This window comes from Paraburkholderia sp. BCC1876 (assembly GCF_902833695.1).
Lineage (GTDB): Bacteria > Pseudomonadota > Gammaproteobacteria > Burkholderiales > Burkholderiaceae > Paraburkholderia.
On record NZ_CADFGI010000017.1, the window covers coordinates 55977 to 104466 of the forward strand.

44 protein-coding genes (1 of these 44 running past the window's edge) are annotated in these 48490 nt (G+C 62.5%); 19 read left to right on the top strand and 25 right to left on the bottom strand.

The window, feature by feature from the left end; genetic code table 11:
* On the top strand, positions 1 to 866 hold the 3' portion of the coding sequence (gene egtD, locus HWY05_RS36040) for an L-histidine N(alpha)-methyltransferase (protein WP_035560517.1). Its footprint begins 115 nt before the window's first position; 866 of the gene's 981 nt are visible here — the last part of the coding sequence; the start codon falls outside the window, past its left edge; it ends in the stop codon at positions 864 to 866.
* 129 nt (positions 867 to 995) lie between these two features.
* Here the strand turns inward: egtD and HWY05_RS36045 are convergent, their stop codons facing one another.
* Complete coding sequence (locus HWY05_RS36045; protein ID WP_012428825.1) at positions 996 to 1289, bottom strand: acylphosphatase; 294 nt, start codon at positions 1287 to 1289, stop codon at positions 996 to 998.
* 169 nt (positions 1290 to 1458) lie between these two features.
* Here HWY05_RS36045 and hpnA point away from each other — a divergent pair, with 169 nt between their 5' ends.
* Together hpnA and HWY05_RS36055 are read left to right on the top strand one after the other, a co-directional pair.
* On the top strand, positions 1459 to 2481 hold the full coding sequence (hpnA, locus tag HWY05_RS36050) for a hopanoid-associated sugar epimerase (RefSeq protein WP_035560518.1): 1023 nt from the start codon (positions 1459 to 1461) through the stop codon (positions 2479 to 2481).
* A gap of 137 nt (positions 2482 to 2618) precedes the next feature.
* Positions 2619 to 3176 (top strand): hypothetical protein, encoded by a 558-nt coding sequence (locus HWY05_RS36055; RefSeq protein WP_176061307.1) that lies wholly within the window; start codon positions 2619 to 2621, stop codon positions 3174 to 3176.
* Between the two features lie 56 nt (positions 3177 to 3232).
* Here the strand turns inward: HWY05_RS36055 and HWY05_RS36060 are convergent, their stop codons facing one another.
* Together HWY05_RS36060 and hpnC are read right to left on the bottom strand one after the other, a co-directional pair.
* Positions 3233 to 4405, bottom strand: coding sequence for a glycosyltransferase (locus HWY05_RS36060; protein WP_176061308.1), 1173 nt, complete (start codon positions 4403 to 4405; stop codon positions 3233 to 3235).
* Positions 4405 to 5271: a squalene synthase HpnC gene (gene hpnC / locus HWY05_RS36065; RefSeq protein ID WP_035560542.1), complete on the bottom strand. Its 867-nt coding sequence runs from the start codon at positions 5269 to 5271 to the stop codon at positions 4405 to 4407. Before hpnC ends, HWY05_RS36060 begins: the two co-directional genes overlap by 1 nt.
* A gap of 329 nt (positions 5272 to 5600) precedes the next feature.
* Here hpnC and ispH point away from each other — a divergent pair, with 329 nt between their 5' ends.
* Positions 5601 to 6545: a 4-hydroxy-3-methylbut-2-enyl diphosphate reductase gene (gene ispH / locus HWY05_RS36070; protein ID WP_035560544.1), complete on the top strand. Its 945-nt coding sequence runs from the start codon at positions 5601 to 5603 to the stop codon at positions 6543 to 6545.
* A gap of 240 nt (positions 6546 to 6785) precedes the next feature.
* Here the strand turns inward: ispH and HWY05_RS36075 are convergent, their stop codons facing one another.
* Positions 6786 to 7391 carry an ABC transporter substrate-binding protein gene (locus tag HWY05_RS36075; protein WP_035560547.1) on the bottom strand — a complete coding sequence of 202 codons (606 nt, stop codon included), beginning with the start codon at positions 7389 to 7391 and terminating at the stop codon, positions 6786 to 6788.
* 213 nt (positions 7392 to 7604) lie between these two features.
* Here HWY05_RS36075 and HWY05_RS36080 point away from each other — a divergent pair, with 213 nt between their 5' ends.
* The gene (locus HWY05_RS36080; protein ID WP_176061309.1) at positions 7605 to 10220 is read left to right on the top strand and encodes an MMPL family transporter; all 2616 of its coding nucleotides are present in this window, start codon (positions 7605 to 7607) and stop codon (positions 10218 to 10220) included.
* Positions 10221 to 10222: 2 nt separating this feature from the next.
* Positions 10223 to 11215, top strand: a complete 993-nt coding sequence (locus HWY05_RS36085; protein WP_176061310.1) for a VacJ family lipoprotein — start codon at positions 10223 to 10225, stop codon at positions 11213 to 11215.
* Between the two features lie 518 nt (positions 11216 to 11733).
* Here HWY05_RS36085 and HWY05_RS36090 read toward each other — a convergent pair.
* The 8 genes from HWY05_RS36090 to HWY05_RS36125 all read right to left on the bottom strand — a co-directional run bounded on the left by HWY05_RS36090 (position 11734) and on the right by HWY05_RS36125 (position 19454).
* Positions 11734 to 12198, bottom strand: coding sequence for a hotdog domain-containing protein (locus HWY05_RS36090; RefSeq protein WP_035560557.1), 465 nt, complete (start codon positions 12196 to 12198; stop codon positions 11734 to 11736).
* Positions 12199 to 12359: 161 nt separating this feature from the next.
* A complete protein-coding gene (locus HWY05_RS36095; protein WP_035560560.1) occupies positions 12360 to 13094 on the bottom strand; it encodes a phosphorylase in 735 nt (244 codons plus the stop codon).
* Positions 13095 to 13097: 3 nt separating this feature from the next.
* The gene (gene shc / locus HWY05_RS36100) at positions 13098 to 15143 is read right to left on the bottom strand and encodes a squalene--hopene cyclase (RefSeq protein ID WP_176061311.1); all 2046 of its coding nucleotides are present in this window, start codon (positions 15141 to 15143) and stop codon (positions 13098 to 13100) included.
* Entirely contained in the window at positions 15140 to 16408 is a 1269-nt protein-coding gene (gene hpnE / locus HWY05_RS36105) for a hydroxysqualene dehydroxylase HpnE (protein WP_176061312.1), read from the bottom strand. The genes shc and hpnE overlap by 4 nt, the downstream gene beginning before the upstream one ends.
* Positions 16409 to 16412: 4 nt before the next feature.
* Positions 16413 to 17261, bottom strand: coding sequence for a presqualene diphosphate synthase HpnD (gene hpnD / locus HWY05_RS36110; protein ID WP_035560566.1), 849 nt, complete (start codon positions 17259 to 17261; stop codon positions 16413 to 16415).
* 273 nt (positions 17262 to 17534) lie between these two features.
* Positions 17535 to 18473, bottom strand: coding sequence for a diguanylate cyclase (locus HWY05_RS36115; protein WP_035560569.1), 939 nt, complete (start codon positions 18471 to 18473; stop codon positions 17535 to 17537).
* Positions 18470 to 19093 (bottom strand): chemotaxis protein CheC, encoded by a 624-nt coding sequence (locus HWY05_RS36120; protein WP_035560572.1) that lies wholly within the window; start codon positions 19091 to 19093, stop codon positions 18470 to 18472. The genes HWY05_RS36115 and HWY05_RS36120 overlap by 4 nt, the downstream gene beginning before the upstream one ends.
* Positions 19086 to 19454 (bottom strand): response regulator, encoded by a 369-nt coding sequence (locus tag HWY05_RS36125; RefSeq protein WP_028195969.1) that lies wholly within the window; start codon positions 19452 to 19454, stop codon positions 19086 to 19088. The genes HWY05_RS36120 and HWY05_RS36125 overlap by 8 nt, the downstream gene beginning before the upstream one ends.
* 689 nt (positions 19455 to 20143) lie before the next feature.
* On the opposite strand from HWY05_RS36125, the gene HWY05_RS36130 reads away from it, so the two are divergent.
* Both HWY05_RS36130 and HWY05_RS36135 read left to right on the top strand, forming a co-directional pair.
* Positions 20144 to 22435 carry a hybrid sensor histidine kinase/response regulator gene (locus tag HWY05_RS36130; RefSeq protein WP_176061313.1) on the top strand — a complete coding sequence of 764 codons (2292 nt, stop codon included), beginning with the start codon at positions 20144 to 20146 and terminating at the stop codon, positions 22433 to 22435.
* Positions 22436 to 22705: 270 nt separating this feature from the next.
* Positions 22706 to 23746: a hypothetical protein gene (locus tag HWY05_RS36135; RefSeq protein ID WP_176061314.1), complete on the top strand. Its 1041-nt coding sequence runs from the start codon at positions 22706 to 22708 to the stop codon at positions 23744 to 23746.
* A 144-nt stretch (positions 23747 to 23890) separates the two neighbouring features.
* On the opposite strand, the gene HWY05_RS36140 is transcribed toward HWY05_RS36135, so the two are convergent.
* From HWY05_RS36140 to HWY05_RS38665, 4 genes are all read right to left on the bottom strand, one after another.
* Positions 23891 to 24442 carry an NAD(P)H-dependent oxidoreductase gene (locus HWY05_RS36140; RefSeq protein ID WP_035560583.1) on the bottom strand — a complete coding sequence of 184 codons (552 nt, stop codon included), beginning with the start codon at positions 24440 to 24442 and terminating at the stop codon, positions 23891 to 23893.
* Between the two features lie 377 nt (positions 24443 to 24819).
* A complete protein-coding gene (locus tag HWY05_RS36145; RefSeq protein WP_035560586.1) occupies positions 24820 to 25089 on the bottom strand; it encodes a DUF6723 family protein in 270 nt (89 codons plus the stop codon).
* An 11-nt stretch (positions 25090 to 25100) separates the two neighbouring features.
* Positions 25101 to 25385: a hypothetical protein gene (locus tag HWY05_RS36150; protein ID WP_035560589.1), complete on the bottom strand. Its 285-nt coding sequence runs from the start codon at positions 25383 to 25385 to the stop codon at positions 25101 to 25103.
* 494 nt (positions 25386 to 25879) lie between these two features.
* Positions 25880 to 26011: a hypothetical protein gene (locus HWY05_RS38665; protein ID WP_257030615.1), complete on the bottom strand. Its 132-nt coding sequence runs from the start codon at positions 26009 to 26011 to the stop codon at positions 25880 to 25882.
* A gap of 449 nt (positions 26012 to 26460) precedes the next feature.
* On the opposite strand from HWY05_RS38665, the gene HWY05_RS36155 reads away from it, so the two are divergent.
* On the top strand, positions 26461 to 27069 hold the full coding sequence (locus HWY05_RS36155) for an RNA polymerase factor sigma-70 (RefSeq protein WP_035560592.1): 609 nt from the start codon (positions 26461 to 26463) through the stop codon (positions 27067 to 27069).
* Complete coding sequence (locus tag HWY05_RS36160; protein WP_035560596.1) at positions 27056 to 27259, top strand: zf-HC2 domain-containing protein; 204 nt, start codon at positions 27056 to 27058, stop codon at positions 27257 to 27259. The genes HWY05_RS36155 and HWY05_RS36160 overlap by 14 nt, the downstream gene beginning before the upstream one ends.
* 72 nt (positions 27260 to 27331) lie before the next feature.
* Here HWY05_RS36160 and HWY05_RS36165 read toward each other — a convergent pair whose 3' ends face one another.
* From HWY05_RS36165 to HWY05_RS36180, 4 genes are all read right to left on the bottom strand, one after another.
* Entirely contained in the window at positions 27332 to 27622 is a 291-nt protein-coding gene (locus HWY05_RS36165; protein ID WP_035560599.1) for a DUF1272 domain-containing protein, read from the bottom strand.
* 131 nt (positions 27623 to 27753) lie between these two features.
* Entirely contained in the window at positions 27754 to 29130 is a 1377-nt protein-coding gene (locus tag HWY05_RS36170) for a gluconate:H+ symporter (protein WP_176061322.1), read from the bottom strand.
* 488 nt (positions 29131 to 29618) lie between these two features.
* On the bottom strand, positions 29619 to 29978 hold the full coding sequence (gene arsC, locus HWY05_RS36175; RefSeq protein WP_176061323.1) for an arsenate reductase (glutaredoxin): 360 nt from the start codon (positions 29976 to 29978) through the stop codon (positions 29619 to 29621).
* Between the two features lie 794 nt (positions 29979 to 30772).
* A complete protein-coding gene (locus HWY05_RS36180) occupies positions 30773 to 30994 on the bottom strand; it encodes a hypothetical protein (protein ID WP_176061315.1) in 222 nt (73 codons plus the stop codon).
* 223 nt (positions 30995 to 31217) lie between these two features.
* On the opposite strand from HWY05_RS36180, the gene parA reads away from it, so the two are divergent.
* A complete protein-coding gene (gene parA, locus HWY05_RS36185) occupies positions 31218 to 31880 on the top strand; it encodes a ParA family partition ATPase (RefSeq protein WP_012428795.1) in 663 nt (220 codons plus the stop codon).
* Positions 31881 to 31905: 25 nt separating this feature from the next.
* Entirely contained in the window at positions 31906 to 32961 is a 1056-nt protein-coding gene (locus HWY05_RS36190; protein ID WP_176061316.1) for a ParB/RepB/Spo0J family partition protein, read from the top strand.
* A 103-nt stretch (positions 32962 to 33064) separates the two neighbouring features.
* Here HWY05_RS36190 and HWY05_RS36195 read toward each other — a convergent pair whose 3' ends face one another.
* Entirely contained in the window at positions 33065 to 34411 is a 1347-nt protein-coding gene (locus tag HWY05_RS36195; protein WP_035560614.1) for a replication initiation protein, read from the bottom strand.
* 2144 nt (positions 34412 to 36555) lie between these two features.
* Here HWY05_RS36195 and HWY05_RS36200 point away from each other — a divergent pair.
* Positions 36556 to 37761, top strand: coding sequence for a DNA-binding protein (locus HWY05_RS36200; RefSeq protein ID WP_176061317.1), 1206 nt, complete (start codon positions 36556 to 36558; stop codon positions 37759 to 37761).
* A gap of 72 nt (positions 37762 to 37833) precedes the next feature.
* Here HWY05_RS36200 and HWY05_RS36205 read toward each other — a convergent pair whose 3' ends face one another.
* The 3 genes from HWY05_RS36205 to HWY05_RS36215 all read right to left on the bottom strand — a co-directional run bounded on the left by HWY05_RS36205 (position 37834) and on the right by HWY05_RS36215 (position 40133).
* The gene (locus tag HWY05_RS36205; RefSeq protein ID WP_035560620.1) at positions 37834 to 38916 is read right to left on the bottom strand and encodes a tyrosine-type recombinase/integrase; all 1083 of its coding nucleotides are present in this window, start codon (positions 38914 to 38916) and stop codon (positions 37834 to 37836) included.
* Between the two features lie 62 nt (positions 38917 to 38978).
* Positions 38979 to 39377, bottom strand: a complete 399-nt coding sequence (locus HWY05_RS36210; RefSeq protein ID WP_035560623.1) for a DUF2471 family protein — start codon at positions 39375 to 39377, stop codon at positions 38979 to 38981.
* A gap of 108 nt (positions 39378 to 39485) precedes the next feature.
* Entirely contained in the window at positions 39486 to 40133 is a 648-nt protein-coding gene (locus tag HWY05_RS36215) for an XRE family transcriptional regulator (protein ID WP_035560628.1), read from the bottom strand.
* Between the two features lie 149 nt (positions 40134 to 40282).
* Here HWY05_RS36215 and HWY05_RS36220 point away from each other — a divergent pair, with 149 nt between their 5' ends.
* The gene (locus tag HWY05_RS36220; RefSeq protein ID WP_176061318.1) at positions 40283 to 41482 is read left to right on the top strand and encodes a glycine C-acetyltransferase; all 1200 of its coding nucleotides are present in this window, start codon (positions 40283 to 40285) and stop codon (positions 41480 to 41482) included.
* 13 nt (positions 41483 to 41495) lie between these two features.
* Entirely contained in the window at positions 41496 to 42527 is a 1032-nt protein-coding gene (tdh, locus tag HWY05_RS36225; RefSeq protein ID WP_035560633.1) for an L-threonine 3-dehydrogenase, read from the top strand.
* Between the two features lie 43 nt (positions 42528 to 42570).
* On the opposite strand, the gene HWY05_RS36230 is transcribed toward tdh, so the two are convergent.
* Positions 42571 to 43233 (bottom strand): YceI family protein, encoded by a 663-nt coding sequence (locus HWY05_RS36230; RefSeq protein WP_035560636.1) that lies wholly within the window; start codon positions 43231 to 43233, stop codon positions 42571 to 42573.
* Positions 43234 to 43341: 108 nt separating this feature from the next.
* Here HWY05_RS36230 and HWY05_RS36235 point away from each other — a divergent pair, with 108 nt between their 5' ends.
* From HWY05_RS36235 to HWY05_RS36250, 4 genes are all read left to right on the top strand, one after another.
* Positions 43342 to 44043 (top strand): TetR/AcrR family transcriptional regulator, encoded by a 702-nt coding sequence (locus HWY05_RS36235; protein WP_176061319.1) that lies wholly within the window; start codon positions 43342 to 43344, stop codon positions 44041 to 44043.
* Between the two features lie 18 nt (positions 44044 to 44061).
* Complete coding sequence (locus HWY05_RS36240) at positions 44062 to 44541, top strand: nuclear transport factor 2 family protein (protein WP_035560642.1); 480 nt, start codon at positions 44062 to 44064, stop codon at positions 44539 to 44541.
* A gap of 214 nt (positions 44542 to 44755) precedes the next feature.
* The gene (locus HWY05_RS36245) at positions 44756 to 45274 is read left to right on the top strand and encodes a hypothetical protein (RefSeq protein WP_035560646.1); all 519 of its coding nucleotides are present in this window, start codon (positions 44756 to 44758) and stop codon (positions 45272 to 45274) included.
* A gap of 589 nt (positions 45275 to 45863) precedes the next feature.
* Positions 45864 to 48490, top strand: a 2627-nt coding sequence (locus HWY05_RS36250; protein ID WP_176061320.1) for an amino acid adenylation domain-containing protein, incomplete at its 3' end; no start/stop codon positions are given.

Sequence of the window (48490 nt, forward strand, 5' to 3'; positions counted from 1 at the left end):
TGTACGACGAAGTCGGCTCCGCGTTGTTCGAAGTCATCACCGTGCTGCCCGAATACGGCGTGACGCGCGCCGAAGAGCGGCTGCTCGCGAAGCATGCGGCGGACATCGTCGCGCATTTGCCGCATGACGTGACCGTCGCCGAACTCGGCAGCGGCAGTGGACGTAAAACGCGGCGCATTCTTGAAGCGCTGTGTAAAAAACGCCCTACTTCTTACTGCCCGATTGAAATTTCGCGCAGCGCGTTGCAGTTGTGCCGGCGCGAACTCGGCGACATCGAGCGGATTTCGATTGTCGGTTACGAACGCGACTATCTCGCCGGTCTGGCCGAAGTCAGCAAGGACCGCGCGGCGGACGACCGGTTGCTCGTGCTGTTTCTCGGCAGCACGATCGGCAATTTCGGCCGGCTCGCGGCCACGCGTTTTCTGCGCGACATCCGCAACATGCTCGCCCCCGGCGACGCGTTGCTGCTCGGCACCGATCTGATCAAGCCGACGCCGGTGCTGATCGCCGCGTATGACGACGCGGTCGGTGTCACGGCGTCGTTCAATCTGAATCTGCTGGCGCGCATCAACCGTGAACTCGACGGCGATTTTCCGCTCGAGGCGTTCGAGCACGTCGCGCGTTTCAATCCGGACGCGCGCAGCATCGAAATGCATCTACGCGCGAAGCGCGATATCACCGCGCACGTCGGCGCCGCGCAGTTGACGGTGTCGCTGAAGGCGGGCGAAACGATCTGGACCGAGAGCAGCCACAAATATCGCGCGGAAGAAATGCCCGCGATCGCCGACGATGCCGGCTTCGTATGCAGTCATCAGTGGGTCGAAGACGAATGGGGTTTTGCGGAAAGTTTGCTGGTAGCGCGCTAAACGCGGACGTGGACGCAGACGCCGGCTGAACGCTCAAGCAAAGCCGATTCACCAGCGCAAATGAACAAGGCGGGCCGCCATCCGTGTGATGGCGGCCCGCCTTTTTCATTCAGCGCGGAGTCGACTCGCTCAGTGCTGCTCGAAACGCTCGTAACGCTTTTCGGTCGCGCGTTCTTCGCCGGCCACCTCGGTCACGCGCGCCGCCGGCGGTCCATGCCGCAACCACGACAGCATCCGGTCGACCTGATTGGCCGAGCCCTGCAACATGGCTTCGACCGATCCGTCGTCGAGATTCGCCACCCATCCTTTGATACCGAGCGCGTGAGCCTGCCGCACGGTCGCGTGGCGAAAGCCGACGCCCTGCACGGTGCCGCGTACGCGCACGTAATACGTTTCGATCCGCTGATCCAGATCCGGGGCCATGCCGTGTTCTCCCATGCAACTCAACTTTCAAGCCGGCATTCTAGCCGCGTCGCGACGAGCTTGCTCGGCAATGTCCACCCTCCGAGCGCCTGCCCGGCGCACCCGGCGCGACACACGGCGCGCGCGGCACGTACAATCCGTCGACTGTCATGCAGGGAATGGAAACAGAATGAGCGAACAGAATCGCGATCTCGTGCTCGTGACCGGCGCTTCCGGCTTCGTCGGCTCGTCGGTGGCACGCATTGCGCAACAGAAGGGTTTCAAGGTGCGCGTGCTGGTGCGCGCCACCAGTCCGCGTCAAAACGTCGAGGCATTGGATGCGGAAATCGTCGTCGGCGATATGCGCGACGAAGCGTCGATGCGCATCGCGTTGCGAGGCGTGCGCTATCTGCTGCACGTGGCGGCGGATTATCGACTGTGGGCGCCGGACCCGAGCGAAATCGAGCGCTCGAATCTCGAAGGCACCGAGGCGACCATGCGCGCGGCGCTGAAGGAAGGCGTCGAACGCATCGTCTACACGAGCAGCGTGGCGACGCTGAAGGTGACCAGTTCCGGCCAGTCCGCCGACGAAACCTCGCCGCTCAAAGCCGATCAGGCGATCGGCGTGTACAAGCGCAGCAAGGTGCTGGCCGAACGCGCGGTGGAACGCATGATCGCCGAAGACGGCCTGCCGGCAGTGATCGTCAATCCGTCGACGCCAATCGGTCCGCGCGACGTCAAACCGACGCCGACCGGCCGCATCATCGTCGAAGCGGCGCTCGGCAAGATTCCCGCGTTCGTCGACACGGGCCTGAATCTCGTGCATGTGGACGACGTGGCCGCCGGCCATTTTCTGGCACTGGAACGCGGCAAGATCGGCGAGCGCTACATTCTCGGCGGCGAAAATCTGCCGTTGCAGCAGATGCTCGCGGATATCGCGGCGCTAACCGGTCGCAAGGCGCCGACGCTGAGTCTGCCGCGCTGGCCGTTGTATCCGCTCGCGATGGGCGCCGAAGCGGTCGCGAAGATCACGAAGCGTGAACCGTTCGTCACCGTCGACGGTCTGAAGATGTCGAAGAACAAGATGTACTTCACCTCGGCGAAAGCGGAGCGCGAGCTCGGTTATCGCGCGCGGCCCTACCGCGAAGGCTTGAGCGACGCGCTCGACTGGTTCAGGCAAGCGGGCTATCTGACGCCCGGCTCGAAGCGCTGAAACCAGCTCGAGTAAGCGGTCCGCGCCCGGCAAACCGGCGCGGCCGCCAGCATTTTGTTACAACGTCACTGTGTTTGCGGCAGGTAAAAGCCTACGCGCAGCAGGTAAAATCGTAGGTCTTACCAGAGAAACCTCGCATGAATCTTCACGAACAGCTCGGCGCGCTGGAAATGGGCGTCGATCAGCTCATTCAGGCTGTCGTGGCCCCGCCGGCCGACAATACTCCCGAGACACCCGCAGAGACCGTTGCGCCGCAAGCGTCGGCGGATCACGTCGCGCCCGAATCGCACGCGAACGATGTCGTGGCTGAAACCGCCGTGGCTGAGCAAGCGCCGTCGGCGGTGGTCGAAGAACCGGCCGAGCCGGTTCCACCCACGCTCGAAATCAATCGCCCCGGCCAGAACGAGATCACGATGACGATCGGCGGTCAGACCGTCGCGCTGCGTCCGGACCAGATCGGCAAACTGATCGAGGAATTGTCGAACGCGCGCGCTTCGATGACGCCGGAGCCGCCGCCGGGTATTCCGCCGGGCTGGCGCTTCGTGTCGACCAAGAACCCGGTCATGGCGGTACAGAAGCAGTCGAACGGTGACCGTTTGCTGGTCATGCGCCATACGGGGCACGGCTGGGTGCCGTTCACCTTTTCACCCGACATGGTGATTCAGCTCTACATGATGCTTACGCAGAGCAAATAAAAAATGGCGCCTTCGAAGGCGCCATTTTTTTGCTCACTCAACCGGGACAAACCGCATCAGCGTTCCTGCACCGGCGCCTGAACGCGCGCCTTCCACTGCCCGCCCTTGCCGCGCCAGTAACGCACCGCCGACGCAAACGTCGCGCCGACATAAAACAGCGCGATCAACGGCAGAAACGGCGCCCACAGCGGCGAACGGCGGTAATAACTGAGCATCGGCGCATACGCGCAGCACATGGCGGCCCACGCGAGCCACGCGGGCCAGCCCATCGGGCCCAGCACCAGCGCTGCGACCGGCGGCATCAGATAGATGATCGTCATGCCCAGCAGCGTGCCGGCGAGCAGCAGCGGCGAGTAATGCAACTGTGTAAAGGCCGTACGCGCGATCATGTTCCAGATCTCGCGCCAGCTATCGTACGGACGCAGCGAGACGCTACGCGCCGCCACATCCAGCCGGATCGGATGACGCCCCGTGCCGCGATGCTTGATGCGCGCAGCGAGGCTGCAATCGTCGATCAGTTCGGCGCGGATCGACTCGATACCGCCCGCTTCCTCAAGCGCGCTGCGTCGCACCAGCATGCAGCCACCGGCCGCAGCCGCCGTGCGATTGCGCGGGTTGTTCACCCACGCGAACGGGTACAGCTTGGCGAAGAAGAAAACGAACGCCGGGATCAGCGCCTTCTCCCAGAACGAATCGCACCGCAGACGCACCATCAGCGAGACCAGATCGCGCTGTTCCGCGTCCGCCCGCGCGACGAGTTGCGCGACCGCATCCGCGGGATGGCCGATGTCCGCGTCGGTCAGCAGCAGAAAGTCCGCCGGCAGGCCAAGCGTGCGCACCGCCTCGATACCTTGCGACTGCGCCCACACCTTGCCGGACCAACCCGGCGGCAGCGGCTTCGCGCTCAGCACCGTCAAACGGTCGGGGCATTGCAACTGCAATGCAGCGGCGCGTGCGGCGTCGGCGGTACCGTCGGTGCTGTGGTCGTCGACCACGATCACGTGGAAGTCGCCGGGATAGTCCTGCTGAAGCAGACTCGTGACCGCCTCGGCGATCACCTCGACCTCATTGCGCGCCGGCACCACGGCGGCCACCGCCGGCCAGGTTTCGCGCGGCGTGAGCGCCAGCGGCGCCGCAGGCCGCGCGCGCCAGAAACCGCCGCGCGCGAACAGCAGCACGCACCAGATCAACAGGGAGAGACACGAAAGAAGAAACAGAACCACCGCCATTAAGCATTACCCTCGATTGAACGCGCCGCCACACCGACGCGTCGCGATAGCCACATCACCACGGTGCGCGCCGCGACGACGCACCAGTCAAACGCATTGAGTTCCAACCGCTCGCGAAACACGTCGTAACCCGCGCGCTCGATTCGCTCGAGAAAGCGCAGACCGCCGTGCACGGCGCCGCACAGCTCGAACCCGAGCCGCCCCGGAATCCGCAACGCGAGCGGCGCGCCGCGCACCAGCGTGCTCCGGACAAACGACACCTCGTGCGCCATCAGTGCGCGCCAGGCGTCGTCGGCGAGGCCGTTGGCGATCTGCGCCTCGGTCACGCCGAAGCGCTTCAGATCCGCGAGCGGCAGATACAGCCGATCCTTTTTCCAGTCGTCGGTGACTTCGAGCCAGAAGCTGATGAGTTGCGACGCGGTGCAGATCGCGTCGGCGTCAGCGAGATTCTCCGGCGTGGCCGCGCCCACCAGATGCAGCATCAGGTGCCCGACCGGATTCGCCGAGTGGCGGCAATAGTCGAGAAGCGCGGCCCGATCCGCATAACGGCGGGTATCGATGTCTTGCGCGCACGCCCGCAACAGATCGTAGAACGGCGCGAGCGGCAGTTTATATTGCGCCGCCACGCCGGCCAGCTTGCCGAACAGCAGCGGATGCACCGGCGCCGCGCGCCGCTCCGCGACCGCGTCGAGACCGGCGCGGAAGTCGGCGAGCCGGGCGTGCCGCTCGGCCGCGCTCCAGTCGCCTTCGTCGGCGATGTCGGCCGCCGTGCGGACAACTTGATAGATAATGCCGATGGGCGCGCGCAGCGCCTTAGGCAGCAACACGCTCGCGACCGGAAAATTTTCGGAGTGATCGACTTCCATCCAGCGAGCCTCGAAACCATTCTGTAATGCGGGCGCCCGAGCGCGCCGCAGGACCCCGTAGTTTAAGGGTTCCGCCAATCCGGCGCAGCGTGTAATCATTGCCGCATGCCCCCGCGGTGGCGCCGAACCCAGGCCGGTAATGCAGCGCCCGCCCAACACCCGGCGGGGCCGCCAAAGCAAAGCCGGCCTGATAGCGTTAGAATGCGCGTTTGGTTTTGCTGTACCGGCGGTCGCCGGGGCTCAAGACGTCAACTAATTAGATGGTCGCGGCGATAAAGTCAAACTTACCGACTTCTTCGAAACCCGCGTCAGTCGGAGTTCGCCAACTTATGCGAGTCATCCTTGCTCAACCCCGCGGCTTTTGTGCGGGTGTTGTTCGTGCAATCGAGATTGTCGATCGCGCGTTACAGCAACACGGGGCCCCCGTGTACGTCCGTCACGAGATTGTCCACAATCGTCATGTGGTCGACAATCTGCGCCAGAAGGGCGCGCGCTTCGTCGAGGAACTCGATGAAGTGCCGCAAGGCGCCGTTGCCATTTTCAGCGCGCACGGTGTCGCTCAAACCGTCGAACGTGACGCGGAAGCGCGCGGTCTCGACGTGCTCGACGCAACCTGTCCGCTGGTCACCAAAGTGCACGTGCAGGGTCGCCAGTATGTCGGCTCGGGCCGCACGCTGATCCTGATCGGCCACGCCGGGCATCCGGAAGTGGAAGGCACGATCGGTCAGATCCCCGGCAAAGTGATCCTGGTGCAGAGCGAAGCCGAGGTCGCGCATCTGGATCTGCCGCTCGACACGCCGCTCGCTTACGTCACGCAGACCACGCTGTCGGTCGATGACACGCGCGGCATCATCGACGCGTTGCTGCGCCGCTTCACCGACATCGTCGGACCGGACACGCGCGACATCTGCTATGCAACGCAAAACCGCCAGGCGGCGGTGCGCGAATTGAGCAAGCAGGTGGAAGTGCTGCTGGTGGTGGGCGCCACCAATAGCTCGAACTCGAACCGGCTGCGCGAGATCGGCAGCGAAAGCGGTGTGGCGAGCTACCTCGTCGCCGACGGTTCGGAAGTGAAGCCGGAGTGGTTTGCGAATGTGCAGACGGTCGGCATCACCGCCGGCGCTTCGGCACCGGAAGAAATGGTCAGAAACGTGATCGATGCGCTGAGCGCGTTGGGACCCGTCGACGTCACGACGATGTCAGGCCGTGAAGAGAAAGTCGAATTCAAGTTGCCGGCGAAACTGCTGCAACCGCTCGCCGCACGCGAAGTTTAAAGAGAGCGTGTTGTCTATTCCGCTGCAATCTTGGCCGCACAATGTCCGCGGCAAGAACGCGCGGGCAGCGACAGCGGCAGCACACTAGGCGGTACATGAGGCGGCTTCGCACCGCTTCTGACCGATTGTGATGCCGGAGACATAAAAAAGCGCGGTGGCTTTCGGGCCACCGCGCTTTTTCTTTGGCCCCGCCGCTAAGGGCGCTACGTTTAAACGTAGGTGGCCTTAACCCTCAAGTCCTTAGCCTGCACTACGCGCGTTGTGCGCGGTCAGGAACTTGATCAGGCCGTCGACGCCACCCTTCGAAATCTGATCCGCAAACTGCGTCTGATAAACCTGGATCAGCCAGGCGCCCATCATGTTGATGTCGTAGACCTTCCAGCCGGACGGTCCCTTGGTCAGGCGGTAGTCGATCGCGTCGTCGCCGCCGTTGCTGATCACGTGCGATTGCACCACGATGTCTTTAGCGCCCGCCGATGCATCGACCGGCAAGAACTTGAACTTCACGTCCTGATCGCGCAATTGCGACAGCGATGCCGCATACGTGCGAACCAGCAGCAGCGTGAACTGGTCATAGAGCTGTTTCTGCTGATCAGGCGTAGCGGTCGACCAGGCTTTGCCCACGGCGATCCGCGTGGTGCGCTGGAAATCCGTGGCCGGCAGGAAGCGCGTCTCCACGAGCTGCGTGATTTTGTTCATATCGCCGCCACGCGCTTGCGGGTCGGCCTTCATGGCAGCGACCGTGCCCTCGACGGCACCTTTTACCACGGCATCAGGCGCGCTTTGCGCAAAAGCTGCCGTGGAAACCAGGGCCGCAGCCAGAAAAGCAGACAGATAACGTTTCATACGCTCGTCAAAACCTGAAAGAAGTAAGTGCCGACAGCCTTGTCAGCCGCGGCGAAAGCAGGATAGACCAGTATACCGATATTGCGTTCCCACCCCGATGCGCCGCACCGGGCGCTGTACTTGCTACCGAATACGGCCCGGATCCCTCGGGCTCTGTATACTTGTGCACTTTCGTCAAAAACAACGTCCCGTGATAAGGCCAGTTTCGCCTACATGCTGAAGTCATCTATTGTCCGTCTCGTCGCCTACTCGGTGCGATATCCGCTACGGATCGTCGCCGTGTCGCTCGCGCTCGCCGTTCTGAGCGGCATCTACGTGGCCCATAACTTCAAGATCAACACGGACATCAGCCGTCTGATCGACACGGACAAGCAATGGACGTCGCTCGAACACGCGATGGATCAGGCTTTCCCGGATCGCGGCGATACCGTGCTGGTGGTCGTCGAGGCGCGCGCGCCGGAATTCGCCGACGCCGCCGCCGACGCGCTGACCGCCGCGCTGAAAGCCGATCCGAAGGAGTTCGTGCAGGTATCGCAGCCGGCCGGCGGTCCGTTCTTCGATCACAACGGCCTGCTGTTTCCGTCCACCGACGAAGTCCTGTCCACCACGTCGCAACTCGTGCAGTCGCGTCCGCTGGTCAATGCGCTCGCGCACGATCCGAGCCTGACCGGCCTCGCCGGCACGCTCACCACGAGCCTGTTGCTGCCGCTGCAGTTGGGTCAGGTGAAGCTCGCCGACATGAGCCATCTGCTGTCGACCAGCGCGACCACGCTCGATCGCGTGCTGGCCGGACAGCCGGCCGCGTTCTCGTGGCGCGCGCTGGTCGACAAGGGCGTCGCCACCAACCCGGCGCGCGCGTTCGTCGTCGTGCAGCCGGTCGTGAACTACGACGCGCTGGAACCGGGCGCGAGCGCGTCGAAATCGATCCGCGCGACCGCCGTGGCGCTGCACCTCGAAGCGCGCTACGGCGCCACCGTCCGCCTGACCGGCGAACAGCCGCTCGCGGATGAAGAGTTCGCGTCGGTCAAGGACGGCGCGGCGCTGAACGGCATCGGCACCTTTATCGTCGTGTTGATCATTCTGTGGCTCGCGCTGCGTTCGGGCCGCATGATCGCCGCCGTGTTCATCACGCTGTTCGTCGGGCTCGCCATCACCGCCGCGCTCGGTCTGATGCTGGTGGGCGCGCTGAACATGATTTCGGTCGCGTTCATGGTGTTGTTCGTCGGGCTCGGGGTCGATTTCGGCGTGCAGTTCGGCGTCAAATATCGCGAGGAGCGCAATCGCGACAACCGTCTTTCCGCCGCGCTCATGCACACGGCGCACAGCATCGGCGTGCCGCTGACGCTTGCGGCCGTAGCGGTCGCGTTGAGCTTCTTCTCGTTCCTGCCGACCGCTTATCGCGGCGTTTCGGAGTTGGGTGAGATCGCCGGCGTCGGCATGTTCGTCGCGTACTTCACCAACATGACGCTGCTGCCGGCTCTGTTGAAGCTCTTCAATCCGCCGGGCGAAGCCGCATCGCCGGGTTTCAAGCAGCTCGCACCCGTCGACGATTTTCTCGACCATCACCGCAAGCCGGTGCTGATCGGCACGCTGATCGTCGTGATCGGCGCGTCGCCGCTGCTCACGCATCTGCGCTTCGACTTCAACCCGCTGCATCTGAAGGATCCGCATACGGAATCGATGGCAACGCTGCTGTCGCTGAAGGATTCGCCGGAAGCCTCGGTCAACAACGTGCATGTGCTGGCGGCGTCGCTCGCCGACGCGGATAAAAAAGCCGCGCATCTGCGCACGTTGCCGGAAGTGGGGCGCGTCACGACGCTCGATACGTTCGTCCCCACCGAGCAGCAGCAAAAGATGATGCTGGTCGCCAGCGCCGCGCAGCAACTGCTGCCCGCGCTGCAGCAGCAACCCGCGCCGGCCGCCACAGACGCCGTGCGCGTGGCCACGCTCAAGCGCGCGTCGAATCAGCTCTCGCTCGCCGCCGAAGATCATCCGGGCCCCGGCGCGGCCGAAGCCCAGCATTTGTCCGCGACGCTGCAAAAACTCGCCGCCGCCGACGCCGCCACGCGCGACCGCGCCGAAACCGCGCTGTCCGAGCCGTTGCGCATCGCGCTGAAGCAGCTGGCGGATCTGTTGCAGCCAACTCAAATCACCCGAGAGAATCTGCCGAAGGAAATCTCCAGCGGCTGGGTGTCGAAAGACGGCCGCGCGCTCGTCGACATCGCGCCGAAGATCAAGCCCGGCGCCGATCCGAACGACGACACCGTGCTCGCCAGCTTCGTCCACGCGGTGAAGAAGGCGGAGCCGGACGCGATCGGCGGTCCGATTTCGATCCTGAATTCCGCCGACACGATCATCAAGGCGTTCCTGCAGGCCGCCGGCTGGGCGTTGCTGTCGATCGCGATCCTGCTGTGGATCGCGCTGCGGCGCGTCGGCGACATGCTGCGCACGCTGGTGCCGCTGCTGGTCTCGGCGCTCGTGACCCTGGAGTTGTGCGTGGTGTTCGGCATGCCGCTGAACTTCGCGAATATCATTGCGCTGCCGCTGATGCTTGGCGTCGGCGTAGCATTCAAGATTTACTTCGTGATGGCATGGCGCAACGGCCAGACCGGCCTGTTGCAGTCGAGCCTGACGCACGCCGTGCTGTTCAGCGCGGCGACTACGGCGACAGCGTTCGGCAGCCTCTGGCTGTCGCATCATCCGGGGACGTCCAGCATGGGACGCCTGCTGGCGCTGTCGTTGTTCTGTACGCTGATCGGCGCGGTGGTGTTCCAACCCGTGTTGATGGGCAAGCCGCGTCCACGTCGCTCGAAGCACAAAGGAATATAAGCATGAAGCTGCGTAACACCGTGCTGGCGCTGGCCGCCACCGGTCTGATCTCTGGCTGCGCGACCGGTCCCGACCGCAAGCCCGGCGACCCGTTCGAGCCGGTGAACCGGGTGGTGTTCAAATTCAACGACGGGTTGGACACGTACGTCGCGCGGCCCGTCGCGCAGGGTTATCAGAAAGTGACGCCGCAGCCGTTGCGCACGGCCGTGAGCAACTTCTTCTCGAATCTGGGCGACCTGAGCAACGCCGCGAACGCGCTGCTGCAATTGAAGATCACGGACGCAACCGAAGACCTAGTGCGCTTCGCGTTCAACTCGACCTTCGGTTTGGGCGGCCTGCTGGATTGGGCGACGCCGGCCGGGCTGCCGAAGCATCATCAGGATTTCGGGCTGACGCTGGGACACTGGGGCGTGCCGTCGGGTCCGTATCTGGTTCTGCCGCTGTTTGGTCCGAGCACGGTGCGGGACAGCATGGGGCTGGTGGTCGACGTGAAGTTCAACCCGTTGAACTACATGGAGCCGGCGCTGCGCAATCCGCTGTACGTCCTGCAGTTCGTGAGTGTGCGTTCCGACCTGCTGGGCGCGACGGATCTGTTGCAGCAGGCGGCGCTGGATAAGTACTCGTTCGTGCGGGACGCGTACACGCAGCAGCGCAAGGCGCGTCTGCGCGGTACTGGCGACAATGCGGCGCCGTTGCCGAACTATGACGATCAGGGCGATTCCGGTGCCGCAGCTCCCGCGAAGGGCACGGCGGGCGGCTTGCCGAATTATGCCGATCCGGGCGATGCCGCCGAGGCGCCGAATGCGGCGTCAGGGGCGGCTACGGGTGCGCCTGCGGGCGTGCCGAACTACGCGGACCCGGGCAATGCGCCGGCTAGCGGCGCGGCGAGTGTTATGCCGGCTGCGGCGGCGGCGGCTTCGGGCGCGGCAGCGCCGACGCCGCAACCCGCATCGGAAGTGGGTAAGCAGCCGGCGGCGGCGCCTGCCGTTCAATAGAAAGCCTGCTCGGCTTATCGCAGTGACGAAGGCGTCGCCCTAGCTCCTAGGGAATACGCCTTTTTATTGCATCGTGCTGACGATCAACAGTCGGCATGGACAGACCGTCAAATACCGACATGACACGTAACCGAACTGCTGTCGTTGTTTTGGGCGCGCTCCTGCTACTCCTGCTGGCGCTGGTAATCGCGTTCAACGTACTTAATCTGCAAGAAGCATATGGCGGTGGTCCTCCGCATTACTCCATGACGACCAATAGGGATAAGTGGTCAAATCCCCTACCCACACTCGGAATCATTGACGGAATCACCGTACTGATCGTCGCCGCCTATGTCTACGTCCTAAGAACGGCGCAAAGGAAGCACTAAACGCTGGCGTGCCGCGCTGAACGCCGTACAAGGCGGACAAAGAAAAGCCCCGCGTAAAGCGGGGCTAGGCTGAAATGGCAAAACGGGCGCGACGCCTTCTGAATGCAATGCCGTGCGGCCAGCCCAGCATCGCCGGTCGCGCCTCTAGCCTCAGTGCAGGCTATCCACCTCACCCCGCGCAGCCATCTCTTCTTCAACTACCGCGCCCGGCCGCGAATCCTCGCGATATCTCGCAAACGCCTCTTCCGCGTAACGAATCTGCGTGCGTCCATGAGGCGCCGGTTCGCCGTTCTCGTCCAGATTGACGAACACCATCTTTTCGACGGTCAGGATGCTCTTGCGTGTGATCTTGTTGCGCACTTCACAGCGCAGCGTCAGCGACGTGCGGCCAAAGTGCGTGGCGGTCATGCCGAGTTCAATGATGTCGCCCTGCCGCGCCGAACTGACGAAATTGATTTCGGACATGAACTTGGTCACCACCCGCTGGTTGTCCAGCTGGCAGATCGCGTAGATCGCGGCTTCTTCGTCGATCCAGCGCAGCAGGCTACCGCCGAACAGCGTGCCGTTGGGGTTGAGATCTTCGGGCTTGACCCACTTTCTGGTATGGAAATTCATTTGGTACTCCGTGTTCGAGGCACCTGGCGAGGCGCGCCGCCTCAACCTAGGGTTAACACTGAGATTGTACCAAATATAAGGGTTTTCCCTAGTTATTCAATATCTACTGAATTCTTAGGGAAAATCAATCGGCGGCAGGCCCAGCGGGCGAAACCGCCGACTCAGACCGCCGCGACCATCCGCAAAGCGCCCGCCTCGGTCATCGCGCGTCGCGCCTGAACCAGCGAACCTCGCGCCGCCCGCGCATCCACCGCCACCTGAATCAGCGCGCCGAGCTGCGAAGGCTGACGCAGCAATTCCCGCAGAATCGGTCCGAGCGCCGTGCTGCCGTCGTCGCGCAGACCGGCGGTCGCCGCGGACGGCAGCGTCCGCCAGGCCGGATCGACGATCGCGCGGCACACCGCGAACGGCACGCCATGCGCGGCAGCCGTCGCACCGGCAATGTGCGACTCCATATCCACCGCCAACGCACCGGTCGAGCGATGCAGCACGCTCTTGTCGTCGGCGCTCACCAGCGGGGCGCTCACCGCAGCCACGAGACCGCGCCGCAGACGCGCCTTGAGCGACCCAGCCGTCAGCGCGGCCGCCAGCCTGTCCGCCCACGCCCGATCGGTCTGGAGACGCCCTAACGGCCCTTCCACGGCATCCGCGACGATTATCGAACCCGGCTCCAGATCCGGCGCCAACCCGCCCGCCGTGCCGAAACTCACAATGCCCGCACAACCGCGCGCCACCGCCGCGCTCAACGCGCGCTCCAGCAGATCGGCGCACGCCGCGTACACCACTTCGACGCCCTCGCCGCGCGCGATGCGCGCCTCGAACGCCATGCCCGTCACCACGATCACCGGCAAGCCGGCACGGCCGGCCGCGCCGGACGGCGTTGTCGAAAGCGACATCCGTTACATTCCGACGGCAACGCGCGTGAGCCCGTTGCGCTTCAGATGGCGGAAGCGCGCCAGCGCCCACAGCGGGAAAAACTTGCGATAACCGTGGTAACGCAGATAAAACACGCGCGGGAAGCCGGTCGCGCTGAAACGCGTTTCGTCCCACAAGCCGTGCTCGCGCTGTTCGCGCTGCAAATACGCGACGCCGCGCGCCACGGCTTCGTGATTGACCTCGCCGACGGCCATCAGGCCCATCAGCGCCCACGCGGTTTGCGAAGCCGTGCTCGGCGCCCGTTCGTAACCGCGATAGTCGAGCTTGTAGCTCTCGCCGCCCTCGCCCCAGCCACCGTCCTCGTTCTGGATCGACAGGAGCCACTGCGCGGCGCGCTTCATGCGCGGGTCGTCGTGCGGAAAACCAGCTGCGTTCAGCGAACACAGCGCGGTCCACGTGCCGTAGATGTAGTTCAGGCCCCAACGGCCGTACCAGCTACCGTCCGATTCCTGTTCCTTCAGCATGTACGCGAACGCGCGCTGCGCCGGTTCGCTGTCCTTCGGCAGTTCGCCGAGCTGCGCGAGCATCGACAGACAGCGGCCCGACACGTCGGCGGTCGGCGGATCGAGCAAGGCGCCGTGATCGGAGAACGGAATGTTGTTCAGGTAGTACTGGGTGTTTTCCGGCTCGAACGCGCCCCAACCGCCGTCGCTGCTCTGCATGCCGACCACCCATTCGCGCGCGCGCGCAATGGCTTCGCGATCCACGTCGGATTGCGTGAGCGAGGCCGAGCGCTGCATCGCCATCACGACCACCGCCGTATCGTCGACGTCCGGATAGTGCGCGTTGTTGTACTGGAACGCCCAACCGCCAGGCCGCACGTTCGGCCGACGCGAGATCCAGTCGCCGCGCACGTCGAGAATCTGCAGCGGGCGCAGCCACGCAAGCCCGCGTTCGGCGGCCTGTTCGGCATGCGCCTCGCCGGTTTCGAGCAGCGCATGCGCAACCAGCGAGGTGTCCCACACCGGCGACAGACACGGTTGGCAATATGCTTCGTCATCCTTGATGACGAGCAGCTTCTCGATCGACTGACGCGCAATCGCGCGATTCGGATGATCGGCCGGATAGCCGAGCACGTCGTACATCATCACCGAATTGGCCATGGCCGGGAAAATCGCGCCGAGGCCGTCTTCGCCGTTCAACCGTTCGTCGACGAACGCCACAGCCGCGCGGACCGCACGGTCGCGCGTCGCTTTCGGAAACAGCCCGTCGACGGCGCGCAGCAGCACGTCCACGCCGCTGAAAAAGCGGAACCAGCCGAGGTGCTGATGCGGCGCCCGATCGCGCGGGCCGACGTTGACCGGCGCGCCGCGGAACAACTCGTCGATCCGCACGCGTCGCGGATTGCGCGCCACGGGTCGCTTCGCGTTGAGCACCAGCAGCGGCACGATCACGGTCCGCGCCCAGTACGACACCTTCGACAGATGGAACGGGAACCACTCCGGCAACAGCGTGATTTCGACCGGCATCATCGGCACCGCGCGCCACGACACGACGCCGAACAGCGCGAGCAGAATCCGCGTGAAGACGTTCACCGTTTCCGCGCCGCCATGGGCCAGAATCGCCTCGCGAGCGCGGACCATATGCTCGGCGTCGACCGGATCGCCGATCATCTTCAGCGCGAAGTAGGCCTTCACGCTGGCGCTGATGTCGAGCGCGCCGTCGGTGAACAACGGCCAGCCGCCCTCCGCCATCTGGATGCGGCGCAAATAGCGGCCGATTTTCTGCTCCAGTTCCAGATTCGGCGTTTCGCCGAGGTAGTGGACCAGCAGCACGTATTCGGCGGGAATCGTCGCGTCGGCTTCGAGTTCGTAGACCCAGTGGCCGTCCGGTTTCTGCGCGGCGAGGATCGCGTCGGTCGCGCGCGTGATCGCGGCGTCGAGCGATGCGTCGGGCGCTTGCGCGGCCGTCGTCGCCGTCACCGGCACGTCGGGCGTTGCAGGCACGGCGGCGGCGGCGAATTCGGGCAGGACGGCGTCCAGCGGCTGAGCTTGAGATAAGTCGTTCATCGGCGTTCCATCGGTTCATTCAGCAACGTATCCGCGGCCTTCTGGCCAGAGCGGATCGCGCCTTCAATCGTCGCGGGCAGGCCGGTGGCCGTCCAGTCGCCCGCGAGCATCAAGTTGTTCCAGCGAGTGCGCGTGCCGGGACGCAGGGTTTCCTGGTCCGGCAGCGCGGCAAAGGTCGCGCGTTTGTTCATCACGACCTGCCAGGCCGGCATCGGCGTGGCGGGCAGACTGGCCGCCTGGGCAACTTCGGCCCACACGGTCGCCGCGAGCGCTTCGTGCGGCGTGTCGAGCAGGGCTTCAGCGTTGCCGACGGTCACGGCGAGGCGTCCGTCGGACGCGAACAGCCACTCGGCTGTCCCGTTGAGTAGCCCGGTGAGCGGCGGCAAACCGAACGGCGGCTCGACCGCGAAATGCACGCTCGCAGCCGCCGCGAAGCGCGTCGGCGCGCGCATGCCGGGCACCAGCGTCTGCGCGATCTCCGGCGGTACGGCGAGAATCACCGCGTGATTGACGTCGACGGCAATCTGCTCGTGCGCGAAGTTCAGCGTCTGCACGCGGGGGTTGTCCGCGGCGAAACCGATTTCCTTCAGGCTCGACTCCAGCCGGATGGCCGCGCCGCCATGTTGCAGCAGTCGCAGCGCCGGGTCGACGAAAGCGCTGCCGAGGCCATTGCGCGCCATCAGCGGACGCCACGCGAGGCCACCGGCGAGCACGGTTTCCCGCACCATGGCCGCCGTCAATTCCGCCGATGCCTCACGCGGCTCGACCTGCAGCAGCGCGTGAAGTAGCGGCCGCAGCAAACGGTCCCACAGCGGGCCATTGGCGCGCATGGTCTGCGCGACACTGCGTCCGGGCTTGGCGAACAGCAACGGCACGAGCGACAGATAATCGCCCGGCCCGGTGTTCGGCACGCGCGCATTCGGGTCGAAGATCCACCAGGGCAAGCGGCCCGGCGACATGCGCACGGTCCAGCGCGCCCGCGTGGCCAGATCGACGAATGGATAGTCGGGCTGCGCCGGGCCGTCCAGTTCGTCGGCGGCGCCGATCGCCCGCGTGTAGTTCAGCGTCGCGGTATGACCCGACAACACGATGTGGTTGCCGCTGTCCAGCGTTGCGCCTAGTTTGGCGTCGTAATACGAACGGCAACGTCCACCTGCGTAGCCCGCCGCGTCGTGCAGCACGACTTGCGCGCCGCGCCGCTGCAGTTGCACCGCGGCGGCCAGGCCGGCAAGGCCCGCGCCGACCACGTGGACGAGCTTCGGCATCAACTCAGAAGAGCGCGTAACGCGCGACGATCCACAGCATGCGCAGCTTCGGCTTGCTGACCTTCGTGCGCGGAATGTCGAAGCCGCGGTCGAGCGTGCGGTCGAGTAGCAGGCGATAGACGCCCGACATGATGCGCGGCGCCTTCACGTGAACCCGCGATTCGCGGTCCATGATCGCGTCAGACGCGGCGAAGTGTTCCTTGGCGCGCTCGGCGAGCGTGGCGCAGACGCGCGGCAGCGACGGATCGTCGGCGATCTGGGTCGGGCTCGTCACCGCGATGCCTTCGCGCGCCAGCAATTCGTGCGGCAGGTAGCAGCGGTTGATGCCGGCGTCTTCGTCGATATCGCGCAGGATATTGGTCAGTTGCAGTGCGCGGCCCAGATGGTGCGCGAGCAAACGGCCGGGTTCGTCCTGCATCCCGAATATCCTCACCGATAGCCGGCCCGCCGCACTGGCGACGCGGTCGCAGTAGAGGTCGAGCGTGGCTTCGTCGGGCGCGCAGATGTCGGCGGCGGCGTCCATGGCCATGCCGTCGATCATCGCGTGAAAATCTTCGCGCTGCAGATGAAACGTATGAATGTGCCGCGTCAGTGCGCGCAACGAAGCGCGCGGCGCGCCGGCGTAGCACGCGTCGATGTCGGCCCGCCAGCGCTCGAGCGCGGCGGCGCGTTCAACGCGCGGCATGTCGCTGTCGGCGATATCGTCGACAGCGCGGCAAAAAGCGTAGACCTGATACATCGCATCGCGCTGCGCAGCCGGCAGGATGCGCATGGCGAGATAAAACGAGCTGCCGGACGTGGCGGCAGCGGCGTCGATTTCTGGTTCGTCCACGACAAGATTGGAAACAGCCAAGACGATCTCCGCTGGAGGCGCCCGCTGAAAGGCGTTCAAGAAGTTTGATACTCACCCGCGAGGCGAGCGGCCCGCGCGCGCGGACACGCGCGAAACATCCGGCAGGGAGGCCGGAAACGGCGAAAAGTATATCAACGTTTGTGAGATGCCGCAGTTTCGCGGGTGAATAAGGGGCCGGAAGGTCAGCGGTACGACGGCAGTTTATGCCGCGCAATGTGCTGCACGCGCGCTCACGCAATACGCCGAGCCGGTAAAAAAAACCCGCCGCGCCGCTCAGTTAAACGCGATCGAACGGTTGCGTCCCTGCCGTTTCGCGCTATACAGCGCGGCATCGGCTTCGTTGATGAGCACGTCATACGCCGGCACGCCGGTGCGCGCCGCGGCACCGCCGACGCTTGCCGTCACCGGCACGCCCACGCCCTGCACTTCGACCGGCGTGTCGGCGATCGTGCAGCGGATCTTTTCCGCGACGCGCATGGCGTCTTCGAGCGGCGTGCAAGGCAGCAGCAACGCGAACTCCTCGCCGCCGAAGCGCCCGAAGGTATCCTGCGCGCGCACCACGCCGGCCACGCGCTGCGCCATCACGCGCAGCACCGTATCGCCGACGCCGTGGCCGAACTGGTCGTTGATTTTCTTGAAGTGATCGAGATCGAACAGCAGCACGGACATGTCGCCGCCGTAGCGCTGCCAGCGCGTGAATTCGTCGCGCAGACGCGCTTCGAAAAAACGGCGGTTGGCGATTCCCGTCAGACCGTCGCGGTCCGCGTATTCCTGCAGCTTGGCGACCGCCTCTTCGCGTTCGCGCTGCACGATGCTGACGTGCGTGACGTCCGAGATGGTCACGCACACGGCCACCACTTCGCGATCGCGCATCAGCGGCATGAACGTGCAGTCCTGCTGCATGAAATCGACGCCGCCGGTGATCGGCCGGTCGTGATCGAACTTGAACAGATATGGGCGCTGCTCCCACGAACTGAACGCGAAACTGCCGAGCTGAAACACGCTTTCGATCTTGCGCGACAGCCACACGCGCGGCAGTTCGGGGAAATGCGTGTACAGCGACTGGCCGACTGCCTGCTCGGCCGCTATACCGCTGTGGTCCTGCATGAAGCGGTTCCACATGAGGACGTTCATATCGCGATCGAGCACGAAGATGCCGAAACCGACACGTTCGACAACCAGATCGCTCAACGACTCCACAGGCACATTCATAGACTGGACAACAGCTCGTCGAGCGCTCCGTTCATGTGACGGATCGACTCTTCCGCCATCAGCATCACCAGATGGGCGCGGAAGCTCTGATCTTCCAGCGCGAAATTGACTTCGACCAGCAAGGCGACGCCCCATTGCAGCACGCCCGGCTGGAACACTTCGTCGAGGGTCATCGCTTCGCCGAGCAGGCCGGGCGCCGAGAACACCGGCGTGCGGCCGAGCTGGTCGAGAATGCACGACACGCACGCGCCCGTGAGCACATTGGCGACGTCGAACACCAGCTCGCGCTGGCTGACCGCCTCGTAGGCCGAGCGCGAGTACGGATCGCTGACCAGCGAACACAGTTGATCGACGCTATCGCTGCGGCAAATCACCAGCGCCTCGCCCTTGATATCGGAGCGAAATCCCTGACGCACCGCGCTGACCTTGTCCTCGATGCCGGTCATCTCGCGCAGCGCCTGCGCCGCCTCGCTCACCGCCACCACCCTCACGCGCGGCACCGACAATTCGATGAACGCATCGAGCAGCCGCGCCAGACGCGTCGCGGCTTGGCCCATCGCCAGATTGGCGACCTCTTGCAGCGCGTCGCGCTGATCTTCGGTGAGGACTGGTTCAGACATACAACCCGTACTCCTTGAGGATAGGAAGTACCGCCTCGGGCGTCACGGGCTTGGCGATGAATGCGGCGGCGCCGAGCGCGCGCACGCGCGACTGGGCCATCGGCTGGACATCGGCGGAGACGACGATCACGAAGGTGTTGAGATCCTCATGCTGCAAAGCTTCGAGCACCTGGTAGCCGGTCATGTCCGGCATTGTCAGATCGAGGAACATCACCGACGCTTTGCCTTCGCGATACAGACCGAGCGCTTCGCGCCCGTTCGTGGCGTAGGACACGTCGACATCCCAGTCCGGCGGCAATGCCTTGGTGAGCACCTTGCGGGCAAGCAGCGAATCGTCGGCGATCACAATAGGCAAAGGCATGGGCGGGTCGGAAAGCGAAATTAGCTCTTGCGCGTTAACGGCGTTTACAGGCGAATTCTTTAGCAGACGGTCTGTCGACCAGCGGCTAAGTGCGCTGAAGCGTAGGGGAAAGCAGATGGCGAGCGAGCGGGGAGCACGCGCGGCGCGGTGCGTTTGGCGGAACCCGTGGGCGGGCATGAATGCGTGCTCGCACGGTGAACGACGGCTATGACCGGCATGTTCGAAGCCTACCCCGTAGATGAATCTGCGCGGCCTCGTGGATCGGGCTGGTCCCTTGCCGCGCGCGTGTTTCCGCGAACGCCTTCGGCGTGCGTGGTACGCACGGTCTGGCAGCCCTCGCGGCAGATGCCTCCGAACATGGCGGACGCATTTTTTATCGTGGCATCGATTTTCGAAGCAAATCAACGGAAAGGCAACTCGCCAATTCCACGTTCATTAAAGAGATTTTTCCCATAAGTACTATTTATAAAAATATTTTGATAGATATGGGAAGCTATCTTTGCTATTTATACTTTTGTGTACGTTTGCGGTTGCCGATTCGTCGCTGTTTCAAAAAGCAGACGAATAACGTGCCGCACCCCGCATAGCGACTCGCCGAGGTAACTTCTACCGTGGCTGTGTGTCTATGCTTCTCGTATGACGCCTTCAACGGACCCTTTTCGTTTCGCACGAAGCTGGCCTTAACGACCATGACACCCGACCGGTTCGACCCGCCATCCGCGAACCGCCTTGCTGCCAGCCGGCAGAACGAGGCGATGTTCCCCGCCGTGCCGGAACAGAATTTCCACGTACGGCGCATGACGCTGATTGCGCTGCTGGTCGCCGCGATCGTGCTGCCGTGCGTCTATGTCGCGATCATGGCGTTGAGCGACTGGCGCTCGCGCGTCGCCGACGCCACCGACCTGACGCTGCGCACCGTGCGGGTGGCCGACGAACACGCGCTGAAAGTATTCGACATGAACGAGACGCTCGACGCGCGCGTCGTCGATCTGACCGAAGGTCTCGACGACGACGGCATTCGCGCCCGCGAAGCTTCCATTCACGACAAGCTGCGCACGATGGGCGGCGGTTATCCGCAAGTGGCCGCGGTGTCGATCTTTGGGCGCGACGGCAGTCTGCTGGCCACCAGCCGGTTCTATCCGTCGCCGGCTATTTCGATCGGCGAGCGCGACGATTTCGTCGGCATTCGCGGCGGCAAGGATCTCGACCACGTGTCGAAAGTGATGACGGGGCATGTCGCCGGCGAGCAGGTGTTCAACACGGGCGTCGCGCGGCGCGATGCGGACGGCGCGTTTGCCGGCGTCGTATCCGTGGCGTTGCGGCCCAGCTATTTCGACGCGTTCTACCGCGAGCTGCTCGGCGGCAACGACATTACGCCGATCACGATGAGCCTGGTGCGCACGGACGGTGCGATCCTCGCGCGCTATCCACGCAACCCGCGGAACCCGCGCGAGCCGGCTGCGGTGGCGCCGCATTCGCCGTTCGCCGAAGCGTTGGCGCAGGGTCGGCGGGCGGGCGTGGTGACCATGCGTTCTGACCTCGACGGCGACGCCATGATCGTCGCGTTCCGGCGGGTCGGCTCGTATCCGGTGTATGTGTCGTGCGGCTATCGCACCTCGGCGATCTGGGCCGCGTGGTATCGGCATCTGAGCGTGTTGATTCTGTCGATATTCACGCCGTCCATCGCGTTGTGGTGCGTGATCTGGCTGTCGCTGCGCCGGCTCGGCGCCGAAGAGGAAGCGTGGGAGCGCTGGCAGGCCGAAGCGTCGATGCGCCGCTCGATCGAATCCGCGTATCGCCAGTCGCGCAAGATGGAGGCGCTCGGCACGCTGGTCGGCAGCGTCGCGCATGATTTCAACAATCTGCTGATGATTCTCTCGTCCAACGTGCAGATCGCGCGACGGCGCGGCACGCCCGGCCTCGATCGCGAATTGTCGGCGATGGAACGCGCGCTCAAGAGCGGCCAGTCGCTGACGCGGCAATTGCTCGGGGTGGCGCGCAAACAGCCGTTGCGCAATGAGACGCTGTCGCTCGAGCGCTGGCTGCCGGCCTGCCGCGAACTGTTGCGCGCGTCGCTCGGCGCGAAGGTGTCGCTGGTGATCGATATTGGCGTAGAGGTTTGGCCGATGCACGTCGACGTCGCCGAGCTCGAACTCGCGCTGATCAACGTCGCCATCAACGCGCGCGATGCGATGCCGAACGGCGGCCGTTTCACCGTGCGAGCCGCGAATATCCATTTTCGTCGCGACGACGGCTTTCCGCTGAGCGGCGAGTTCGTGCAACTGTCGCTCGAAGATACCGGCATCGGCATGGCGCCCGACGTGCTCGCGCGGGCCTTCGAACCGCTCTACACGACCAAGTCGCAAGGCATGGGCACGGGCCTCGGGCTGCCGCAGGTTTTTGCGTTCTGCGAACGCTCCGGCGGGCTGGCCGCGATCGACAGCGCGGTCGGCGCAGGTACATCGGTGCGCCTGTATCTGCCGCGCGCGACCGACGAACCTGCCGCCGACGCTCCGCCTGAGACGAGCGTCGACGAGAGCGGCGCGCCGCAGGGGCTGCGCATTCTGCTGGTCGAAGACAACGAGGAAGTGGCGGCCGGCACCGAAGCGCTGCTGCAGATGATGGGCCACCAGATCACCTGCGTATTCAATGCCGATACCGCGCTGCGCCTGTTCGACGACGCCCACGCGCGACGAGCCCGCACGGGTGAACCGCTGCCGTTCGATCTGGTGCTGTCGGACATCCACATGCCGGGGAAGATGAACGGTATCGATCTGGCCGAGGCGGTGCTGGCGTTCGACACGCAATTGCCGGTCATTCTGGTAACCGGCTACGCGGAAGAACTCGACCGTGCGCGACACGTGGACGTGCGGGTGCTTTCCAAACCCTTCGATATCGGCCTGCTGGAGCAACTGCTGCGAGCGATCCAGCACGATTTGACGCAGACGGGGACGGATCCGGCGGCGCAATCGGCGGATTGAAGCGGGTGGTGGCTTTGAGGCGTGTTTGCGCGTGTTTGAGGCGTGGGTCAAGGTCCACGCCATTTACCGGCGTTGTAAAAGCGCCGCGTCGCTGCCCTGCGGTGCCAGGTGGGCAGGTGTCACCAATTCTTCAGCGCAGGCTGGCCTACACGGACCTAGGGGCTTGGGCACCTCTGCGCCGACTCCGGCACGATCGTTGCGGCATGCATCGGATGGAGGGCCCGCGTATCGCGACGCCCGTCAGTCCATTCAATACGTCGGGAGACAGCCATGCAACATACCGTGATTGGTTTATTCGACACTTATTCTCAAGCGGAAGGCGCCCGCGACACGCTCGTTCAAACCGGCTTTGCACGCGAAACGATCGAGCTGCAGGCCAATCCTGAACCGTCCGTCGGCTCGGCAACCGATGAGGTCGCCAGCACCGGCGTGATCGCGAATATCGAGCGCTTTCTGTCAAGCCTGTTCGCCACCGGCGCACGCGCGCCGGACACGGCGCGCTATGCCGAGGCCGTGCGGCGCGGCGCGGTGCTGGTGTGCGTCAATGCGGTAAGTGAAGCTCACGCGGATTTGGCGCGCGAAACGTTGACGCGGCTCGGCGCGGTCGATATCGGCGAACGGGTGCCGGAGTGGAATGAGGACGCTGCGCCGGGTCGCGAGCATTCGGTGCTCGACGAGCTCGGCATTGGGACGGTGAGGTCCGGAACGCCGCGTTCGTCGAGCGTGGCAGCGTCGGGAGTGATGGGGGCTGACGCACCGGCAGCCGGTGTAGCGACCCCGAGTGCCAGCCCGACGATGGCTGATCCGCTCTACGCCATGCCGCCGGGCAACATCGACGCCGAGCCGTTCGTGCCGCCGCCGCTCAGCGAACGTCCGGTGCTGGATCCGGTCAACGAACCGGTGACGGATCCGCTGGTCGGCGATGCGGGGCGTAGTGCAATCGCCGCTGGCTCGATCGGCGGATCTGGCGCGATCATGCAGCCGTCTGAAGTTGTTCCCGAAGCGACGCATCCCACCTCGGGTTTAGGCGCCCAGATTCCGAACGAATACCTCGAATACGAAGAAGATTTCCGCTCGCACTATGACGAGCAATACGCGGCGGAAAATTCGCGTTACGAGGACTATGTGCCGGCGTACCGCTATGGCGCGGAAATCGGTCAGGACGCGCGCTTTCGCGACATGCCTTGGGACGACGTCGAACCGGAAGTACGGCGTCAGTGGGAAACGACCGCGCCGGATAGCGCGTGGGAGCGGTTCAAGCTCGCCGTGCGTCATGGCTGGGAGCGGGTGACGGGGCATCATCACGTGTAGCGTGGTGCGGCGGCGGCACGCCTTGAATCCAGGGCGAGGCCGCCGTGTGCCCGCTCGGTCTTGCGGTGCAGTCCCGGCGATATAGGCCTTCACTTTTCTCTAGCGAGGCCTATCGTCCTGCGGCAGCGAAATTTTGATGAGCCGTCAGGCCGTCTGGCGCTTAACCCACGCGACGTAACGGTCGACGAACGTCTGCAGAAACTTGCGCGTGCCGTCGCTCACAATCTCGCCTTTTTCGTTGATCACCGACAGGTCGTGTTTGATAAACACTTCGGGTTGCGCCAGCGTGGCGACATCGAGATAAGCCAGCACGTTACGCAAATGCTGCTGCGCCAACGCCGCGCCGGTCGCCCCGACCGACGTGCCAATCACCGCACCGGGTTTGTTGCCCCACGAATTCGTGCCCCACGGGCGCGAACCCCAGTCGAGCGCGTTCTTCAGCACGCCAGGAATCGAGCGGTTGTATTCGGGGGTGACGAACAGCAGGCCGTCGGCCGCCTCGATACGCTGCTTCAACTGCTTGCCGGCTTCGGGATAGTCGGCGTCGTAGTCCTGGCTGTAGAGCGGCAGCGAGCCGATGTCGATGAACTCGAACGTGAAGTCGGAAGGCGCAAGCGAAATCACGGCTTGCGCCAGATGGCGGTTGAACGACTCGCGACGCAAGCTGCCGACGACGACTGCGATGTGATATGCCATGGTTCGTTTCCTCGAATGGGATGCGCGGGACGCGCAAGCGGGTAACGCACGTTCATGCATGTTCATCATAGGCAAAAGCCGCGGCGGGTGCGGCGATGACCGCTGGCGACTTGTCGCCGGTCGCGTGGGCGACCGGGAGGCGCGGCAACCGGTGGATAACTTTATCGCCGGGAAAAGTTATCCACAGATTCACTGAATAACCTTGTGGATAACTGGTACTTTTGCCTTGTCAATCAAGCATGCTTTCGGCCTAGGAAGATTTGAGGCAAATCGCAGCAATCCCATGGGCAGACGTCAGGAAGGCAAGGCGGCGCGAGTACAAATGACCGATGTCCGCAAATCTTGCGTGCCGACTTCCCGTCCGCTCGTTGAACGGCTTACTCAGGTACGGCGATATCCCCATCCACCAATTGCCAGCCGTATCGCTCGGCATACGATTGCGCGTCGTCGGCTTCGTCGAAAAAGGGCATGTCGGCGTGCCCCTGAAACGGGTAGATCACCCGATCGTCGCTCAGACGGATGACTTTCAGCGTCGGCACGGTGCCGCTCGACGTACGCCGCGACGACGCCGACACCTGATAATTATCACGGCCGACGAGAGCCGGAGCCTGCTCGCCCTGCGAGCGTTTGGAAACGTGACTTGCCATCGTTGCGCGCGTCAAAGCCCGGCGATCGACTGACCGGCTACCATGCCGTCGATCACCTGTTCGGCGTAGCTGGTCGACGCAATGCGCGCGACGCCGGCGGCGTCGAACGGCGATGCGCTCGGCACCACAAATAGGCGGCTGCCGGTGACGATGTGATCGCTGCCGCGCCGGCAAATGCGCACTGCGGCGTCGAAGCCCGCGTCGTAGTGACGGGCGCCGTCGCGATCTCTCGGCTGGTGCGGATAAACCAACGGATAGATCTCGAGTCCTCGATAGTGTCGAATCGTGTTGCTCATGATGGTCGTCTCCAGTGAGGGCTTTCGTGAACGCTACGTTGCGGCGAGTCGCGCGGCCGGCAGAAGACGTCTCACGAAAACACGGTAATGATCGACGATGCGCGTGAGCAACGGCCGCTTTCAAACCGGTCGGCTGACGACATCGCAAAGCAGAGTAGGAGGAACGGGACCCTGTTCGGAGCAGGGCGCGGTGATGCGAAGCGTTTGCGTCGGGGACTGCGCGAGCGCGCAGGAGAACTGCAAGCTGTTGACCCACTGTAACACGTCAGTAGAGCGAGCATTGGACGCATTTCCCGGCCAGGCGCGAGTGTTGCTTTGGAGTCCCGCGTATTGTGTACCGCTCAGTTTGACGCGCTGATGTCCTCCGATCACCTCCCGCTCAAACGAAAAAAGGGCGCCGATAACGGCACCCTTTTGCTTCGAAAAGCTTCCCTGCTGACAGACCGGCGCTGGACAAATGAAGCGTCCAGCGGCGAGCCCGTTCGCTGCTCGGCTTAGTTGCCGAAAAACACGTTGCAATACGATGCCGGGCCGTTGCATTGCGCCGGTGCGGCTGCGTGCGCAGCGCCGGAAGCGGCCGCAAACAGGGCGACGGAAGCGATCAGGGCGGACAGAATGCGTTTCATGGTGCTACTCCTCTTCAGCGTTTAGTTCGCGATCAGGGCGATCGATGGACTGGAGGATAGCGATTCAGTGTCCGCCTAAAAATATCAAAGTCGCAAAGACATCTTTTCGCAAAATGAAACAATCAGAATTGGCATGCGTGGTGGGTTGATTGCGATGATGAGCACTTGGCTCTGGGCTGTAGCGCGGGCGACGGCAACGCTCGCCCATGAGATTGATTTCAATTTTCGCAATAATGTTTTTTCTGTCATAACCCCCTGCCGTGGCTCGACTAACGTCATCTGTTTATCGTGCGTCGGCGGGGCATATGTTCAATACCGATTCGATTGCGCTGGGGCTTAGAGCACAATGGCGCTCGAATCCCCCTATTGCGCAAAACACCCCCCTCTATGAACCACAACGACGCAAGAGAAAGCGCGCGGCGAACGCGAGCAGGGCGACGGAGCATGCCATGGCGCAAGTAAACGGGCCGGCGCTCGACGATCCCGTTTATCTGACGCAATTGCGGCGCGACCTGGTGCGCTTCGCCCGTTTGCAACTGCGCGACGCGGCCGCCGCCGAAGATGCCGTCCAGGAAGCCCTCGCCGCGGCGTGGACGCAAGCGGATCGCTTCGCGGCGCAGTCGGAGCACAAGACGTGGGTGTTCGGCATCCTGCGGCACAAGCTCATCGACACGCTGCGCGCCCGGCAACGGACGATCAACCTGTCCGCGCTGGAATCCGAACTCGACGGCGAAGCGTTGCTCGATCGCGAACTGTTCAAGGACAACGGCCACTGGTCGCGCGAAACCAAACCGCGTCCATGGCCGACGCCGGAAACCGCGCTGCGTCAGCAGCAGTTCTGGACGCTGTTCGAAATGTGTCTGGACCACCTGCCGGAACAGATCGGGCGCGTGTTCATGATGCGCGAATTTCTCGATCTCGAGACCGACGCGATTTGCACCGAACTGAACATGACCGCCAATCATTGCAGCGTGCTGATTTACCGCGCGCGCTTGCGCCTGCGCACTTGCCTGAGCGAAAAAGGCCTATCCAGCGAGGATGCGAATGGGGAAATGTAAAAACATCACGCGCTTGTTGTCGGATGCGCTGGATCGCCGTTTGACAACGGGGGAATGGGTCGCCATCCGGCTGCATCTGCCGACCTGCAGCGGCTGCCGCAACTACCGCAAGCAGATCCGTTTGCTGCGCGTGGCCGCGCGGTCGATGAGCGGGATCGCAACGCCGGGCGCGACGAGCGGGGACGACTGACGCGCGGTGTAGGGCAGTGGCGGCGCAGCGGGCGAACGCGATGCCGGCATGCATTGGCATCGCATTCACCATTCACCGCTCGGTCGGCGGTGTGTTCCGATAACGCTCGAAATAACCTGCGTGCGCCGCCTCGTCGATCGAGATGGGAAACGGTTCGATACGCGCAGGATGTTTCTGGAGCTGCGCACGCGTGCGTATCGGCCGATGCTGGAAATTGCCGCCGCAATTCGGACACACGTTACGCAGCGTGCTGAGCGCGCAAACCTCGCAGAACGTGCATTCGTAAGTGCAGATCATCGCGTCGGGCGCGTTCGGCGGCAGTGACTTGCCGCATCCTTCGCAGGAAGGTCTCAATTCAAGCATGGTGGCTCCGCGTCGAGAGGGGAGCGAGGTGCGCCGCACCTCGCCTGACCACGCAGTGTAAGCGGCCTTCTCACGCAGAAATTGACAGCGCAGTCGCAATTCCTGCCAATCCGGCGGCGCCTAGTGCAGCGTCACGTCAGGACGCCCGACAGCACGAGCGTGAGCGCAAGGCCGACCACGGAGACGATCGTTTGCAGGACCGACCAGACGAGCACCGTCTGCTTCAATTGCAAGCCAAAATACTCGCGCACCATCCAGAAGCCGGCGTCGTTCACGTGGCAGAAGAACACTGAGCCTGCGCCGATCGCGAGCGCCATCAGCGAATTGTGCGTCGCGCTGAGACCCGCGACGACCGGTGCGACGATCCCCGCAGTCGTCGTGGTGGCGACGGTTGCCGAACCCGTCGCCTGGCGCAGCGCCACCGCGATGAGCCACGCCAGCAGAATCAGCGGCATGTGCGCGCCGACCGCGATCTTGCCGATCGTCGTGCTGATGCCGGCGACGACGAGCGCCTGCTTGAGTCCACCGCCCGCGCCAATGGTCAGCAGCAGCGCGGCGATCGGCGGCAAGCTTTTGCGCAGAATGCCGCCGACGCGATCGCGCGCCATGCCACGCGACCAGCCCAATGCGACCACCGCGAACAGCACGGTGAGGCCGAGCGCGATCAACGGCTCGCCCAGGAAATTCAGCGCGTCGAACAGGAAGGTTTCAGGGTGAAGCAGCAGCTTCGCGACCGTGCGTCCCAACATCAATACGACGGGCAACAGAATCGTGATCAGCGAGATCGCAAAACCCGGCGGCTCAGCGGTGTCTTGTTGCGCGGTGAACAGCTTGCCCATTTCTTCGGGCTCGGCGACATGCATCCGCTTCGACAGCCAGATACCGTAAAGCGGACCCGCGAGAATCACTGCCGGAATCGCGACGATCAGGCCGAGGCCGAGCGTCAGACCGAGATCGGCATGCAGCGCGCTGACCGCGATCAACGGACCCGGGTGCGGCGGCAGCAATGCGTGCAGCGTGGTCATGCCGGCCAGCGCAGGAATCGCGATACGCAAGATGGGTTGTTGCGAGCGGCGCGCCATCACGAAGATGATCGGCACCATCATCACGAGGCCGACTTCGAAGAAGAGCGGCAAGCCGATGATCAGCGCGACGAGCGCCATCATCCATGGCAGCGTGCGCGGCGTCGAATGTTTGAGGATGGTCGAGACGAGCCGGTCGGCCGCGCCCGATTCGGCCATCAGCGCACCGAGCATGGCCCCCAGCGCGATGATGATGCCGACGTCGCCGAGCAACGCACCCGCGCCTTTGCTGAAAGCACTGGCGACGGCCTCGAGCGGCAGTCCCGCGGCAAAACCGGCGGCGAACGTGCCGACCAGAATCGACAGGAACGGCGCAAGCTTCAGCACGCTGATGAAAATGATGATGAGTGCGAGCCCGAGCACGCACGACAGAATCAGTTGGGTGTCGTGGGATGACCACGGCGCGAGTGTTGTCGTCAGATGCACGGTGTCCCTTTTAATCGATTGACGCATCCACGGCCGCCCGCGGATGACGGATTGTAGCGGGGCGCGACGGCTCGTCGTTGTGAGGGCGACAGATTGGTGAGAGGGGTGTGGGCTTTGCGCGCCGCCGTGATTTTTTTATTTGAATTTGTCGGATTGGACGGGGTAGCGGACAAGTTATTGCCGGCGTCGATGGGTTTGGTTTGTGATCGTTATTTTTGTGAGCGGTTTTTGTGTGAGGCAGCGGTGGGTCGTTTGGCGTGCGTTGCTTGGCGATGTGGACGCTTTGTTGGACGCTGCGTCCCAATCCGTTTTCGCCGCCGATGCGCCTCACGTCAAAGAATTTCGTATCGGCGATCTTCGCGAAGATCGTGACGATGGATGCGGCGTTGGTGACGACGACTGAAGTTTTGGCCAGGACACGCCGCTTGAACGACGTGCTTTGCTGGCGTGGCAGCTGCGCAGGTTAGGTGATGCACTTTCGTGGTCGATCAGGCGAAGAGCGCCGCGACGTTTTCTGGCGGACGGCCGATCACCGCGCGGCCATCTCGCACGACAATCGGCCGTTGCAGCAGGATGGGATGCTTGGCCATTGCTTCGTATAACTCGTTGTCATTTAGCGCGACGTCGGAGAGTTGGAGTTCTTTATATTCGGCTTCCGTGTCTCGAATCATCTCGCGAACCGGGCAGCCTAGCTGGGCGTTCAACTGCTTGAGTTGAGCGACGGTGAGCGGTTGCTTCAGATACTCGACAATTTCCGTCGGTTCGTTTGCGACGTTGTAGGTACTGGTGAGCAACTCGCACGCAGTACGCGATTTTGAGCAACGGGGATTGTGGTAGATGGTGATCATGGTTGGGTAGTTTGTTGCGGTTGGTGTTCTGCTGGCATGGCGCTTTTTTGTGGTGAATTTTAGCGGGTTGATGGGTGTTCGCGCGTCGGTGGGTGGGGCGGCGGTTTGCGTCGGTAGTTTCTTTTTCGGCGTCGGCGCAGGCGGTTCACACCAGACAAGGGATGGGTCGCGTTTGGCGGTTAGGCGGATTCTGGGCTCGACGACGCGAGCTAGTTTTTCTTGTGTTTCTTCCACAATTTATTAGCCGATTTTCTTCCGCACGATGCTCCGTGTCCCAGCGAGGGATATAAAGACAAGCTGCGTTTGATGATCGACGTGACGCTAAGCAGGCGTCCGGCCACGCAGCGAATTCTGATCGACGCTGCCAATTCGGTCGGCTTGTGCTTAGCCAGCCCGTCTGCAAAAGTAGGCGCGGGCTGCAGTATTTCCTCATGCGCGGGTGCTCGCAACGAGAGGGGAGGAGGAAGGTCGGGCACATATCGTCGATTCGCTCCGACGGCACCGTTTTCGGTTTATGCGCATAAAGCCACCCGAAGATGGTCGGCCGTGGCTTCGAACCGACACGAACTTGTGTCACGTGTCGCACGCTCGGATAGGTCCCACACACATCCCCGCCTTCACCATACGGTGGCGTCTCGCGATGCCGAATGCTCCCACGCCCGTTGCGAACTGCGTCAAGTCGCGGGGGACTTTATGCGCATAAAGCGCGTGACCGGGCGTCTGCCAGCTTTGCCTTCCCCGCTGATGCCACTGTCGCGCATGACAATGCCGCGCCCCCCTGATATTCGATCGCGCTAGCGCCCTCGTTCATCTAAGCGGCGGAGCTGAAAGCTCCAGGCGAGGGTCGGCGCCAACGCCAACGCCAACGCCAGCGACTCCGACTCCGACTCCGACTCCGACTCCGACTCCGACTCCGACTCCGACTCCGACTCCGACTCCGACTCCGACTCCGACTCCGACTCCGACTCCGACTCCGACTCCGACTCCGACTCCGACTCCGTCAGCGTCACATGCATCGACAGCGCAGACTTGCATCCAGTCGTACCTCTTCACCGCATCGCTAACCACACCCGGGACCGCCGATCACAGCCTCGCGATTGCGCTCTCGTCGGCCACACGTCGCTTTATGCGCATAAACCTATCCCGAATGGCTAACGCGTCTATTGTTTTACCAAAAACGATTGAATTACGAATTCATCCAGGTAAAATCCATTTGCGTCTAAAAAGAGGAGGTGAAGATTGGCAGCAGAAATCATCGCGGTAACTCAGCAGAAGGGTGGGGTCGGGAAGAGCACAATCGCGATGCACCTCGGCGCTGCGTTTCATGAGAAAGGCAAACGCGTCCTCGTCGTAGACGCAGATGGTCAAAACACCCTCATCCACTGGGCCAGCGCATCATCGGACGGCGACACCGGCATCCCATTCCCGGTCGTCAACCTATCCGAAGCCGGCAGCCAGATCCATCGCGAGATCAAGAAGTTCGTCTCTGACTACGACATCATCGTGGTCGACTGCCCGCCCTCCATCACAGAGAAAGTGTCCGGCGTCGTGCTATTGGCAGCGAGTGTCGCGGTGATTCCCACCTCGTCATCGCCAGCGGACTACTGGTCGAGCATCGGCTTGGTGAAACTCGTTCAGCAGGCTCAAGTCATGAACGAAGACCTGCGCGCCGTCTTTCTGCTCAATAAGACCGAAGAGAAACGGATGCTCACGCGCGAACTGAAGCGCGCGCTGGAAGAACTCGGATTCCCGCTGTTGAAGACCCAGATCCCGACGCGCGAAGCCTACAAGCAGGCCATGGCATTGGGACAGACAGTCCTTCAGATGAACGATCGCGGCGCCAAGCTTGCCGCCATCGAAGTACGGGCGTGCGCCAACGAGATCGCCGCCCTGCTCCCGTGAAATTTATGCGCATAAAGGACCCTGAATGAAACCCTCCCAATTCGCCAAAGGCTTTCAAGCACGTCCTGATACGACCAGCAGCGAGAAGCGAACCGCGCTCGATCGTCTGAATGCCATCGACGGTCTGGTCAAGAACGGCCCGAAGGGCAGTGAAGTACCGAGCCGTCCGATGTCATCCGTCATGCCGCAAAGCGTCGTGGAAGCCGACACGGTCGACTCCGCCGATGAATCGGCGGCCTACCGCGCGTGGCGGCTCGAGCATGGTTATCGGCCGGGCCAGGTGATCGAGCTCGCGCTCAAGACGATCAAACCGAGCCCGTTCAATCCGCGGCACTTCTATCTGAAGTCGTCGATTGCCGAGCTCGCCGTGAATCTGGCGAAGCAGGGACAGCAGCAAGCGATCCACGTCATTCCCGATTACGACAATCCCGGAACCTACTTCGTCAGTGACGGTGGCCGGCGCGTACGTGCGCTGAAAGAAGCGAACAAGGAATCGGTGAAGGCGATCGTCATCGATCTGCCGATCGGTATCCAGAGCTACAAGCTCGGCTACGACCTCAACGTCCAACGCGATTCACAAACGGTGTTCGACAACGCCGTTGTCTGGAAACGCTTTCTCGACGACCGGCATTTTCAAAGCCAGAAGGAGCTTGCCGAACATCTTGGTCTGGACGAATCGACCGTCGCGGTCGCCCTGTCGGTCGCCAAGTTGCCGGAGGTCGTCATGCATGAGATGGTCGCGCGCCCGGACCGCTTCGGCTCGAACATGGCGTATCAGGTCGGCCGATACCATACGGCCCGCGGCGCCGATGCGACGCTGCGCCTGATCAACAAAATCCTCTCCGACGATCTGAGCACGCGGCAAGTTGCGGATATCGTCAAAGGTCGGGCAAGCGCGCAGGAAAGCACCAAGCCGGCTGGCCGGCAGCGCTACGCGCAGCGCCTCGAGATCAAACTCGAAGGTGTCTCGGTCGGCGATCTCAAATCGTACGGGGATGATCGAATCGAACTGCGCCTGAAAGGGCTCACGCGTGAAAAACGTGACGACATCCTTCGGCAGATTGAGAAGATGTTGAAGTAACGGATCGGGAAGTCACTGCGGGGAAGACGACCAGAGTCAGCGCTAAGGCGCCAATTCTGGTCGACGGGCGGCAATCAGATCCAGCCGCCGTCCCCCTAAATGATTACGCCGCGCGCGATTGGCTCAGCGTGAAGGCAAGCAGGTCACCATCGGTCGGCTCACCCCAGGTCTTGCGAGCCAGCCAATCGAAGAATGCCGTCTCGACAATCTTCGAATCCAGCCCGCGACGACGCCAGTCGTCGCGCATGTGAGTGCCCAGGCCCGGCAATTCGTCTTCTTCAAACGACTGCCGCGCGATATCCCGTTCCGACTCACCTTGCTCGTTGTACAACTCGTACGCTTCCTTGCGACGATGCGCCGAATATTCGCCGAGCAGACGGGCCTTGAGATCGTCGGCCGGTGCCACTGCCGCCTTGCCACCGGAACCGGAAGGCAGCGCTTCGACCGGCGGCGCATAACCCTTCTTCAACGCGTCTTTGAACAGCGCCGGCGCACTGCGCACGGCCGGCAACGACGTGCTGCGCATGCGTTGCTCCGTCATTTGCAACGCGGCGCGAATCCGGTTTTCCTCGCTGTCGGCATACAACGTCTGCGCTTCTTTCAGCGGAATGCCGATCTTCACCATCCGGTCGACCAAGGTGCTGTCGAACACGTTCGGATGTTCGTCGAGCGCAAGCATGGGCTGCTTGCGTTCAGTCACGCGGAACTGGATTTCGGCAACGCGCCGTCCTTCCCGGTGTTCGATCAATTCGACGAAGATGTTCGTGACGGCGTTGACCTCGGCGATCGCCGGGCGCAGGTAATCGCGCTTGAAATACTTGTACTCGCGCTTCGCCTCATCACCCGCTTCCGTATCCGGCGTACCGGAGAGGATAGGGCGCCACCATTCCCAAGTCTCGCGCATGGTCAGATGACTCGGGTTGGTCAGATAGCGCACGCAAATTTCATAGAGCGCCAAGCCCGCGCTACTGCGCAACTGGCTCTGGAACTGCAGGCTCAGCCGGGCGTACTGAACTGGATCCAGCAGCTTTTTCTTGATCTTCGGCGCGAACGAAAACTCAACCCAAACGCGGCGTGTGGTGGGATCTTCGAGAATTTCCGCGTCGGCGATCAGCGTGGAGATACCCCACTTGCGCCCCGGCTTCTGGCTGGAGGTGCCAGTGCTCCACTCAACCTGCACCGACACCATGCGCCGCAGATGCTCTTTGACGAGTGCCGTGTCGTTGGAATCGAATGCCGAATTGGCGACGATGTCGGACAGCAAGGCCCGATACGTGTCGCCCGACTCGTCCGCTTGCTGAGCGACGGCGAGCAGCACGTTGAACAGCTTGCGGGTCAGGAGGGTGATTTTGCCGCTTTTGGGCTGAATCGCGATCGCCTCGACGGCTTTGCGCAATTCGGCCGAGCTCGGGCTGACTACATCGGTCTTCTTCGCGCGCTTCGTGGCCATGCGTCAGGTCGAGGAGGGATTTGGCGAGAGCATACCGACTGCGGTGATACGCGTCTATAGCGTGCGTCTCACCGTTCGGGGTGAAGTGAGTTTACGGCGCACGACTCACCTCGAGCGTCTCCCGAAAACCCTCACCTCAGCCGTCCGGCGCCAGGTTGGGGCTCTCCTTGCAGGTCGCGGTCCTGGCAAATTCAGACCTTTTCCCTCACCGGCGAGAACAGTGGTGACTCGATCCCGAATCTCCTCACCTTAAAAAATTTCCGGAATTTTGACTGCTCGCACGGCTGACCGAACCAGGCGCACCGATGGCGATCCACTTGGCGAAAGCACAGTCCCCCGGAGAGACCAGCCGCTTCGGCAGGGGAGGGGTGACCGCCTACCCCAAAACCACATCAATGGGGGGATCCGACACCGCGATCAATGCGAAGGACACCCCGAATGCACCGACAGCAAGGTTATCCGTGAGTCGAAACCGGCTGCGAACCCGCAATCACGCGCTCCAGAGCCCTCAGCACCCACCACAGTCCACGCGCCGCGGGCAACCGCTCACCGGTAACCGCACAGCACGCTCAAATTGAGTCAGCGACGGCGCCACCGGTGATCATCGGAGTGCAATTAGCCCGTGGGCCAATACGCCACCGCAGCAAAGCGGACGTTTTTTATCACGCGACGTCGACCGAAGACACCGCTGCGCAGCGGTCGTCAAAAGCGGCCGCCAGCGCCATCTCTCACTCTTGCGCCAGCGCCGAACCAAAAGCTGCCCCCGAAAAGTCTCACCTTAACCACGTCGCAACACTCGGAACGGCGCGGCCTCCAGCGTGGCCGAGCGTAAGAATCGCGAGAAAACTCTCCTGAAAACCCTCACCTTTGAGCCTTCACGGCAGCCAAATGCGCCTCAAAAAAAGCCTCCCGAAAAACCTCACCTTTGCAAAATATTCTAGAAATAATCCATAAATTCAATACGTTAGGAAATCGCCTCGACAAGGTTCTTCCTCGTGAACTCCCGTAAAACCTCACCTCAACCGCCTTTTGCAGCGAAACCACGCACTTCGAATCCCCGCCACAAAGGTCCCGAAAATCCTCACCTTTAAAATTCAGCACACGAAATACCCAGCGCAATTTCTCTACGCGTGTAGGGCATTTCCGAGCCATTCCGGCCGTTTTGATCCTGTATTTCCTCACCTCAGCGATCCAGAACGGCTCAAAACACTCCCGAAAAACCTCACCTTTGGCAAAAAACCGGGGAATTTGAAGTCTTGCCAATCGTCCCGATTCGAACCTCCCGAATTTCCTCACCTTTGCAGCACTCGGCTCCGATCACCTAGTCGAGCTTGCCGCCGGAAAACAGCCACAACAACCGCCGGGCTCCTGCAAACCCTCACCTTAAGCCTCGCAATGCACAAAAATTTGGCAAAAATGGCACCTCGGCCCCGTAAAATCTCACCTTCGGTTCGCGTTTCCTCCCGTCTTAACTCACCAAAGGGGTTTACGCCCCCTGAATACCGCCAAAAATCGGCCGGCAAGGTGGTCCTGAAAGCCCTCACCTTTAGGCTGTCCGGCCTTCGAGGGCACGATCGAGCGCTGCCGGGCGATCCGAGACGAGCAGGTCCCGCAAAACCTCACCTTTGACCAAACCCAGCTTTTGGGGTGTCTCCCGAACCCGCTCACGTTCTATCCCGGACCTGCTCACCAAGGCCCCCGAACTCCATCACTCAACCCTCCCGCAAGATCTCACCACCTCTCCCGCAAAGCTTCACCTTCGTGCTCTGAAACCCTTACCAGGTATAGGTTTGCTGTGGCGTTAACGTTTTTAACATGGGTTCAAAGGTGTTTACTTTTATTACTCTCTAGAATCTTCCCCCGTGCGTCCTTCGGACAAAGTCTCCCAACCGCTTCGCCGTCATCACACGGTCGTGAAACAGTGCGCGATCGCTGAGAAACCCGCAAAACTTCTTTCTTTACAAAGACTTGTTGGCTATTCTTCGTTTTGTTTCACGGAAAAACTGCTTGCATGATGTTTCAGTGACGTACCTCAGGCGGTAAACCACACCAATTCGGTAAAGTCAGCTCAACAGCCACAAATTCGTAGCAAACGTTACGTAAATTGTTATGATTCATGCAATTCGAGCGGCATCGAGGTATACATGAATCTGGATCAGGTACGGCAAACCATTCGCGACGAGCTTGACTCCATGCGAACCAGCGGCGCTCGCCGGCAAGAGCTTTCGCTCCACGCCTGCAAGCGATTGTTTTTTGATCTGGGAATCCGTCCGTCCATGGCCGCTGTTCGCGACCTGACGCAAACCGGCAGCGCCAGCGATATCCCGAAAGACATCGACCACTTCTGGGAACGCATCCGAAACGTGTCGCGTGTCAAAGTTGGCGCCGGCGCCATCCCGAAAGCGTTGGAAGATCGCGCCGGTGAACTGCTAGGCGCTCTTTTTGAGGAAGCGGTCGTTCACGCCAGAACTGCGCTAGATGACGAACGCGCCGAAATTCGCACCCAGATCGCGGATGCCGAGCAGCGTGCTCGAGACGCCGAGATTCGGTTGGATGCCTCCGAAGACGCGATCAAGCGCAGCGAATTACGAGCCGAAGCAGCATGGGAAAAGGTTCGCGAACTCGAAACCCAGCTATCCAGTGCGACTACGCACGGCAATGCTCACCAGGAAGGCCTGCAGGCGACGGCTCGACGGCTCGAACAGGAAAACGGGACGCTTCGTCAGCGACTCGACAATGAATTTGCGACCAACGCGACGCTTCGCGACCGGATCGACGCCTTGCACGTCGAATTACGGCAAAGCACCGAGCACTATGCGCAACAGATCAAAGACGCTATCGCCGAAGCCGAGCGACGCGTGAAGCCCATGCTGGTTGAGCTGGACTCCCTTCGCACCATGGCAGCGACCTATCAGTCCGGCGTACGCGACGCCAGTCGCAAGGAATTCGAGTTTATTCAGCAAATCGCCGCAGCCAAGGCGCGCGGCGATCGGCTCGACGCGCAACTGCGCGAGCAATCCGATGACGTCGATGCGTTGACAAAAGAAGTCGCCGTGCTGCGCGGTCAGCAAGGGATCGATCCGGCAATCGCCGGTCTGCTTTGTTCGTTGGTCGAGGCCGGGCGGCTTAGCAGCGAAGAGTTGCGGACGATCGGAACTGCAGCGGACGGTCACGTCGCACTGCCGTTACGATGCCCAAAATGTGAGGACGGTGAGCCGGAGCTGTCGCAGGTCGATCACCGCTTCGAACTGCAATGTCCGGAATGCGATCACTCGTCCGGCCTCGGCGAATCAAGGCTGGAGGCGGTTAGCCGGTTTTTGTCGGATGACCCGATCACCGCCTCGGCGTGAGAGCCCAACGTCCTGCAATAACGGATAAACGGTGAAAGGTGAGGAAATTCGGGACCCGAGAGGTGAGGATTTTCAGGGCTCGTTTCCTCCCCTTCTCCTCGTTAAACGCCCGTCACGCCTAGGTTCAGGCAAGGGGTGCGCCACTGGATCCGGTTCATCGACTGCAACTGAATCCTGCTGATCCGCCCACGTTTGCCATGCCCGATACAACCGGTTCGCCGACACGGCTTGCACGAAGCCGAGCCATTGGCCGACCAGTTCTGCCTCCACGCCGCTCTCAAACAGATCCGCAGCAAAAGTGTTCCGCAAGGTTTGCGGACTGGCCCGTGAAGCACGCGACGCCGCGATGCCCGCTGCGTCGATCAACGCGTCGACCGCGCGCAGCATGGTGGCCTTGTGCATCGGCCGTCCGGAAGGCGACGCGGGAAAAACCAGGTTGCCGGCCAATTCCGACAGACGTCGCTCGGCGAGCCACGCGTCGAGGATGGCTGTGGCGAAGGGCGCAAGCCGCGTGCGCCGCATCAACATGGGATTCGCGGACTCGATCGTGACCCAGGGCGAACCGACATTCACGCAACTAACCGAAAGTGCACCTGCTTCGCCAGTCTTCAATCCACCGCCGAGAAACACGGCAATCAATGCGCGATCGCGCCGCTCTCGCCAGCGCTGCGCCGCGGACAAATCCGGTAACGGCGAAAACAGATGCGCAATCAGCGCGGTACGTTCAGCGTGGTTGAGAAACCCGGTGGGTTCATTGTCGCGCGCGTTTCGCCAGGCCGCTTCGCCATCCTGAGCGATGAAGCGAGCGGGGTTGGTCGACGCGGATTCGATTTCGCGTACATGATCCAGCACCCGTTCGATCAAGCGTAAATACCGGATACGTTGGGGTTTTCGAATCTCAAGGCCACCAACAAATTCAGCGATGGTGTGCGTATCGACTGTAACGAGACTCTTCTGGCGTGCGGCCAGCCATTCGAGAAAGAGTCCCCATTGCGCCTGGTAAACTTCAGCGGACGAGCGCCGGAAATGTTGATTGGCGAGCCATGCGTCGAATGCGATTTGCGGATCGCGGCGCCAATCTTCGCGCTGCTGGTCGAATAAATCGGACGAGGGCGCGGGCCGTGGCACCGGGTCGGACAGATGAGGAGGTGACATGAGCTATCCTTCCGTTAGTTGCACATATTGTAGGTGGCAACCGGCGAAAAATCAGCCCTGAGTCAGTCGCCCCAAGCTCGCGCGCGCTTCAGCGGAGCATCTTGCGCAACCGGTTGCGCAACGCGGCGTGCTGCTTCCTCATAGGCGCAGACGGCGAACGCGAACACCGCGGGCAATGCGGTGGACGTACCGAAGTCCACGCCTTCGTCAGTCTCGGGATAAGGCAGATCGGACGGGCGCTGAAACAGCCCGAGCATGATTGCGTCGTGTCGGCTGGCGAACCCGAGGTCGGCCAGCGCCTCTGCCTCGACGGCATGCAGCAGCCGCCACGTGAGCGGCACCTCTTGCACGATGTAGCGCGCGGCGATATTGCGCACGATGCGTTCGAGATCGCGCGCCGCGGTTTGATAGCGCAGCGCGGCCAGAGCGTGGTCGGCATGGTCGGTTGTCAGGTCGTTCATTGTCGGCTCCAGTCGATAGCCAATACTGTACAAACATACAGTGTTTGGCGCAACCTCATCCGACGAACGGCCCGTCCCGTCACACGCGCCTAACGGTGAGCGGGCGCGTCAGCCGTGAATCACCACCAACAAGGCTTTCGCCTCGCCCTTACCGGCGTTGCGGATGGCGTGCGGTTCGTCGGCGACATAACGCGCGGTGTCCGCGGTCTTGAGCCGTTTCGTCGTACCGGCGGCCTCTATTTCAATCGATCCATGCAGCACGGTCAGGTGTTCGCGCGTGCCGGGTTCGTGCGCGTTCGACACCAACGCCCCGCCCGCTTGCAGCGTCAACTCGTACCACTCGAACTTGCCGGCCAGCTCGATCGGCCCCCACACCCGCAGCTGATACTTGGCTTCGTGCCCGCTCAGCGTGGGAATGTCGTGGGGACCGGAGACGGCGATCGCCTCCGGCGCCTTTTGCGGCGCGAATAGCGAATCGAGACTGACACCGAGCGCATTGGTCAGCCGCCAGGCGACCGCGATAGTCGGATTCGCCTTGTCGCGCTCGATCTCAGATAGCATGGACTTCGACACGCCGGCCGCGCGCGACAGATCGTCGAGCGTCATGCGCCGTTCGGCGCGCAGACGCTGAATGTGTTCGCCGACACGCGGCGGCGCCGCAATCGCGGCCACCGGACCCGCGCCCGCAGCGCTCGCAGCAGGCGCTGCAGCGGCCGCGGCGCGACGAATACCCGAACTTGCCATTTCCTGACCCATCGTTTAGAGTTGTTCGATATATCGGATTTTAGTTCGGAAAAACGAAAATATCCGCTAAAACTGACAGCCGACTATAACAGGCCGCCTCGTGGTCGCACATGCCGAACACGCTGACACGGGCGCTCTCACCCATTTCAGGAGTCTGGTTCATGCGTGACCAATATCTCGCCCATCTGCGCGGCACTCTGGAGCAGATCCGCGCCGACGGCTTTTACAAGAACGAACGCGTGATCGCCAGCCCGCAGTCAGCCGACATTCGTCTCGCCAACGGCGCGGACGTGTTGAATTTCTGCGCGAACAACTATCTGGGACTGGCGGACGACGCGCGTCTGATCGAAGCCGCCAAGCAAGGCCTGGATCACGATGGTTTCGGCATGGCGTCGGTGCGTTTCATTTGCGGCACGCAAAGCGTGCATAAGGAACTCGAGTCGGCGCTTGCCGTGTTCCTGCAAACCGACGACTGTATTCTCTACTCCAGTTGTTTCGACGCAAATGGCGGCCTGTTCGAAACGCTGCTCGACGACAACGACGCGATCATTAGCGACGAATTGAATCACGCGAGCATTATCGACGGCGTGCGGCTTTCGAAAGCGAAGCGCTTTCGCTACAAGAACAACGACCTCGCCGATCTCGAAGCGCGGCTGAAAGAAGCCGACGCCGCCGGCGCGCGCTTCAAACTGATCGCGACCGACGGCGTGTTCTCGATGGACGGCATCATCGCCGACCTCGCCGGCATCTGCGACCTCGCCGATCGTTACGGCGCATTGGTCATGGTCGACGATTCGCACGCGGTGGGTTTCGTCGGCGAACACGGTCGCGGCACGCCGGAGCATTGCGGGGTGCTGTCGCGCGTCGACATCATCACGGGGACGTTGGGTAAAGCGCTGGGTGGTGCATCGGGTGGCTACGTCGCGGCGCGCAAGGAAATCATCGAGTTGTTGCGCCAGCGTTCGCGTCCCTATCTGTTCTCGAACACGTTGACGCCAAGCATTGCCGCCGCGTCGCTGAAAGTGCTCGAACTGCTCGCGAGCGACGAAGGCGCGCAACTGCGCGCACGCGTGCGCGAAAACGGCGCGCACTTCCGCGGCAAGATGAGCGCGCTTGGTTTCACGCTCGTGCCCGGCGAACATCCCATCATTCCGGTCATGCTCGGCGACGCGCAACTCGCGTCGAAGATGGCGGATGCGTTGTTGAAAGAAGGCGTCTACGTGATCGGCTTTTCGTTCCCGGTGGTGCCGAAGGGGCGCGCTCGCATTCGCACGCAGATGAGCGCCGCGCACACCACGGAGCAGATCGATCGCGCCGTAGATGCGTTCGCGCGCGTTGGCCGTGAACTTGGCGTGATCTGATCGGGAGGCGTACATGAAAGCATTGGCAAAACTCGAACGCGCACCGGGCCTCACGCTCACGGACGTCGCGAAACCTGAAGTCGGCCACAACGACGTGATGATCCGCATCACGCGCACCGCGATTTGCGGCACCGACATTCATATCTGGAAGTGGGACGACTGGGCGCAAAAAACGATTCCCGTGCCGATGCATGTCGGTCACGAATACGTCGGCGAAATCGTCGAGATGGGCCAGGAAGTGCGCGGCTTTGCGATCGGCGATCGCGTGTCGGGCGAAGGGCATATCACGTGCGGTTTTTGTCGCAACTGCCGCGCCGGTCGCCGGCATCTGTGCCGCAATACGGTGGGCGTCGGCGTGAATCGCGAAGGCGCGTTCGCCGAGTTTCTGGTGATTCCGGCCTTCAACGCATTCAAGATTCCGCCGGAGATTTCCGACGACCTCGCCGCGATTTTCGATCCGTTCGGCAACGCCACGCATACGGCGCTATCGTTCAATCTGGTCGGTGAAGACGTGCTGATCACCGGCGCGGGACCGATCGGTATCATGGCGGTGGCGATCGCGAAACACGTCGGCGCGCGTAATGTGGTGATTACCGACGTCAACGATTACCGGCTCGAACTCGCGCGCAAGATGGGCGCAACGCGCGCGGTGAATGTCTCGCGCGAATCGCTGCGCGATGTGATGGCGGATCTGCACATGGCCGAAGGTTTCGACGTCGGCCTCGAAATGTCCGGCGTGCCGAGCGCGTTCACCAGCATGCTCGAAGCGATGAACCATGGCGGCAAGATTGCGTTGCTCGGCATTCCGCCGGCGCAGACCGCGATCGACTGGACGCAGGTGATCTTCAAGGGCCTCGAAATCAAGGGCATTTATGGCCGCGAGATGTTCGAGACCTGGTACAAGATGGTCGCGATGTTGCAGAGCGGGTTGGATCTGTCGCCGATCCTGACGCACCATTTCAAAGTGGACGACTATCAGGAAGCGTTTGCCACGATGCTTTCAGGCGAGAGCGGCAAGGTGATTCTCGATTGGACGGCTGCTTGAACTAACGCAACAGCAACGCAACACTAAAACGCCCGCAGCGCGCTCACCCGCCTGCGGGCGTTTTCACGAACTCCGCCTGAATGCGCACATGAATGTCGTCGCCGACGGCCGGATACCACGTCGCCAAACCGAATTTCGCGCGGCTGAAATGCCCCTCCGCTGAAAAACCCAGCGTGTCCTGTTTCGTCAGCGGATCGGGGGCGAAGCCGTTGAACGTGACGTCGAGCGTGACCGGTTGCGTCACGCCGTGAATCGTCAGATCACCGGTCAATGTGCCGCGCGATTCACCCGTGCGCTCAAAACGCGTGCTCACGAAGCGAATCTCGGGGTAGCGCTCCACGTCGAGCAGGCTGGCGCTTTTCACCATCTTGTCCAGCAGTGGCACGTTCGTATCGATGCTCGCGGCGTCGATTGTGATCGACGCCGTGCTCTTATCCAGACCACCTTCGTTCCAGTCGAGTTGCCCCTTCTTGCGATCGAAGCGGATCTGAAAGCGCGTGTACTTGAAATGATCGATGTCGAAAGTCACGCTGGTGTGGTTCGGGTCGACCTCGTAACGACCGACCGGCACGCGGGCCTCGTTCTGGCTGACCGAATGCGTGAGTACCTGAATCGGCGTGCAGGCCGCCGCGCCTAGCAGCGTTGCGCTGAGCAAGCCTCGCATTAAGGCGCGCGCAAGGCCGGCGCGGGCAGTTGATGAGCTCATGTCGTTCGTTCCGGTTGACCGATCATGAGCAAGATAGCAGGTCGCGTCCTTCATCCGCAAAACACATCAACACTTGACGAAGGAGAATGATCGTTCTACTCTTCGCGCATGGCTAACGACACTCAAACAGAATCAGAATCAGAATCGCCGATGCCCGGCAGCGCGCGCGAGCGGCTGCTCGAAGCGGCCGAGGCGTTGATCTACGCCGGCGGCATCCATGCCACCGGTGTGGACGCGATCGTCAAGCAGTCCGGCACCGCACGCAAAAGTTTCTACACACACTTCGAATCGAAGGATGCGTTGGTGGCGGCCGCACTCGAACGGCGTGATGAACGCTGGATGAACTGGTTTATCGCCGGCACGCAGCAACGCGGCAAGACGGCTCGAAAACGTCTGCTCGGCATGTTCGAAGTGTTGCGCGAATGGTTTGAGTCGGCGGATTTTCATGGCTGCGCGTTCCTGAACGCGGCCGGCGAAATTGCCTCGGCGGACGATCCGATCCGGATCGTCGCGCGTGAACATAAGGAACGCCTGCTCGCTTTCGTGCGAACGCAGTGCGACGAGTTCGCGGCGGAGTCGGGCATGGAGGGCCGCCGTGCCGCGCGCCTGTCGCGTCAGTGGCTGGTGCTGCTCGATGGCGCGATTGCCGTGGCACTGGTGAGCGGCGAGTCCGATGCGGCACTCGACGCACAGGCCGTGGCGCACACCGTATTAGAAGCGGAGTCCGCCAGCGAGGCCGACGCGTCTTCGAGCAAGAGCAAACCGAACAAACCGAACAAACGACCGCCATCCCGGCGCACCGCAACCTGACTGAAGTGAGGAAACATCATGGCCGATCCAACCGAAACCCGTCCGCCGCTGCCACCGTTCACACGCGAAACCGCGATCCAGAAAGTGCGTGCCGCTGAAGACGGCTGGAACACCCGCGACCCGGAACGCGTGTCGCTCGCGTACACCGCCGATAGCATCTGGCGCAACCGCGCCGAGTTTACGAACGGCCGCGCGGAGATTGTCGGCTTGTTGCGTCGCAAATGGGCGAAGGAACTCGACTACCGTCTGATCAAGGAACTCTGGGCATTTACCGATAACCGTATCGCCGTCCGCTTTGCCTACGAATGGCATGACGATTCGAACAACTGGTTCCGCTCCTACGGCAATGAGAATTGGGAGTTTGACGAGCATGGCTTGATGGCGCGCCGTCACGCGAGCATCAACGACATGCCGATCCGCGAAGCCGACCGGTTGTATCACTGGCCGCTCGGGCGTCGTCCGGACGACCATGCGAGTTTGTCCGACCTCGGTCTTTAAGCGCTTCTTCGAAAAAGCCGCCTCGTCTTCACGGCTCTGCCATCGGTTCTCCGTTATTGTTCTGCTTCCAGGTTGCGGGGCACGACTTGTGCCCGCGCGTCCGAGCGTGTCCTCCACATCGCCCGTGCGGGTTGAGGTACAGTGCGCGACGGGCGGCAAGCACGACTATCCAGAACATAGATGACGCCGGCGCTCGACCGGTGGCGGAGAAGACATGTATTTTCGGCAGATCAGAAAGACCATCCGACATACCGCGGTTGCACTCGTCGCGAGTCTGGCCGCGGCCTCCGCGGCGCATGCGGGAAGCTGGTGCGACGGCGGCGTATGGGTCGACGCGATGCTCGGCTCGTATCACATCGATCCCGATCCCGGCACTCACTTCGAGCAATTCAACCCAGGCCTTGGCGTCGAATGCTGGTTGAACAATCAATGGGCGCTGACGGCGGGCGGCTTTCGCAACTCGTTGCGCCGGCCTTCCTACTATGGCGGCGGTGTCTGGGCGCCGGAGTTCGCGCACTGGGGCATCGTGCGGCTCGCGGCAATGGGCGGGATCATCTCCGGCTATAACTACGGCAACTGGGGGCTGGGTCGCGACCATACGATCGGGCCGGTGCTCGCGCCGATCGTGATGGTCGAGTACAAACGCGTGGGCGCGAACTTCATCGTGATTCCGCCGATCCCGTCGGATCACCTGCCGTTTACGATCGGGTTTCAGGTGAAGGTTAAGTTCTGATTGATCCGCCGCTGGATTCGTCCGGCGCAATGCCTGACTGACCGGCAACATCATCTCCGTCCCATGCAGCGGAACGCGTCAGATCGACTGACGCCTTCGTCCTGTCATTGCCGCAAGCCGCTTCGATTCGCCTCCCAATCTGGGGAGTTACGGTCGCCCTCTCAATCCACGACACTCAAGACCTCGTACAGAGTGGCCGGATATCTCCAGTCTGGGCTATCGACATAGTGGGTGTGCGGCCGTATTGAACGCAGTGCTCGACATCGCGCGCCATCTCGTCGTGAAGCCGTTCAAGCCTTTCCTTCCGTCGATGTGAATGGACTCGCAGGAGGGGATGCGGCGTACTCGTTAAATCCTGGTATTCAAATCGATAAAAAATCGCATTTGAAACATTGTGCCGCAGCGCTTTCGGCCGGCACATGGCGGTGCGAATTCAAAGAGGAGTAACGCTCGAGGCGTGGAGCGGCAAACGCACGCATTAATCGTCACGGACCTCGTGAACTTGCGGGCTATTTCCGGAAAGCCGGCATCGGTCGATAACGCGTCGTTGTTTCAGTAGCCATCCCCTTTCCAGAAGGAAATCGCTGTTGTGAACAGATCCAGTCACACCGAATTGCAAGCATTGACCGCACCCCAACTTGAGATGTGGTTTGCGCAACAACTCGCTCCGGAAAACCCTCGATTCGACGTTTGTTTTTATCTGGAGATTCATGGGCCGGTCGATACCGTTGTCTTCGGGCAGGCTTTACAGCAATTCCTTTCTGAAGCCGAAGCGCTGCACCTACGTTTCGTCGATACGGCTGGCGGCCCGATGCGGAAACTCATCGGGCCGCCCCTGTTGTCATTCGATTGTGTCGATCTGTCCGGCGACGCCGCTCCGTTCCAGGCGGCGCTTCACGCAATGCGGGTCGACGCCTCGACTGTTTTCGACCTCGCCGAAGGACCACTCTTCAAGTACGCCCTGTTCAAGCTGGATAGCCAGCATTTTCTCTGGTATCAGCGCTACCACCACATTGCATTCGACGGCGCCAGCATTCCGCTTGCGACCCACCGGGTCGGAGCGATCTATTCGGCGTTAATGCGGGAGCGTCCGATTGTGGCGGCGAACTTTGCGACGCTCGACGTGTTGCTGCAGAACGATGCCGCGTACCGGCGCTCTGCCCGCTACGCAAGTGATCTCGGCTATTGGCGTGATTACGTCGCTGAATTGGCCGGCGCAACGACGATGACCGGCGGCCCGCCTGATACGGGCGGTCTGTTCCGGCGACGTTCGATCGAGTTGTCGCAGTCTTTGACGGCGGCGCTGGCGGCCGCTGAAACACCGTTCTGCAAATGGCCACAGTTATTCACCGCGATCGTGGCCGCCTACATGTTGCGAATGGCTAATCTTGGGAGCGGTGTTTTCGACTTCCCGATTGCCGCGCGGGCGAAGGACACGCGCGCAACGCCCGGCATGTTCGCCAACGTGGTGCCGCTGAAGGTGTCGATGTCGACTGACGACACACTGGCCACGCTGACCCAGCGTGTCGATAGCGAGATATTCAGACACCTGAAGCACCAGTATTTCCGTGGCAAGGACATCCGGCACATGCTGGGCGCAGCCGCGGCGCCGATTTTCGGCCCTCGGATCAATATCGTCCCGCTCGACGATTCGTGGCGTTTCGACGGCTATCCGGCCACATTGCATGCGCTGTCGAACGGCCTCGTCAACGATTTCGCGGTGACGGTAATGGGGCGGCCGGGCTCTCCCGGCTTCGTGTTGCATGTCGACGCCAATACGAATCTGTATGACGACGCCAGCGTCGCGGCGCATGGTCGACGATTGCGGCAATTCATCGAGAGCGTGCTCGCCGATCCGCAACAACCCCTCAGCCGCATCGGTCTGCTCGGGCACGATGAAAGGCGTCTTCTGCTCGACACCTGGAATGCCACATCGCGGCCCTATCCGGACCAGCTTTGCATTCATCAACTCGTCCAGCGCCAGGCTGACCGTCATCCCGATGCCGTTGCGATCAGAGTCGGCAACGAGTCGCTCAGCTATGCCACCCTCGACGCACACGCCAACCAGCTAGCCCGTCACCTGCTCGACCTGGGCGTCGCGCCCGAGACCCGCGTTGCCCTTTGCGCGCAGCGCACGCCCGCGCTCGTTGTTGCGATGCTCGCCATTGTCAAAGCCGGCGGTGCGTACGTCCCACTGGATCCCGTCTCTCCCGGATCGCGCCTCGTCCACATCGTCCATGACGCCGCGCCTGCAATGCTGATTGCCGACCGGGCCGGATGTTCCGCCTTCGGCGACCTATTGCCCAGCACGCTCCCGCTCATCAATCTCGACGCCGAAACGCCCTGCTGGGCTGAGCAGTCGAAGTCCCCGCTCAGGTTGGATGGCCGTGAAGCCACCGGGCTCGCCTACGTGATCTATACCTCGGGTTCCACCGGTCTGCCGAAGGGAGTCATGGTCGAGCATCGGCAGCTCGTCAATCTGGTCTGCTGGCATATCGGGCGCTTCGGTCTGCGGCCCGGATGCGCCAGCACCGCCACGGCGGGCCTGGCCTTCGACGCCACCGCCTGGGAGATCTGGCCTGTTCTCGCCAGCGGCGCCACCTTGCTGCTGCCGCCGCCGGGTCTGACCGATCCTGCAGCGATGCTCCACTGGTGGCGCGATCAACCGGTCGATACCGCGTTCCTCGTTACGCCGCTGGCACTGCTCGCAATCGACGCCGGCCTGCCTCGCAGTCTGCGCCGCTTGCTGGTCGGTGGCGACCGCCTTGCGCAGCGTCCCGCCGCGCTGTCCGAGTCGGTCGAACTGGTCAACAACTACGGCCCCACCGAAACGACCGTGGTCGCCACATCGGGTATCGTCAGCCCCGGCGACACCGTGCCGACCATCGGCAAGCCGATCGCGAACACGCGCATCTATCTGCTGGATGCACAGCTCGAACCGGTGCCGCTGGGGGCCGTGGGCGAGCTATACATCGGTGGCGCGGGCGTGGCGCGCGGTTATCTGAACCAGCCGGAATTAACCGCGCAACGCTTCCTGCGCGATCCGTTCGCCGGTGCGTCCGACGCCCGGATGTACCGCACCGGCGATCTTGCCCGCTATCTGCCCGATGGCAACCTGGTGTTCCTTGGGCGCAATGACGAGCAGGTGAAGATCCGGGGTTTCCGGATCGAACCCGGGGAGATCGAGGTCCAGCTTGCGACTCATCCCGAGGTGCG

Coding starts and splice junctions, on each gene's coding strand:
- HWY05_RS36160 (WP_035560596.1), top strand. CDS start 27,056: ATGGGGAAATGTAAAAACATCACGCGCTTGTTGTCGGATGCGCTGGAT.
- HWY05_RS36055 (WP_176061307.1), top strand. CDS start 2,619: ATGAATCTTCACGAACAGCTCGGCGCGCTGGAAATGGGCGTCGATCAG.
- HWY05_RS36090 (WP_035560557.1), bottom strand. CDS start 12,198: ATGAATTTCCATACCAGAAAGTGGGTCAAGCCCGAAGATCTCAACCCC.
- HWY05_RS36190 (WP_176061316.1), top strand. CDS start 31,906: ATGAAACCCTCCCAATTCGCCAAAGGCTTTCAAGCACGTCCTGATACG.
- HWY05_RS36180 (WP_176061315.1), bottom strand. CDS start 30,994: ATGCATGTGACGCTGACGGAGTCGGAGTCGGAGTCGGAGTCGGAGTCG.
- HWY05_RS36145 (WP_035560586.1), bottom strand. CDS start 25,089: ATGGCAAGTCACGTTTCCAAACGCTCGCAGGGCGAGCAGGCTCCGGCT.
- HWY05_RS36060 (WP_176061308.1), bottom strand. CDS start 4,405: ATGGCGGTGGTTCTGTTTCTTCTTTCGTGTCTCTCCCTGTTGATCTGG.
- arsC (WP_176061323.1), bottom strand. CDS start 29,978: ATGATCACCATCTACCACAATCCCCGTTGCTCAAAATCGCGTACTGCG.
- HWY05_RS36195 (WP_035560614.1), bottom strand. CDS start 34,411: ATGGCCACGAAGCGCGCGAAGAAGACCGATGTAGTCAGCCCGAGCTCG.
- HWY05_RS36240 (WP_035560642.1), top strand. CDS start 44,062: ATGGCCGATCCAACCGAAACCCGTCCGCCGCTGCCACCGTTCACACGC.
- HWY05_RS36165 (WP_035560599.1), bottom strand. CDS start 27,622: ATGCTTGAATTGAGACCTTCCTGCGAAGGATGCGGCAAGTCACTGCCG.
- HWY05_RS36235 (WP_176061319.1), top strand. CDS start 43,342: ATGGCTAACGACACTCAAACAGAATCAGAATCAGAATCGCCGATGCCC.
- HWY05_RS36200 (WP_176061317.1), top strand. CDS start 36,556: ATGAATCTGGATCAGGTACGGCAAACCATTCGCGACGAGCTTGACTCC.
- ispH (WP_035560544.1), top strand. CDS start 5,601: ATGCGAGTCATCCTTGCTCAACCCCGCGGCTTTTGTGCGGGTGTTGTT.
- shc (WP_176061311.1), bottom strand. CDS start 15,143: ATGAACGACTTATCTCAAGCTCAGCCGCTGGACGCCGTCCTGCCCGAA.
- HWY05_RS36210 (WP_035560623.1), bottom strand. CDS start 39,377: ATGAACGACCTGACAACCGACCATGCCGACCACGCTCTGGCCGCGCTG.
- hpnA (WP_035560518.1), top strand. CDS start 1,459: ATGAGCGAACAGAATCGCGATCTCGTGCTCGTGACCGGCGCTTCCGGC.
- HWY05_RS36230 (WP_035560636.1), bottom strand. CDS start 43,233: ATGAGCTCATCAACTGCCCGCGCCGGCCTTGCGCGCGCCTTAATGCGA.
- HWY05_RS36075 (WP_035560547.1), bottom strand. CDS start 7,391: ATGAAACGTTATCTGTCTGCTTTTCTGGCTGCGGCCCTGGTTTCCACG.
- HWY05_RS36140 (WP_035560583.1), bottom strand. CDS start 24,442: ATGGCATATCACATCGCAGTCGTCGTCGGCAGCTTGCGTCGCGAGTCG.
- hpnC (WP_035560542.1), bottom strand. CDS start 5,271: ATGGAAGTCGATCACTCCGAAAATTTTCCGGTCGCGAGCGTGTTGCTG.
- HWY05_RS36135 (WP_176061314.1), top strand. CDS start 22,706: ATGCAACATACCGTGATTGGTTTATTCGACACTTATTCTCAAGCGGAA.
- HWY05_RS36130 (WP_176061313.1), top strand. CDS start 20,144: ATGACACCCGACCGGTTCGACCCGCCATCCGCGAACCGCCTTGCTGCC.
- HWY05_RS36045 (WP_012428825.1), bottom strand. CDS start 1,289: ATGGCCCCGGATCTGGATCAGCGGATCGAAACGTATTACGTGCGCGTA.
- tdh (WP_035560633.1), top strand. CDS start 41,496: ATGAAAGCATTGGCAAAACTCGAACGCGCACCGGGCCTCACGCTCACG.
- HWY05_RS38665 (WP_257030615.1), bottom strand. CDS start 26,011: ATGAAACGCATTCTGTCCGCCCTGATCGCTTCCGTCGCCCTGTTTGCG.
- HWY05_RS36245 (WP_035560646.1), top strand. CDS start 44,756: ATGTATTTTCGGCAGATCAGAAAGACCATCCGACATACCGCGGTTGCA.
- HWY05_RS36205 (WP_035560620.1), bottom strand. CDS start 38,916: ATGTCACCTCCTCATCTGTCCGACCCGGTGCCACGGCCCGCGCCCTCG.
- HWY05_RS36155 (WP_035560592.1), top strand. CDS start 26,461: ATGGCGCAAGTAAACGGGCCGGCGCTCGACGATCCCGTTTATCTGACG.
- HWY05_RS36220 (WP_176061318.1), top strand. CDS start 40,283: ATGCGTGACCAATATCTCGCCCATCTGCGCGGCACTCTGGAGCAGATC.
- HWY05_RS36125 (WP_028195969.1), bottom strand. CDS start 19,454: ATGCCTTTGCCTATTGTGATCGCCGACGATTCGCTGCTTGCCCGCAAG.
- HWY05_RS36115 (WP_035560569.1), bottom strand. CDS start 18,473: ATGAATGTGCCTGTGGAGTCGTTGAGCGATCTGGTTGTCGAACGTGTC.
- HWY05_RS36095 (WP_035560560.1), bottom strand. CDS start 13,094: ATGTCGCTTTCGACAACGCCGTCCGGCGCGGCCGGCCGTGCCGGCTTG.
- HWY05_RS36150 (WP_035560589.1), bottom strand. CDS start 25,385: ATGAGCAACACGATTCGACACTATCGAGGACTCGAGATCTATCCGTTG.
- HWY05_RS36120 (WP_035560572.1), bottom strand. CDS start 19,093: ATGTCTGAACCAGTCCTCACCGAAGATCAGCGCGACGCGCTGCAAGAG.
- HWY05_RS36085 (WP_176061310.1), top strand. CDS start 10,223: ATGAAGCTGCGTAACACCGTGCTGGCGCTGGCCGCCACCGGTCTGATC.
- HWY05_RS36080 (WP_176061309.1), top strand. CDS start 7,605: ATGCTGAAGTCATCTATTGTCCGTCTCGTCGCCTACTCGGTGCGATAT.
- hpnE (WP_176061312.1), bottom strand. CDS start 16,408: ATGCCGAAGCTCGTCCACGTGGTCGGCGCGGGCCTTGCCGGCCTGGCC.
- HWY05_RS36215 (WP_035560628.1), bottom strand. CDS start 40,133: ATGGGTCAGGAAATGGCAAGTTCGGGTATTCGTCGCGCCGCGGCCGCT.